This window comes from Acetobacter sp. DsW_54, from assembly GCF_002153575.1.
GTDB lineage: Bacteria > Pseudomonadota > Alphaproteobacteria > Acetobacterales > Acetobacteraceae > Acetobacter > Acetobacter fabarum.
On the sequence record NZ_JOPD01000018.1, the window covers coordinates 1 to 47,438 of the forward strand.

General features: G+C 60.0%; 47 protein-coding genes and 10 pseudogenes. 21 read left to right on the forward strand and 36 right to left on the reverse strand.

Annotated elements, in window-relative coordinates:
* Positions 1–276: 276 nt before the first annotated feature.
* Positions 277–327: pseudogene (locus tag HK20_RS13190) on the forward strand (hypothetical protein); the annotation flags it as partial.
* 45 nt (positions 328–372) lie between these two features.
* Positions 373–1,029, forward strand: a complete 657-nt coding sequence (locus HK20_RS08680) for a DNA resolvase (protein WP_233129145.1) — start codon at positions 373–375, stop codon at positions 1,027–1,029.
* 143 nt (positions 1,030–1,172) lie between these two features.
* On the opposite strand, the gene HK20_RS08685 is transcribed toward HK20_RS08680, so the two are convergent.
* The 3 genes from HK20_RS08685 to HK20_RS08695 all read right to left on the reverse strand — a co-directional run bounded on the left by HK20_RS08685 (position 1,173) and on the right by HK20_RS08695 (position 2,652).
* Complete coding sequence (locus tag HK20_RS08685) at positions 1,173–1,559, reverse strand: type II toxin-antitoxin system VapC family toxin (RefSeq protein WP_086646689.1); 387 nt, start codon at positions 1,557–1,559, stop codon at positions 1,173–1,175.
* Positions 1,556–1,789, reverse strand: coding sequence for a type II toxin-antitoxin system Phd/YefM family antitoxin (locus HK20_RS08690; RefSeq protein WP_086646690.1), 234 nt, complete (start codon positions 1,787–1,789; stop codon positions 1,556–1,558). The genes HK20_RS08685 and HK20_RS08690 overlap by 4 nt, the downstream gene beginning before the upstream one ends.
* A gap of 206 nt (positions 1,790–1,995) precedes the next feature.
* Positions 1,996–2,652 carry a TetR/AcrR family transcriptional regulator gene (locus HK20_RS08695; protein WP_086646691.1) on the reverse strand — a complete coding sequence of 219 codons (657 nt, stop codon included), beginning with the start codon at positions 2,650–2,652 and terminating at the stop codon, positions 1,996–1,998.
* A gap of 108 nt (positions 2,653–2,760) precedes the next feature.
* On the opposite strand from HK20_RS08695, the gene HK20_RS08700 reads away from it, so the two are divergent.
* The 4 genes and pseudogenes from HK20_RS08700 to HK20_RS08710 form a co-directional block, all read left to right on the forward strand.
* Positions 2,761–3,327, forward strand: coding sequence for a hydrolase (locus tag HK20_RS08700; protein WP_086646728.1), 567 nt, complete (start codon positions 2,761–2,763; stop codon positions 3,325–3,327).
* 48 nt (positions 3,328–3,375) lie between these two features.
* Positions 3,376–4,794: a DHA2 family efflux MFS transporter permease subunit gene (locus tag HK20_RS08705; protein WP_086646692.1), complete on the forward strand. Its 1,419-nt coding sequence runs from the start codon at positions 3,376–3,378 to the stop codon at positions 4,792–4,794.
* Between the two features lie 54 nt (positions 4,795–4,848).
* Positions 4,849–4,995 (forward strand): annotated as a pseudogene (locus HK20_RS12820) (IS110 family transposase); the annotation flags it as partial.
* Between the two features lie 53 nt (positions 4,996–5,048).
* A pseudogene (locus HK20_RS08710) lies at positions 5,049–5,292 on the forward strand (IS630 family transposase); the annotation flags it as partial.
* A gap of 34 nt (positions 5,293–5,326) precedes the next feature.
* Here the strand turns inward: HK20_RS08710 and HK20_RS13350 are convergent.
* Positions 5,327–5,641, reverse strand: a complete 315-nt coding sequence (locus tag HK20_RS13350; protein WP_143296477.1) for a YXWGXW repeat-containing protein — start codon at positions 5,639–5,641, stop codon at positions 5,327–5,329.
* Here HK20_RS13350 and HK20_RS08720 point away from each other — a divergent pair.
* Together HK20_RS08720 and HK20_RS08725 are read left to right on the forward strand one after the other, a co-directional pair.
* A complete protein-coding gene (locus HK20_RS08720) occupies positions 5,589–5,870 on the forward strand; it encodes a hypothetical protein (protein WP_086646694.1) in 282 nt (93 codons plus the stop codon). The genes HK20_RS13350 and HK20_RS08720 overlap by 53 nt on opposite strands.
* A gap of 35 nt (positions 5,871–5,905) precedes the next feature.
* A complete protein-coding gene (locus tag HK20_RS08725; RefSeq protein ID WP_075624222.1) occupies positions 5,906–6,388 on the forward strand; it encodes an Hsp20 family protein in 483 nt (160 codons plus the stop codon).
* Positions 6,389–6,854: 466 nt separating this feature from the next.
* Here HK20_RS08725 and HK20_RS08735 read toward each other — a convergent pair whose 3' ends face one another.
* Positions 6,855–7,412 (reverse strand): phosphate-starvation-inducible PsiE family protein, encoded by a 558-nt coding sequence (locus tag HK20_RS08735; protein WP_086646729.1) that lies wholly within the window; start codon positions 7,410–7,412, stop codon positions 6,855–6,857.
* Between the two features lie 81 nt (positions 7,413–7,493).
* Here HK20_RS08735 and HK20_RS08740 point away from each other — a divergent pair, with 81 nt between their 5' ends.
* Positions 7,494–7,682 (forward strand): hypothetical protein, encoded by a 189-nt coding sequence (locus HK20_RS08740; protein WP_075624223.1) that lies wholly within the window; start codon positions 7,494–7,496, stop codon positions 7,680–7,682.
* Position 7,683: 1 nt separating this feature from the next.
* On the opposite strand, the gene HK20_RS08745 is transcribed toward HK20_RS08740, so the two are convergent.
* The 8 genes and pseudogenes from HK20_RS08745 to HK20_RS08780 form a co-directional block, all read right to left on the reverse strand.
* The gene (locus HK20_RS08745) at positions 7,684–8,040 is read right to left on the reverse strand and encodes a hypothetical protein (protein ID WP_086646696.1); all 357 of its coding nucleotides are present in this window, start codon (positions 8,038–8,040) and stop codon (positions 7,684–7,686) included.
* Positions 8,037–8,387 carry a hypothetical protein gene (locus tag HK20_RS13195; RefSeq protein WP_225198914.1) on the reverse strand — a complete coding sequence of 117 codons (351 nt, stop codon included), beginning with the start codon at positions 8,385–8,387 and terminating at the stop codon, positions 8,037–8,039. Before HK20_RS13195 ends, HK20_RS08745 begins: the two co-directional genes overlap by 4 nt.
* Before the next feature lie 1,324 nt (positions 8,388–9,711).
* Positions 9,712–9,849, reverse strand: a pseudogene (locus HK20_RS13100) (IS5/IS1182 family transposase); the annotation flags it as partial.
* 66 nt (positions 9,850–9,915) lie between these two features.
* Positions 9,916–10,299, reverse strand: a pseudogene (locus tag HK20_RS08760) (transposase); the annotation flags it as partial.
* A gap of 104 nt (positions 10,300–10,403) precedes the next feature.
* Positions 10,404–11,798, reverse strand: coding sequence for an efflux transporter outer membrane subunit (locus tag HK20_RS08765; RefSeq protein ID WP_225198913.1), 1,395 nt, complete (start codon positions 11,796–11,798; stop codon positions 10,404–10,406).
* Positions 11,795–12,691, reverse strand: a complete 897-nt coding sequence (locus tag HK20_RS08770; protein WP_086646699.1) for an HlyD family secretion protein — start codon at positions 12,689–12,691, stop codon at positions 11,795–11,797. The genes HK20_RS08765 and HK20_RS08770 overlap by 4 nt, the downstream gene beginning before the upstream one ends.
* Positions 12,688–12,903, reverse strand: a complete 216-nt coding sequence (locus HK20_RS08775) for a DUF1656 domain-containing protein (RefSeq protein WP_086646700.1) — start codon at positions 12,901–12,903, stop codon at positions 12,688–12,690. Before HK20_RS08775 ends, HK20_RS08770 begins: the two co-directional genes overlap by 4 nt.
* Positions 12,900–14,960 (reverse strand): FUSC family protein, encoded by a 2,061-nt coding sequence (locus tag HK20_RS08780; protein ID WP_225198912.1) that lies wholly within the window; start codon positions 14,958–14,960, stop codon positions 12,900–12,902. The genes HK20_RS08775 and HK20_RS08780 overlap by 4 nt, the downstream gene beginning before the upstream one ends.
* A gap of 76 nt (positions 14,961–15,036) precedes the next feature.
* Here HK20_RS08780 and HK20_RS08785 point away from each other — a divergent pair, with 76 nt between their 5' ends.
* Together HK20_RS08785 and HK20_RS13355 are read left to right on the forward strand one after the other, a co-directional pair.
* Positions 15,037–15,840: a helix-turn-helix domain-containing protein gene (locus tag HK20_RS08785; protein WP_086646701.1), complete on the forward strand. Its 804-nt coding sequence runs from the start codon at positions 15,037–15,039 to the stop codon at positions 15,838–15,840.
* 385 nt (positions 15,841–16,225) lie between these two features.
* A protein-coding gene (locus HK20_RS13355; RefSeq protein WP_143296479.1) for an IS5 family transposase occupies positions 16,226–17,055 on the forward strand; the annotation gives its coding sequence in 2 pieces (ribosomal slippage) (positions 16,226–16,613 and positions 16,613–17,055; 831 coding nt in all).
* 410 nt (positions 17,056–17,465) lie between these two features.
* Here HK20_RS13355 and HK20_RS08805 read toward each other — a convergent pair.
* Both HK20_RS08805 and HK20_RS12835 read right to left on the reverse strand, forming a co-directional pair.
* Positions 17,466–17,870 carry a VOC family protein gene (locus HK20_RS08805; protein WP_086646732.1) on the reverse strand — a complete coding sequence of 135 codons (405 nt, stop codon included), beginning with the start codon at positions 17,868–17,870 and terminating at the stop codon, positions 17,466–17,468.
* 378 nt (positions 17,871–18,248) lie between these two features.
* Positions 18,249–19,634, reverse strand: a pseudogene (locus HK20_RS12835) (hypothetical protein); the annotation flags it as partial.
* 6 nt (positions 19,635–19,640) lie between these two features.
* On the opposite strand from HK20_RS12835, the gene HK20_RS08815 reads away from it, so the two are divergent.
* Positions 19,641–20,120, forward strand: a complete 480-nt coding sequence (locus tag HK20_RS08815) for an SDR family NAD(P)-dependent oxidoreductase (protein ID WP_369823050.1) — start codon at positions 19,641–19,643, stop codon at positions 20,118–20,120.
* A gap of 436 nt (positions 20,121–20,556) precedes the next feature.
* On the opposite strand, the gene HK20_RS08820 is transcribed toward HK20_RS08815, so the two are convergent.
* Positions 20,557–21,456, reverse strand: coding sequence for a LysR family transcriptional regulator (locus HK20_RS08820; RefSeq protein ID WP_086646704.1), 900 nt, complete (start codon positions 21,454–21,456; stop codon positions 20,557–20,559).
* Between the two features lie 89 nt (positions 21,457–21,545).
* Between HK20_RS08820 and HK20_RS08825 the strand changes: the two genes are divergently transcribed.
* Both HK20_RS08825 and HK20_RS08830 read left to right on the forward strand, forming a co-directional pair.
* On the forward strand, positions 21,546–22,307 hold the full coding sequence (locus HK20_RS08825) for an SDR family NAD(P)-dependent oxidoreductase (protein WP_086646705.1): 762 nt from the start codon (positions 21,546–21,548) through the stop codon (positions 22,305–22,307).
* 36 nt (positions 22,308–22,343) lie between these two features.
* Positions 22,344–22,550: pseudogene (locus tag HK20_RS08830) on the forward strand (DUF1348 family protein); the annotation flags it as partial.
* 18 nt (positions 22,551–22,568) lie between these two features.
* On the opposite strand, the pseudogene HK20_RS08835 reads toward HK20_RS08830, so the two are convergent.
* From HK20_RS08835 to HK20_RS08845, 3 genes and pseudogenes are all read right to left on the reverse strand, one after another.
* Positions 22,569–22,793: pseudogene (locus HK20_RS08835) on the reverse strand (aldo/keto reductase); the annotation flags it as partial.
* Positions 22,794–22,842: 49 nt separating this feature from the next.
* Positions 22,843–23,079, reverse strand: a pseudogene (locus HK20_RS13360) (AraC family transcriptional regulator N-terminal domain-containing protein); the annotation flags it as partial.
* A gap of 286 nt (positions 23,080–23,365) precedes the next feature.
* Complete coding sequence (locus HK20_RS08845) at positions 23,366–23,767, reverse strand: SDR family oxidoreductase (protein ID WP_086646706.1); 402 nt, start codon at positions 23,765–23,767, stop codon at positions 23,366–23,368.
* A 102-nt stretch (positions 23,768–23,869) separates the two neighbouring features.
* On the opposite strand from HK20_RS08845, the gene HK20_RS08850 reads away from it, so the two are divergent.
* Complete coding sequence (locus HK20_RS08850) at positions 23,870–24,757, forward strand: LysR family transcriptional regulator (protein WP_086646707.1); 888 nt, start codon at positions 23,870–23,872, stop codon at positions 24,755–24,757.
* Positions 24,758–25,165: 408 nt separating this feature from the next.
* Here HK20_RS08850 and HK20_RS08855 read toward each other — a convergent pair whose 3' ends face one another.
* Positions 25,166–26,026 carry a DMT family transporter gene (locus HK20_RS08855; RefSeq protein WP_086646708.1) on the reverse strand — a complete coding sequence of 287 codons (861 nt, stop codon included), beginning with the start codon at positions 26,024–26,026 and terminating at the stop codon, positions 25,166–25,168.
* Positions 26,026–26,907, reverse strand: a complete 882-nt coding sequence (locus tag HK20_RS08860; RefSeq protein ID WP_086646709.1) for a MurR/RpiR family transcriptional regulator — start codon at positions 26,905–26,907, stop codon at positions 26,026–26,028. The genes HK20_RS08855 and HK20_RS08860 overlap by 1 nt, the downstream gene beginning before the upstream one ends.
* A 99-nt stretch (positions 26,908–27,006) precedes the next feature.
* Between HK20_RS08860 and HK20_RS08865 the strand changes: the two genes are divergently transcribed.
* Complete coding sequence (locus tag HK20_RS08865) at positions 27,007–27,903, forward strand: oxidoreductase (protein WP_086646710.1); 897 nt, start codon at positions 27,007–27,009, stop codon at positions 27,901–27,903.
* 318 nt (positions 27,904–28,221) lie between these two features.
* Complete coding sequence (locus HK20_RS08875; RefSeq protein WP_086646712.1) at positions 28,222–29,136, forward strand: LysR family transcriptional regulator; 915 nt, start codon at positions 28,222–28,224, stop codon at positions 29,134–29,136.
* A 2-nt stretch (positions 29,137–29,138) separates the two neighbouring features.
* On the opposite strand, the gene HK20_RS08880 is transcribed toward HK20_RS08875, so the two are convergent.
* The 12 genes and pseudogenes from HK20_RS08880 to HK20_RS08935 form a co-directional block, all read right to left on the reverse strand.
* Positions 29,139–29,372, reverse strand: a complete 234-nt coding sequence (locus HK20_RS08880) for a DUF2274 domain-containing protein (RefSeq protein ID WP_086646713.1) — start codon at positions 29,370–29,372, stop codon at positions 29,139–29,141.
* A complete protein-coding gene (locus HK20_RS08885; RefSeq protein WP_086646714.1) occupies positions 29,369–30,544 on the reverse strand; it encodes a TrbI/VirB10 family protein in 1,176 nt (391 codons plus the stop codon). Before HK20_RS08885 ends, HK20_RS08880 begins: the two co-directional genes overlap by 4 nt.
* Entirely contained in the window at positions 30,541–31,542 is a 1,002-nt protein-coding gene (trbG, locus tag HK20_RS08890; protein ID WP_086646715.1) for a P-type conjugative transfer protein TrbG, read from the reverse strand. The genes HK20_RS08885 and trbG overlap by 4 nt, the downstream gene beginning before the upstream one ends.
* Entirely contained in the window at positions 31,539–32,222 is a 684-nt protein-coding gene (gene trbF / locus HK20_RS08895) for a conjugal transfer protein TrbF (RefSeq protein WP_086646716.1), read from the reverse strand. Before trbF ends, trbG begins: the two co-directional genes overlap by 4 nt.
* A gap of 5 nt (positions 32,223–32,227) precedes the next feature.
* Positions 32,228–33,637, reverse strand: coding sequence for a P-type conjugative transfer protein TrbL (gene trbL / locus HK20_RS08900; RefSeq protein ID WP_086646717.1), 1,410 nt, complete (start codon positions 33,635–33,637; stop codon positions 32,228–32,230).
* A gap of 5 nt (positions 33,638–33,642) precedes the next feature.
* On the reverse strand, positions 33,643–34,446 hold the full coding sequence (gene trbJ / locus HK20_RS08905; RefSeq protein WP_086646718.1) for a P-type conjugative transfer protein TrbJ: 804 nt from the start codon (positions 34,444–34,446) through the stop codon (positions 33,643–33,645).
* Positions 34,443–36,899: a conjugal transfer protein TrbE gene (gene trbE, locus HK20_RS08910; protein ID WP_086646719.1), complete on the reverse strand. Its 2,457-nt coding sequence runs from the start codon at positions 36,897–36,899 to the stop codon at positions 34,443–34,445. The genes trbJ and trbE overlap by 4 nt, the downstream gene beginning before the upstream one ends.
* An 11-nt stretch (positions 36,900–36,910) precedes the next feature.
* Positions 36,911–37,186 carry a VirB3 family type IV secretion system protein gene (locus HK20_RS08915; RefSeq protein ID WP_086646720.1) on the reverse strand — a complete coding sequence of 92 codons (276 nt, stop codon included), beginning with the start codon at positions 37,184–37,186 and terminating at the stop codon, positions 36,911–36,913.
* Positions 37,186–37,479 (reverse strand): TrbC/VirB2 family protein, encoded by a 294-nt coding sequence (locus tag HK20_RS08920; RefSeq protein ID WP_086646734.1) that lies wholly within the window; start codon positions 37,477–37,479, stop codon positions 37,186–37,188. The genes HK20_RS08915 and HK20_RS08920 overlap by 1 nt, the downstream gene beginning before the upstream one ends.
* Positions 37,480–37,538: 59 nt before the next feature.
* Complete coding sequence (gene trbB, locus HK20_RS08925; RefSeq protein ID WP_086646721.1) at positions 37,539–38,543, reverse strand: P-type conjugative transfer ATPase TrbB; 1,005 nt, start codon at positions 38,541–38,543, stop codon at positions 37,539–37,541.
* Positions 38,544–38,690: 147 nt separating this feature from the next.
* Entirely contained in the window at positions 38,691–39,122 is a 432-nt protein-coding gene (locus HK20_RS08930) for a ribbon-helix-helix protein, CopG family (protein WP_086646735.1), read from the reverse strand.
* Positions 39,123–39,129: 7 nt separating this feature from the next.
* A pseudogene (locus HK20_RS08935) lies at positions 39,130–41,129 on the reverse strand (conjugal transfer protein TraG).
* Between the two features lie 173 nt (positions 41,130–41,302).
* On the opposite strand from HK20_RS08935, the gene HK20_RS13105 reads away from it, so the two are divergent.
* From HK20_RS13105 to HK20_RS08955, 4 genes are all read left to right on the forward strand, one after another.
* Complete coding sequence (locus HK20_RS13105) at positions 41,303–41,452, forward strand: hypothetical protein (RefSeq protein ID WP_198943910.1); 150 nt, start codon at positions 41,303–41,305, stop codon at positions 41,450–41,452.
* 431 nt (positions 41,453–41,883) lie between these two features.
* On the forward strand, positions 41,884–43,041 hold the full coding sequence (locus HK20_RS08945) for a DNA cytosine methyltransferase (protein ID WP_086646723.1): 1,158 nt from the start codon (positions 41,884–41,886) through the stop codon (positions 43,039–43,041).
* Positions 43,042–43,100: 59 nt separating this feature from the next.
* Positions 43,101–44,024 (forward strand): Eco29kI family restriction endonuclease, encoded by a 924-nt coding sequence (locus HK20_RS08950; RefSeq protein WP_158093047.1) that lies wholly within the window; start codon positions 43,101–43,103, stop codon positions 44,022–44,024.
* Positions 44,011–44,484 carry a very short patch repair endonuclease gene (locus tag HK20_RS08955; protein ID WP_086646724.1) on the forward strand — a complete coding sequence of 158 codons (474 nt, stop codon included), beginning with the start codon at positions 44,011–44,013 and terminating at the stop codon, positions 44,482–44,484. The genes HK20_RS08950 and HK20_RS08955 overlap by 14 nt, the downstream gene beginning before the upstream one ends.
* Positions 44,485–44,517: 33 nt before the next feature.
* Here HK20_RS08955 and HK20_RS08960 read toward each other — a convergent pair whose 3' ends face one another.
* From HK20_RS08960 to HK20_RS08970, 3 genes are all read right to left on the reverse strand, one after another.
* Positions 44,518–46,257 carry a VirD2 family relaxase/mobilization nuclease gene (locus tag HK20_RS08960; RefSeq protein ID WP_086646725.1) on the reverse strand — a complete coding sequence of 580 codons (1,740 nt, stop codon included), beginning with the start codon at positions 46,255–46,257 and terminating at the stop codon, positions 44,518–44,520.
* A gap of 193 nt (positions 46,258–46,450) precedes the next feature.
* Entirely contained in the window at positions 46,451–47,122 is a 672-nt protein-coding gene (locus HK20_RS08965) for a lytic transglycosylase domain-containing protein (RefSeq protein WP_086646726.1), read from the reverse strand.
* Positions 47,119–47,438: DUF736 domain-containing protein (locus HK20_RS08970; protein ID WP_086646727.1), on the reverse strand; the 320-nt coding region annotated here is incomplete at its 5' end. The genes HK20_RS08965 and HK20_RS08970, both read right to left, overlap by 4 nt.

Consider the following 47,438-nt stretch of genomic DNA (forward strand, 5'->3'; position numbering starts at 1 on the left):
CGTGATGTCTTCTTCTCTACCATAGGGCTCATCCTCCGAGAGTTTTACTCTCCGGTAAAACCGGGGCAGTTCACAGACGTGCCCGATCTACGGATCGTCGATGACGCCCTCTGACAGGCGACAAAGGCGCGACAGAGCGTCATCGCCGAGAAATACGTCAACGTCACCGAGGCTGTTCGCGCCCACCACAAGCGCAACCGTCTCAACGGCACCCGTCGCCCGAAATCCCTGCTCTCTGGTCTGCTGTTCTGCGGTCAGTGCGGCGGCCCATACACGCTGCGGGGTTCCGACCGTTTCGCCTGCTCCAGCCATGTGACGAATGGCTCCTGCACCAATAGTCGGACGATCCCCCGCCCCGACTTGGAACGTCGCGTGCTCTCCGGTCTGAAGGACCGGATGATGGCGCCGGAGATCGCGGCCGAGGCGATGCGTGCCTATGCCGAGGAGACCAATCGTCTCAATCGCGAGCGTCGGTCCAATACCGATGTCTGGCAGGTGGAACAGGTGAAGGTCGAGAAGCAGATCCAGGGCATCATCGAAGCCATCAAGGAAGGGATGTTCCATCCCAGCATGAAGGCGGAGATGGATACGCTCGAAGCCCGTAAAGCCGAACTGGCGTCGCTACTCTCCGACGTTCCCGACGACGTGCCGGACCTGCTGCCAAGTGCTTCGGCAGTCTATGCCCGCAAGGTCGGCCGCCTGACCGACTCCCTCAACCGCCCCGAGGAACGGCTGGAAGCCGCTGAGGCACTTCGGGCGCTGATCGAGAAGGTCGTGCTGACGCCCGGCCCGAACCGGGGCGAGATCGACGCGATGCTGTATGGAGAATTGGGCATGATCCTGAGCTGGATCGAGCGGCAAGCCATTGGAAAGGTTGAAAAAAGAAACACTCCCGGAGCGATGCTCACAGGAGTGTCGGTATCGGTGGTTGCGGGGGCAGGATTGCTTCTCAAATTGCGACAATCGCAAGGTGAGAATAAAGCGGGTTTAGATAATTGTTTTGAAAAGATTTTTTCTGCGCTCGCTTGATCTTTCCCCAATCATAGCGCCTCCTATCTCCTAGGAGTAGGACAACTCCCATTCAACGCCATGACCGTTGTCGCGAACTGATCCCAACGGTTCAGATCGGTTCGTATCCACCACCCTCTCGTTCGTACGTCCGCTTTAGGCGATCACCAAAGACGATTGACGGCGAAGTTATCAAACAAAGCCTCGTTGGAGATCAGCGTCATACCCTCGGCCTGCGCCTGGGCAATCAGGAAACGGTCAAACGGGTCTTTATGAGTAATGTTCATCTCGCCCGCGATGCGAGCATGAGTAACGCTGATTGGCAGCTCAATAAACTCCTGCCCAGCAACAATAGCCTCAAAATCCTGCGCCAGCAGGGCCGCCCCCGGCAGTTTACCGATGCGGAACTTGGTTGCGATCTCCATAGCCGACGCTGCGCTCACGGCTATGACATTATCTTCATCCGCTATGGCTTCCTGGGCGCGACGACTTAAATGTTCGTCGCCCGCCAGCCACCAGATCAACGCATGTGTATCAAGCAGTAGCCTCAAGCGAGATTCCACCCGTCCAGTTCGTCGTCGGGCAGTGTCTCATTGAAGGTCTTATCCAGGGTGATCTTGCCTTTAAGCGCCCCAAACACGCGACGACCCTGCGGTTCCACCGGCACAAGGCGCACGACGGGTACAGAACCACGCGCAATCACCACATCACCACCCGCAAGCGCTTCGGCAATCAGGCGAGACAGGTTGGTTTTGGCATCGTGAACCGAAAACTGGGCCATGAGATATCTCCTTAGCTAACTATATAGCTAAGACACCTTCCGTCGGCAAGAGTCGTCTTCCATTCTGACCACGTTATTACGCGCCTTCGTCCGTTGGAGACCCGTAATCCAGGCGAATACAATTAAGATAAAGCTACCATCCGAATGCTCCGAATCTCCCTCTATCCAATTCACCAATTCCCTCCCATAAGTCCTGCGCCGGACAATTATGGCTCCGTATCCGTTGTACTGGCTAAAACATTTCGGAAGGGAGTCAAACGCTCCGCTAGATAGAGACGGTGCATCCGCCGCAATTCGTCAGGCGCGCCTGGCGTCGTGGGCGCGTCCTTCGCCAGCATGCCGCGCAACACTTTCATAGTGTTTAGAACGACCGCAGCAATATCTCTCGATAGTGCGTCCTCCAACCCTGGCGCACAGACACGCAACGCTGCAGCAATTCCGACTATGGCATGTCCCCGTGCACGTTCGCGGATCTCCATGCTGTCAGTCCGTGCCTCCATCAGAGCAGACAGGGATTTCACACGAGGATGAAGCGTGACAAGCAGTTCGATGAGAACGTCCGCCAGAGCGTCCGGCGAGAGCATGGCTGCACGTTTGGCGAGTGCCGCGTATTCGTCTTCCAGAACAGCGATATGCCGCTTCACCAAAGCGTCCGCCACAGCCTCCTTGTTCGGAAAGAAGCGATAGAGCGAGCCGATCTTCGCCGCCGCGCGCGCGGCGATCTCCGCCATGGTTGTCGCCTCGTACCCTCGTTCCGCCATGAGGTCGGACGCGGCCTCCAGTAACTCCTCGACGCGCTGACGCCCAGCCGCGCGCATCGGCTGAAGAGACGTCCGTTTACCTCTTGACGAACTTGAGTCCATAATCAAATAATGCTCCTGCTTGAGTGTATACTCAACTTACTAACGTTTCCGCGTGTTCCGGACAACAGTTCGGGATGGCCGTCGAACGTCAACAGGGAAGGTCTTGCCATGATTTCACTCCCAGCCACCAGGACGGCCCTCGTCCTGATCGATCTCCAGAAGGGCATCACGGGGCTTCCCCTGGCTCCGACACCGGGGGCTGCGATTGTTGAGCGATCGAAAGAGCTTGCAACGCGTTTTCGGGCTGCCGGCGCACCGGTCATTCTGGTAAACGTTGCGTTCGCGCCAGATTTCGCCGATGCCGTGCATTCGGTCGTCGATCGCTCCTTTTCGCCGCCTGGCGGCCTCGCGCCGGACTGGGCCGAACTGGTTGACGGACTTGCCGAACCGACCGATCTGCGCGTCACGAAACGGCAATGGGGTGCCTTCTACGGCACGGATCTCGACCTTCAGTTGCGGCGGCGTGGCATCACCACCATCGTGCTCGGCGGAATCGCCACCAATCTGGGTGTGGAATCCACCGCCCGGGCGGCGCATGAGCATGGATATAATGTCGTGCTTGCAGACGATCTCATGTCCACCTTCACGGACGAGATGCAGCGCTTTGCCTGCGAGGAGATTTTTCCTCGCCTCGGCCGTGTGACGACGAGCGAAGCGATCACGCTGGATGCGTAAACGCATGGCGGATGTCTGCGCGTCTCGCGGTTCCCGGCGAGATCATTCATGAACGCCGGAACGTCGTCGCCAGCCTCAGGCCCGGATCAACTGCCTTCAGGTACATGGAAAATCGTGAGCGTCGCGGCGATCGGATCTTTCATGGCGCAACTGGACGCCACGATCGTCAATGTGTCGCTCCCCGATCTCGTCGCGACCCTGCACGCGCCTTTTTCACACATTCAGTGGGTGGTCAGCGGCTATTTGCTGGCGCTCGCCCTGACGTTGCCGCTGAATGGATGGCTCGTGAGTCGCCTCGGGGGGCGAGCGGTCTATTTATGGTGCTTCGGTGCCTTCACGCTGACATCAGGCCTGTGCGCGCTGGCGTGGTCTGCGCTGTCCCTAATCGTATTCCGTCTGCTGCAAGGCATGGCGGGCGGCCTGCTTGCCCCTATGGCGCAGATGACGGTTGCCCGTGTGGCGGGCCGTCAGATGCCGAGGGTCGCGAGCGCGATGACGGCGCCTGTTCTGCTCGCGCCGCTTCTTGGACCCGTCGTCGCCGGTGCCATTCTCTCCATCGCGTCTTGGCGATGGATCTTTCTTCTCAATGTGCCGGTCGGGCTTGCGGCTTTTGCCCTTGCCGTTCTGTTTCTCCCTGACGATCGGCATGACGAGCGCCCCCGTCCACTTGACCTGACAGGGCTAGGATTTCTCGCGCCCGCTCTCGTCTCGTTTCTCTACGGCATGGATCATGTCGCCCGGCCTTATGGACAGGCGACGTTGGGTGCGTCCATCGGGCTGTTCGTCCTGTATGTTCGATCCGCGCGATGCAAGGGCGCTGACGCGCTGATCGACCTGCGCCTGCTGCGTGCACCCACCTTTTCGGTGTCGGCGATCATCATGTTTCTGACGAACGGGGTGTCGTTCGCGGGTCAGATGCTTCTGCCGGTATGGCTGATCCACGCCTGCGGTGTCTCGCCCGAGCGGACAGGCCTGTTCATGGCACCCCTGGGTCTGGGGATGATGTGCGTCTATCCGTTCATTGGCCGTCTGAGCGAGCGGTTTGACGCACGCGACTTGACTGGTTGCGGGGCTCTTTTGTCCTTTGTCGGAACAGTGATCTTGATGATGCTCGCCTATAGCGGCCTAAACGTTGCCCTGCTGACCATAGCATTGTTATTGCGTGGCGGCGGCGGGGGGGCCGTCGGCATTCCGGCAATGAGCGCGGGATACGCTTCGATCGCCCGCGAGGATATCCCGATGGCGACGACCGCGCTGAACATCATGCAAAGGATTGGCGGGCCGACATTGATTACAGCATGCGCCACATTCCTTGGGTGGCAGCTTGCGACGGTCGGCCCGTCCCATGCCGGGTCGGAAGCTTATGCCGAAACATTTGCATTGCTCGCGTTATTCCATGGCACTCTGTTGCTCGCCACGCGTTTTATCAAGCCTTCGGAAAAGAAACGCCGGTTCGGACCGAACTGAAACTATCGGGCATTGATACTCACCTGAGTGAATAAAAGTCACTCAGGCAAGCTTGAGCGCGTCGGTAATCTGAAAGCAAGGACGCGACGGATTGCCATCATGGCCATGGCGAGAAAGCTCCTGATTGCGTTGTGGCGCTATGTGGAGGCTGGACCGATGCCGGAGGGTCTCGCATTCGGCACGGGAACGACCGCGGGATAGATAGACAGAATTGCCGCGGGCCGATCAGTCGCTGGCTGCGATACGGGGAACGCGACCGTCTTCTTCTTTGGTTGCGCTGTGCTACCGCGTTTCAGCCATCCCGCGCGCCCGAACTGAACCCGGTTGATAATGGCTGGCAGTTCCTACGCGCCAACTGGCTGTTCGATACCGTCTTCGACGGTATCCGGGCATATCATCTATGCTGCCAGACCAGCCTGGAACAATCTCACTGCCGTGCCGGGGACCATCCGATCCATCCGTCTCACAACGTGGGCTTACATAGGTGCGTCTCTATAATCTTTGGCATTAACGGCGTCCTACACAAAAGAATTCACCAGCGCCGCCACCAGCCTCTTCGCCAGATGTAGCCGCGCGGAGTCCAGAACCAGCGGCCCGGCTCCCAGACATAGCCTCGGCGTGGCAAGGGCACCATTTCGTAGGGTGGCACCGATGGTGGGGGGCGAATGATCGTGATGGGAGGCGGTGTAATCACGACAGGCGGAGGTGGCGGCGCGACCACGACTGGTGGTGGAACGACAACTGGTGGTCCAGCATAAATCCACGGCCTGGCCTCCGCCGGAGCCGCACTCAGCATGGTCGCGGCGAAAGCCACGGCCAGAAACTTCCATCTGACGCTATCAGGCATTGTTCTGGTCCACTCTGAACACGCGATGATGCTTTATAGCATGATGCTCGTGAAATGGGCATCGGTCCGTCTCACTCGCGAAGACGCGCAGGCAATGAAGACGCGAACGATAGAGGACGCCCAAACCTGCCCTTCTGCATTTTTGATGCCTCTTGACACCATGCATGGAGTTCCCAGATTGAATTTGCCGACCGCCGAAGGGGTCGGCAGACAGAACTATCAGTTTTGATCTTGTGTCCATGTTGCTCAAAGGAGGATATGGCTATGAGAGCCACCGTTGATTTTGCTCCCCTGTTCCGTTCGAGCGTGGGCTTTGACAGAATGCTCAATGCCCTTGATCTCGCCGGTCGAATTCCGACGGCCGATAACTGGCCACCTTACGATATCATCAAGACCGGTGAGGATGATTACCGCATCGACATGGCGGTTGCCGGACTTGCCGAGAACGACCTAGCGATCACCCAGGAGCGCAATACTCTTGTCGTGACAGGACGAAAGGCACCGGAGCCGCAAAGCGCCGCCGAATATCTCCATCGGGGTATTGCGGGCAGAGAATTCGAACGCCGCTTCGATCTGGCCGAGCATATGAAAGTCACCGATGCGCACTTCGAGAACGGACTTCTGTCCATTACCCTGAAACGTGAGATACCCGAAGCGATGAAGCCGCGTCGTATCGCGATTACGTCCTCTACGACACGCGCGGAGGAAGCCGTGCCCCAGATCGAGGCGCGGAAAGAGGCAGCCTGATGGCGTGACGAAACCTCTCCCCCGGCCATTCATCCGGCCGGGGGAGAGTCTCGAAAGGTCATGAGCATGAAGAGGATGAAAATATTTCTGCCGTGCGCTGCTCTGGGCTTGTCTCTACTGGGCCAGTCGGACGCACATGCTGCTGATCTTGCACGGGCGGCTGCAACATCGTTCGATGCGAGGGCGACTGAGGGAACGTCCACAATCCCCAAAACCGGAGCTCGCGCTCATTACGAAGACGGCACAGGTGATATGCTGGTCGACAGCTTGAACGCAAGCCAGTTGGATCAGAATTACAAGGGGCCGGTCTATTATCCCGGACAACCCATTCCGCCGTTCCGGCCCATCGACACAGATCATCTGGCGCCGTCAGGGCCAGAGACGACGAAGAACACGCCCTCATCGCACGGGACGTAATGGGGCTTTGAGTAAAGGCGGCGTTAGAGACCGCCTTTACCTCGATTCTTCAGGATGAAGACCGTTCAGGCTCACAGCGGGCCGCAGGATTATCTTCGAGAGGCGCCTGTTCCCTGGCGTCGCGCGCGACACGCGCATCCTGCTCGCGAACCAGCCAGTAGACGATGCCCAGAGCCAGAACAGCCGCCGAGAGAGCGAACAGTTCCACGGCAGTCACATCATGCAGATCCAGCAGGATGAATTTGCGGGCAATCGCCAGGAGAGCGATCAGGACGATGGTCCGCACCCGGATGACGTTCTCATGCTGGGCAAGAACGACCAGCAGGGAGTGTTTGAACTCAAGAGCGATGATAACAGTAAAGATCGCGCCGAAAATCGCCTGGAAGATCGTCTGGTTAATCGGATCGATTCCGACATCGACGACCAGATGCCATACCGCGCCGATCAGATGAATCGTCGCGATGGCGGTGACCAGCATGATGAGCGCAATCAGGGTCAGAATGATCGCCTGTTCAAAACGCTCGTAGAATGTCAGGCCCCTGAACAGCTTGATGAGGCGGGACCAGTCCCTGCTCTGCCAGGAACGTTTCATGGAGCGGTCTTCCATAGCCGTTTTCCCATCTATTAATTGCGTTATAGTTCCCACGTCCTGGGTCTGGTTTTTCTTTTAGCGATGGAGAATGTCCCCATGCAGGACACGTTACGGATCATGGGCGCTCACCGCCCGTTCGAACCGCCTCCGCTTCCTTCTCGGGAGAAGGAACAGCGCCCGCGTCCGGCGCCTGACGAAGAGGAGCCGCCAATTGACCCGGACAAGGAAGGACTGGTCGAACCGCTCGATCCCTCGGATGTGGATGCGGACCCCCATGCGGATTGAATCAGTCTCCGGAAGGGCTTGTGGCCCTCCCGGCGCACATCCAGGTCAGAGCCGGTGTCAGCTGGGTTTCGAGGGCTCCCAACGACCAGCCCAGGGCCTTGGCCATGTGCGTGCGGTCAGCGACAGGCAGGAGTTTTCGGACCACGGCGACGGTCGTTGGTTCCGGGTCTGACGCGGTTCTCCAGCGAGAAACCCGATCGTAAACCCGGTGGTCAGCCGCCCGACGCATGAGGCCGTCATATCCCCGGTCTTTTTCCTCGTCGCCAAGATAGTCGGTCAGCAGGGCCGCCAGTTTTGTGCCGATCTGAACGGTCGGAAGCGACATAATTCTGTTCGGCCTGTCCGTGTGAAGAGTCATGATGCAGTCCTCAGGCCGGCGCGCGTGTCGCCCGATGTCAGAGCCGTCGCATCCAGAGGGCCGACACTCAAGCCCGAAACAGTGGCAGTGACGTCGACATGCACGGACCCGAACAGATGCAGGAGGGCTGCCTGAGGCGTATAGGCGCCCTTGACGGCTGCCGAGGTCCGGCCGTCCATAAGGGGCGGGTCGACAAGGACCGGGCACCCGGTCTGCCGGCCCAACATCTCGATGGCGCGGGCCAGTGGCATGGATGGAATGTTCACCGGCTGCTTTTCTGTCTCGCACGACAGCATAGCCTGCGGCGCATGAGCCGATGCCGGCGAGGCCATTCCGACCAGCAGCATGAGGACGAGACCGACAGCGACGTGTGGTCTCTCCCTCTGCCGAAGGCGCCGAGGTTGCTTGGCACTCTGTTCCGCTCGCTCCGTCTCTCCCGCGGAGTGTGACCAAACTGACCGCGTTGTCCCCAGTGAACGGGGCACGGGAGGATGGTTATTCCAATAGTCCTGAAGCGCCTTCAGGTTGAGAAAATGGATAAAACTCGACATCTCCCTGTTCTCGCTGCTTTCGACTTCACCTTCAGAGACGCGGGGCCTCCGATAGAAGGCCCCGCTCCACCCTCTCGTTCCTGCGGTCGTTCCAGAGAAGACGGCGTTTCCGCTCGGAGAAGGCGTTTCTGATCCGCCCGGCGCGTTCGGTGCCTTACGCCGCGACCGGAACTGGCGGTGAGGCTCTTGCCCGCAGGTGGAGACGGAACGCGAGATCAGAAGCCAGGGGATCACACCCGGCAGGGGCTACCGCGCCCGCCTGGACCAGACGTTCCAGTGTGGCGCGAAGTCTGATCCCCGGTATGCCGGTATGGGCCACCAGAGACGTCAGCGTCACGCCACGTCCGTCGTGACCGAGGCGGCGGAGCATGGAGAGGACACGCGGAGCCAGCGGATCGTCTCCGAAAAGGGGGTGCGTTACCATGATACGCCTCCCTCCAGTCGGTTGCGCCATCTCCGGGCGGCTGTGCGCAGGGAGCGGCGATAGCGGGAATAAAGTCCTTTCAGTGTCGACATCCACATCCTCCGATTAAAGCAACATGGACTTCAGTTGTCTGGCTCACAGAGCCTATGCCGGACCCGATGGCGTCCAGCGAAAGCAAGATTGGAAGAGATGCATGCCTCGTCAAGGGGGCACGAAATGCAGATTCTTTTTCACGAATAATTTTATTCTTTGTATTTGTGTTTATTTTCTGTAGCGGTATTGCGGACAGAAATTACATGGGTTTGTTGATTTCGACCCTGCGCCGAACATGCCCTCAACTGGACATTATTGATGGGGTGGGATTGATCTGCTCCCGATGGTTGAACCGCCGGAAGGTAGGTTTCCAGCGAGATTTCGCTGTAACGGGCTGGATTTGTCACCGGTAATATGCAGCGAAGTCGGCGTTCTGTGGCTTGTCGCCCCATATGGACGGACGCGTTGTACAACACGTCCGCCCCCACAGCAGCCTTGGATATCGGCCCCTGGCCCCGGAAACAGCTACACTGCCATGGCTGGAATTTGGTGTTGAGAGCGCACCACTCAGCTGATCTTGCCGAGCCATACCCGCCATGTCCGAGACGTTCGCCTTTCTAACAATCAGACGGAAGAAACTAACCGCGGCTTTCGATGGGGGCCACCTCTCCGCCCCGTCGGCAGGCCTTCCCAGACCATCACAGGATCAAACCACACCGTCAGCGATCCGCGCTTTTTCAGGGACGCGTTGTAGGAACACCAGTTCGTCGTACGGTAGCGGGTGGGCTTCGACTTGCTCATGACACCCAGCTACCAGACTGGTTTCACGCCGTGAATCCGCTTCGACACCATTTGTGCAACAAAGCCATACGAGACGCCAAAGCGCTCCTCAATTACCTGCTTCAGATCAACGCGGCGCCAGCGGACCACGCCGTCCCGGTTTCGGTCAGGGCCTGTCATGATCAATGCCGAGAGTTCCGCCTGTTGATCCCCCGTCAGGCGGCAGACAGAGCCGTTTCGCCATTGATCCCACAGGCCATCTGGCCCCAAAGCATTGAACCGGTGTACCCAGTCCCGCAGGGTCTGCCGGTCCATGCCACCAATCCGTGCCGCGTCCCCTCGGCTGACACCGTCCCGCACCGCAGCCAGTGACAAAAGGCGCCGTGCAACATTCGCCTCCCGTGCACGAGAGGCAAGCCGCCGAAGCGCCTCAGCAGTATAATCCGTCCGCAATGCAATCGCACCAGCCATCTCCGATCCTCCCTCACAAGACAGAATCAGAATAGGCCGGACACGTCACTTCACAGATGAGTCACACATAATAGCCGTTGGTATAATGTCCAGACAGACCACTATCACTCCCAACCACCGCCGAGCGCCTGGAACAGATCAATCTGCCGATCAACAAGTTCGATCCGGGCGGATGACAGGCGTGCCTGCGCGTCGGCGTAATTTGCTTGCGCGTTAAGGACGTCGAGGAATGGCGTGCGGCCGAAGCGTTGCAGTGTTTCGGCATCGGCGCTCGCCTTGCCAGCGGAGTTCGCCGCCCGCTCCAGGTCTCCCAGACGCTCACGTGTTTGCATGTAGACAGACAGGGCGGTCTCAGTCTGTTTTAATGCGAGTAGAATCGTTTCATCAAACGTGCCAAGCGCAGCACGGCCTTCTGCGCCGGCTTGCGCAATATGCGCGCGCGCCAAGACCCGATTAGGGAACGACCACGAGACCAATGGACCGACGCTCAAACCAAACGACGACAACGTCAGGGCGTGAGTGATCGACGTGGTGCTCCCCACCGAGCCGCCAAGGCTGACCTGGGGATAGAGATCGGCTTCGGCGACGCCGATGCCGGCTGTCGCTGCGGCGAAAAGGCGTTCTGCCTTTCTGATGTCGGGGCGACGCCTCAATAGCGCGGCTCCGTCGCCAACCGGCAGCGGCAGGGCAAGCGACGGGATAGTAGTGCATGCCTCCAGATCGCGCGGATAGTCCGATGGAATGCGCCCCATGACGGCGGCCAATGCGAATAACGCTGTTTTCTGATCAGCGAGGATGTCTGGAATGGCTGCTTTGCTGGCGAATGTTGCCGTCCGCGCGCGTTCACTATCAAAGCGCGTGCCGCGTCCCTCGCTGGCCATACGCAACGCGACATCAAGTGTCGCGCGTTGCACTGCCACAACGTGTCTCGCGGCGGCCAGCGCTACGCCATCAGCACAAACGCGAGCATAATTACGCGTGACAGTGGCAGCTACGATCACACGCACTTGGTCGCGTGCTGCCTGCGCCGCCTCTGACTGGTCGCGAGCCTCTTCGATTGCGCGACGGATGCCTCCCGCCAGATCGAGAGGATAACTGACGTTCATACCCAACGCGTAGCTGAAAGGCGCTGGCAGAAACCGGGTCGGACCTCCGATCCGCGAGCCAATAGTTTGCCCACTGAGATCCGTGGTTACGGTGCGTGCTGCCTCTGCTTCGCGTACAAGCGCGTCAGCTCTCCCGAGATTGGCCTCTGCGGTGCGAAGATCAGTATTTGCAGTCAGTGCCTCGGCGACGAAGGCGTCGAGCCGGGCATCCTTATAAAGACGCCACCAATGCGGTGGCAGCGGCGCCGAGACCACGCCATCGTTCTTGTTGCCAAGCAGCGCTTGCGTCGCTCCAGGGCGATTGGCCATGGCCACCTCGGGAATACGATAATCCGGTCCAGTAACGCAGCCCGTCATCAGAAGCGCCATACACAGGGCGAAAACAGATCTCACAGGCGCCTCCCAGCCACGCTCAAGGATGTAGAGGGCAGGATTTCCACCGTCGCTGTTCGTCCTGCGATCAGCTTCGTGCCCGCTGGTACGCGGTCTATGTGCAGACGGACAGGAATGCGTTGAGCGAGCCGCACCCATGAGAATGTTGGCGCGACTTTGGGCAGAAGATTTCCGGTGTTGTCGCGCTGGTCGTCGGCGATTGCGGCGGCAATACTCTCGACATGACCGACGATATCGGCATCGTCTCCCATCAGATGGATGCGCGCGCGATCGCCGATGGAGACACTGCGCAGTTTGGTTTCTTCGAAATACCCTTCCACGCGCAACGTCTCGGCGTCCACGAGTGCCATGGCTTGGACGCCAACGGCCAGATAATCACCAGGATGAAGGTCGAGATTGGTGACGGTGCCCCCGACTGTTGCACGGATTTCAGTGCGCTGCATGTCGATCTGGGCCACGTCCCGGTCAGCGAGTGCGCGCGTCAGCGCTGCCTCCGCCGTCCGGACCTTTGCGATGTTCTGCTCGTGAGCCTCCGTCGCGACGAGATCGCGTAAGGCCAAGTCGCGTCGTTCCTCCTTGCGCGCCAGATCGAGTTGCGCCCTTGCCTCCGTTATGGCGGCTTCTGCACGTCCGAGCGCCGCGGCCCGACGCGGTCGATCAAGGACGATCAGGAGTTGTCCAGGGCGCACCACCTGATTGTCATGGACCAGAACCTGAGTGATGAGACCGCCAATATCGGTCGAAACCCGTACGACGTCAGTCCGTACGTGGCCATCACGGGTCCAGGGCGTGCGCTGATTGCTTTCCCACAGATGGAGCGCGACGGCAGCGGCGATGACGACGAGCCCAAGTGTCAAGGCATGGCGGCCCAGAAAGGTGAGGAGGAATTTCATGGGAAGGATCCGATGGTGGAGAGACCCTGCGCGAGCAGGCTGAACAGAATGGTGAAGACGGCAAGTTCGACGAGCGGCCGGATAGAAAACACTCTCCACGCGCCGAGGACGGTGAGCAGACGTAGCAACGCAACGGTGGTTACCAAGGCGATGAAGGCGCCTCCCAACAAGCCGGGAACAAAGACGCCACTGATGCAGAGGTCCGGAATCATGCTCTGGCCTCGCTGTTTTGGACGGAAGAAAGCGCGAAACGCAGGTCGATGAGTGGATCAAGCAGGTGACGGTGCGCGCCCGTTCCGACGACAATGCGCGCGATCAGCTCTTCAACCTGCGTATTCAGTTCGTCGACCGATGGTGAACCTCTGTCGAAATGGTGCGCGAGATCGAGCAGCAGCACCTGGATGGCACTGAGGGGCTCACTTTCCAACTGGTCGAATTGCTCGCGAAGACGGCTCACTGCGTGACCGATGCGAAGGTCACGCACAATCATGTCGATCGTCTCCGTTGTCGGCCGCGCCGAAAGACTTAGACGGGGTCGCAGCAGGGCGATGCGATCGATTGTCAGATTGGTCCAGACGGCTTTGGCGGAAACCCTGCTTCGGACGCGATAGGCCGCGTCTCGGCGGCCGAGCCTTAGCAACCGGTTGATCGCAGTATCTGGGGAGACGGTCTGGAACAACGTCATAGTTGCCGCTCCGAAGCTGACCCCTATTAACAGCGCGATGCTACTATTGATGGCCTCAGCGAAGTCTCCGCCATAAACAGGACCCAACCCGACGAGGATCGGGACAGTCAGCGTGATGCCAAGCGCCATGAAGGCGGTCGACGGCCGAGCCTGCAACGATCCTCCGAATAGAAGCGCCGGTGCGAGGACCGCGATCAACACCCAGAACTCGAAGACACGCGGCAGGACGGTAAAGCTGTAGATCAGGCTGATCGCGATACCATAGACCGAGCCAAGCATGTATTTTCGGACATACGGCACCGGTGCGTCCACATTGCCGAACAGGGCACAGGTGACACCCAATACCGATACGGCCAGCCCTCCATCGGGCCATGCAGACCAAATCCAAAAAAAGCAGCCGAGGAGGATCCCCAAAGCGGCACCCAGACCTGCCCGCGCCGCCATCATCGGATCGCGGTGGAAGATATAGCCCGTCGTTTTCTCAGAGCCCTGAAATGACTCTGTTGCGCTGGCTTCGGCGCCGAGCCGTTCGATATCGTGAAGGAAACCGACGAGCTCGGCGAGATGACGGGCTATGTTGGCGACAAGGCCATCGATCAAGGTGGCGTCATCGGCATGGTCGAGCGAACGGGCATTCTGGAACAATCTGTGCGCTTCTGTTCCGCGATCATTCGGCGTGTCCAGAGTGATCCATCTGCGAACTCTGTACAAAAACTGCGCTAGCTCCTCAGGCATTCCAGGCGCATGAATGAGGGAAATCCGTTCCTCAACATCGGCAAGGAGCAACAACAGGTGAGCCAGACGATCATGTAAAGGGCGCAACGTTAAGCGGCTTAGACGTGTGGTAATCGGATCATAAGGAAGGTGTGTCGCCAGTCCTCTGAGCGCGAGCAGGTCCAGAGCCATTCGGTAGCGATCATCGCGGCATGAGCTTTCCGAGACATTGTTCAATACGTCGCAGGCCAGTTTTCGGGCATCATGCAGCGTTGCTGTCAGCTTGGCCTGAAACTGGCCGGTCATCGGTCGGGGGACCACATAGCGATGGATCACCACAGCACACAGAATGCCCAGTGCGATCTCCTGTACGCGCACGATGGCGGTGTCGAAGACTGCGGCAGGCGCCGCAACAGCAGGAAAGCCGATCAGGCTGGTTGTGTAGCCGGACAGCACGAAGGCATAAGAGCGCGGCGTGCGGTCGAGTAGCGACAGAAACAGACCGAGACCGATCCATCCTGCGAGCACCGCACTGCACACCACTGGCTCGTTGGCGAAGGTCGGAACGATTGTGACGGTCGCGAGCGCCCCGGCCAGAGTGCCCATCAGACGGTAGAGACCACGACTGAGCGAGGCGCCCCCCGTGGGTTGCGACACGAGATAAACGGTGACGATCGCCCAGGCAGGGCGCGGCAATCCAATGCGAAGCGCTATGAAATAAGCCAGCATCGCGGCAGCGAAACTCTTGGCGGAAAAGAGCAGTGCTTCACCGTCCGCCCTGAGGGTTGGGTTACGAAGCTGGGCGATGAGTTGCGGCAGAATCAACGCGGGTCTGATCCACCCGTCCTGCCAGAAGGGCCTGAATGTCATGCCTTGTTGATAATAAGTTGCAACAACTGGGTAAATTAGGTATCCAGACAATCAATCACTGAAAGCTGCCAATCCGATGTCGTACCGCTCCTCAGCTATCGCTTCCGTGGACCCGGACACTTCAGATGCAACCGCAATCGCCCACAGGCTCGATTTTGCTGATCATGCATCCGAAGTGCCGACGCACATCCATCGAAAAGGACAGCTGATTCTGGCATCTTATGGCGCCGTCACCTGCACCGCCGCTCAAAACGTATGGATCGTTCCCCCGAACTGCGGGATCTGGATTCCGGGCGGGGTGCCGCATAGTGCCCGGGCGACTGCGAACGCCCGGGTCGATTATCTCTTCGTTGAAAGTGGTGCGAGTAGCCTCCCCGATCATTGCTGTGCGCTGGAGATCACGCCGATGATCCGAACGATGATTGATCGTCTGGCTGCTGAGCCGAAAGATTATCTTCCAGATAGTCATGCCGCCCGACTGGCGCGCGTAATGCTCGACGAATTGGCCGACATGCCACGACAGGGTCTTAACCTGCCCGTATCAGAGCATACCAAAATTCGTGCCATTGCTGATGCGCTGACAGCCAGGCCATCAGATCGCAGTACAGTGGCCGACTGGGCGCAACGTGTTGCGATGAGCGAACGATCTCTGGCCAGACTGATGGTTCAGGAAACCGGGTTAACATTTGGTCGGTGGCGACAACAGCTTCATCTTGTCGTCGCGCTCCGTGAACTGGCGAGTGGCACGAGCGTGCAGCGGGTTGCGGCCATACTCGGTTATGAGTCCGTCAATGCGTTTATTACGATGTTTCGAAAGGCTGTTGGCAGTACGCCCTCGCGGTATTTGCCTAGTGCAAACGGTCGCGAGCACTTTTCCTGATCGAAGGAGAACTGAATTTTGACCAGGTTGCCAGTCATACCTTGGATTTGCCCAAGAAAAGACCGCATTTACCACCCAAAACCATAAAGGCTTGTCTTTTGAGTCAAAAAAACAGGCCTAAAGAAGCCTCTTTGATAGTTCCTCGATCCCGTCACCCATCCATCTATTAAGGATGCTTTGGCGGACTGATATCGGATATTCTGTTGTTCTCAGTTCAGGAGTAGAATCATGTTCACCCACGTGATGATTGGCAGCAATGACCTCGAACGGGCGAGAGCTTTCTATGACGCAACATTTGCCGCCTTAGTGTCCGTCCAAGATCATCTTGAATCATTGGAATCGTTTGTGATTCCCTGTCAGCGCGCCCGATTCGCAGGAGTTGCTGATGTGGACCGCCGAGAACCGCGCCCGATATGACCGGAGCCAGCTTCGCTATCCAAGCGATCTGACGGACGAGGAATGGTCGCTGATCCAACCCCTGATCCCGGCTGCCCGGCGTGGCGGCAACAAGCGGACAGTGGATATACGGGAGGTCATGAATGGCCTGATGTATGTTCTTGGAACGGGTTGCCAGTGGCGCGCGATCCCGAAAGACCTCCCGCCGCGCAGCACGGTGAATTACTATTTTTGCCGCTGGCAGCATGACGGAACACTCGACCGTCTGCATCATGCGCTCTACGTCCTGTGTCGGGAGCAGGCGGACCGTGAGGCCAGTCCGACAGCGGCGATCATCGACAGCCAGAGCGTCAAGAGTGCTGAAAAAGGGGGCGGCGCATCGATCCGTCCGGTTTTGACGCCGGCAAGAGGATCAAGGGCAAGAAGCGGCATGTCCTCGTCGATACGCAGGGCCTGTTGATGGAGGCAACGGTCCACGCGGCCGATATCCAGGATCGTGATGGCGGTGTCATGCTGATGGCGACATTGTTCGGACTGTATCCGTTCCTTCTGAAACTTTACGCCGACGCGGGCTATCAGGGAGCAAAGTTTCACCAGGGACTGGCTCAAGTCTGCCGTTCTATGAATGTCGAGATCGTACGGCGCTGTGACGTCGGAAAATTCGTGGTATTGCCCAAGCGCTGGATCGTGGAACGCACCATCGCCTGGTTGAACCGCTGCCGACGCTTGAGCAAGGATTGGGAGTGCCTCAATCGCAATGCACTCGCTTTCCTCCGATGGGCGTCAGTTCGATTGATGCTCAGAAAGATCTGTAATTAAAAACAATGATCTTGGACGGACACTTAGAGGGCGTCCCTGGCGAAATGGATTCCAGAGGTCGTCTCATCTACAGACACAATGGGGGACGGTTGATGATCACAACGCCGATAAACGGAGAGCCCGCGACGGCTGCCAATGGCGGGACCATTGGCATTGCCGCCGCCAGTCCCAGCCATGTTGTTGCGTGGCATGACGCCGGTATCGCCCATGGCGGAACCAGCATAGAAAGCCCGCCCATTGAGCGCCCAAACGGAGCATTCGTTGCTTACCTTCGCGATCGAGATGGAAATAAGCTTACGGCTCGTACCCAGACCACCACCTAGTTCACTGACTTTGAGGTGCTAAGAGACGTATGATCCGTATAGTTGATGAAGGTCGGCCAATTACTCAGCCTCTCGTGCCAAGCATTATCATGGAGCTCCCTGATACGCTTCTTCGGGGCGAACCGGCGTTAATGTCGTCACTTCGATGAAATAACCACCTTTCGCTTTAAAATAGAAGGACCACGCGCCATGTGCGTTGCGTGGAGCCTGCACCTCCCAGCCATCGGCGCTTAGGCGCTCATAGAGAGCATCGACGTCCTCGCGAGACTTCTGGATGAAACCAATGTGCAGGATGTCGAATTGCCTGGGGTAATTAAAGCCTTCGAGCTTGTTATCGAAATGATTGACGATCAGAACCAGCCCATCATTGTCCTGCATGATGGCCATTTTGATCCCACGGACAACGAGAGTGCGCAGGCCGAAATACTGTTCGAACATTACGCGATCAGCCTCGGTATCGTGGCTGTAGAGATTGATATGGTTCAGCTTCATGACTGTGTCTTTCCGTTGGTGAGACGGACACGAGCCGGTCGCAAGATGGACAACGACGACCGACCACGGGCGAGGCCTATCCTCGTCGTGTCCGGCCATGGCCAAGAGCGGGTTTATTCGCTCAAGCGTGACTGTCTCTGAAGAGACCACAGGTTGTCACCATACCTGCATCGCTGTCTTTTTAGGCTAAAACGACTTTGCTGACACCAGCAGCAGTGGTCAAGCACCATCTTCAGTTATGTCCGCTTACGAGACGCCCATTGGAAAACAGAAATGACCGACATGAGGGCGGAAGCAAAAGCACTGCCGAGTAGCATGACAGCATGGAAAAAAGCGGCTCCCGGAAACCGGAAGCCGCCATTTTCATTCAGGGAAATGCTATTCCGCAGCGACCGCGGCAGGCCCGTCTGCTGAGTAATCAGGGACTTCATCAGTTTTCATCTGCGCAGACAGTCCTTTCGTCCTCAGAGCCTCGGGCAACCAGCCGGTGCCCTCAATCAGCCTTTCGGCCGCCTGCGCCATGTCGTTCTTTTTCAGATGTGCGATACGCCCGGCTGCCTCAGTTCCCCGCGCCTCGCGTACGGCTTCGAGAATACGGGCCTTCGTGACACGGCCCAGATAGTTCTCCACCGTTGGCTGCCAGCCCGCTTCGACCAGATCAAGCGCGAGCGCGGTGGCGAGACGGTCGGCTCGCGCCAGCCGTTCCCTGACGCTGCGTGCCAAAGACGGGCCATGGGACGATTCATGCAGCGCGTTGATCCCGAAAGACAGGCAATGCGCCAGCAGGGCCAGCGTGCGCCAGGCCGTCAGTTCGGTCAGCAGACGGTCGGAAAGCGGCTTGAGTCCGTCTTCTTCGGGCTCCGTATCGAACGTATCTTCCGTCCCAATTTCTTCGACATCGTCACCCGTGCAGTGATGAGCGGGCGCGTCATCATATCCTTCGGACTCGTCGTGACCGTCGTCGGGCTCCGCCGGCAGATCCTCGGGCAGTACGAAGCCCCGCTCGACCAGCAACGTGCCGTCGGTATCCAGACTGACGAAGGCCCCTGCCCGCACCATATCCGCTGGATCGAAGGACACAGGGCGTTCTTCCAGCGCCTCAATGGCCTGCTCGATTTCGCCCAGACGGATATCAACGTCTTCGGGGAATTCATCGGCCTGCGCGTATTCCGCCTCGATCGTTTCCTGCTCGCTGTGCAGCGCGGTCAGGCGGGCGGCTTCTTCTTCCGAAAGCGCAACAGGCGTCCCGTCAATCTCCGCGAAGTCCCGTGTATGCCCCCAGGGGAAGGACAGCGCGGTTTCGACCCATTTCCAGCCTTCGGCGCGGACTTGTTCGGCAGCTTCCTGCAATTTTTCCATCACCAACTGGTCGAGCAGGGTCGGATCCTGCAGCCAGCCGCCATCGTCTGCCTCGAACAGGTCACGCATGACGGGACCTCCAGCGGCAACATAAGCATCCAGTCCGACGAAGCGGACACGGCGATCCGAGGCTCGCACGGTTTTTTCCGTCAGCATGCGGCGGATCAGATAGGGCTCGCGATTGTGGCTCTGGGAAACGATCTCCCAGACCTGCTCCTGACGGGTGTGATCATCGCTAATCGAGAAGGCCATGAGCTGGTCGAGCTTCATGCCATCCTGCTCGTAGATCTCGAGCAGTTTGTCCGACACAGTCATGAGGCGCAGGCGCTGTTTGACCACGGCCGGCACAACGAAGAACGCGGCCGCGATTTCTTCCTCGGACATGGGCTGCTGGAAAATGGTCCGAACGAACTGACGCGGATCGTTCAGCTCAACGTTGTCGCTCCAATGCGGCTCGCTGCAGTGGCCGCTAGGACCTTTTCCAAGCGTGGTAGCGGATCGATCATCAGCATAGCGTCAGTTTTGGCGCTGGTTCCGGAGATCATGGACGGCGTATATAGCGGCACCAAGGCCTTTGTCCTCAATCTCAGCCAGTCGCTCGCAGTCCAGCTCAAAGACAGTGGTGTCTTTGTCCAGGCGATCTTGCCCGGCGCTACGCGCACCGAAATCTGGGAGAGGGCCGGCAATGATCTTGGTGCCTTGCCCGCTGAAATGGTCATGGACGTCAACGATGTCGTCGACGCTGCGATGATTGGCTTCGATCGGCGCGAGACGATCACGATCCCCTCGCTCCCCGACGATACGCAATTTGCTGCGATGACAGAGGCACGTCTGGCCATGGCGCCGGACCTGTCGCGGAGTGTTCTGGCACCTCGCTATCAGACAGCGTAGGGTCAGGTGCGATCAGTCGATGGGTTCTCGTTAGAACCCATCGATCCTCCGTTCAATTCGTCGCCATGGTTGCCTACAGGCTCAACGGACCTCGAAAAGCTCGCTCGAAGCGGCGGTGTCGGCCAATGGCGAGCCCGTCGCTTTTAAGAAATCCGCCAGATAAGCCCGCCGACCGGGCATCGTGATCGGATCAGGGATTTGGTGTGTGGGGTCAAGCAAAGTCGGTGTAGCGTCCGCTGATGGCTACTTATCAAACCCGTTCCCCAAAAGCGGACTGTCGCCTTCCCCCCCCCCAATTCTCCTGTCTGTTCGAGAAAATCAGAACAGAGCGGCGGTAGTCGCCTACATAGCGGGCATAAAAAGCACGATCGCTCACGGCCAAGTTGTGGCCGGTAGCGGAATATCGCCTTCGGCGCAGTGAAGAGGTAATAGCTGCTTACCATCTTCGTTCTTTGATGAAACTGATAAAGGCTCGAAGCGTCGCAGGAACATGGTCGCGCCCGTGATAGTAGAGCGAAGGCCCCTTGAAGCTCTGCCACCATGGTAAGAGGATCGGCTCAAGAGCACCGCTGTCGATTTCGCGCCGCACCCAATCCTCATAGAGGTGGACAATTCCGCCTCCCTCGACTGCTATTGCAATGGCCAGGTCAATCGCATTCGCGTCAACCGTTACCGGCCCGGTCACGTCAACTTTGACGACCTCACCCGCCCGCTCGAACTCCCAAGGCAACGCTGCACCGCCCCGCACGCTTGCTGGCAGACACTGATGGTCAAGCAAGTCATGCGGATGCTCGGGCCGACCATGACTGGCAAGATAGTCAGGAGAGGCTGCCGTTGCAAACCTTTGCCACTCAGGTCCAATCGGTACAGCGACCATGTTCTTGGTCAGGCGATCATCGTAGCGGATGCCCGCGTCGGAACCTACGGCGAGAATATCCACGAGGTCATGCTCCGCAACGACTTCAACCCGCACTTCTGGGTAAGCCTTCGAGAATGCGGGCAAGATACGAGGGAGGATGAGACGTGCGACCCCCAAAGGGACGTTGAGACGTATCGTTCCGCTGGGAGAAATGCGAAAATCATTGGCACTTTCGAGCGCCGCTTCCATCTCAACCATCACCAGTTGCAGGCGCTCCAGGAGTTGGGCACCGGCTTCCGTTGTGACCACACTCCGTGTCGTCCGGTTGAGCAAGCGGACCTCGAGTTGATCCTCGAGCCGCTTTACGGCCCCACTGAGACTTGACGCGCTCATGCCCGTTATCTTGGCTGCTTCCCGAAAACCTCCGGCAGTAGCCACGGCAACGAAAGCACGCGTCCCGGCAAAATCAATGCGCATTGTTCAATAATCCGTACATCATGTCGGATAATAACCATCTTATATGGCACAATGAATGCCCTTATGTCTCCTGTCGAAGGGGATCAATCATGAACAATCAAACCCGTATCGCGATCATCACTGGCGCAAGCCGTGGCATAGGGCGCGATACCGCTCTACGACTGGCTCAACGCGGAATATCCTCGATCATCACCTACAACACGGGTCGCGGCGAAGCGGACGAAGTGGTCCAGGCGATCCGGCAGGCCGGCGCACAAGCGGTGGCCCTTCAGCTTGACGTGGGCCAGGCGGCCAGCTTTGAGCACTTCACGGTGAATGTGCGTAAGGCTTTGGAAATTTTGGGCGCGGTGCGCTTCGATTATTTGGTTAACAACGCTGGCATTTCCTCTACCGCGACGCTGGCTGATGGAACGGAGGTCGAGTTAGACACGCAATTCGCGGTACATTTCAAAGGCCCGTATTTGCTAACCCAGGCGTTGCTGCCACTGATGAACGACGGCGGACGGATCGTGAATATCTCATCGGGCCTCGCGCGCTTCGCGTTCCCGGGTCGGACGATTTACGGCCCGATGAAAGCGGCTGTCGAAGCACTAACACGCTACATGGCGCTTGAACTGGGACCGCGCGGCATCTCTGCAAATGTCGTTGCCCCCGGGGCTATTGCAACGGATTTCAGCGGCGGCATCGTGCGCGACAATCCTGAAGTCAACAAGGCGCTGGCATCACATACCGCGCTTGGGCGCGTAGGTGGACCTGAAGATGTCGGACCGGTAATCGCGAGTTTACTGTCCGACGAGCTTGGATGGGTCAACGCTCAACGCATCGAGGTCGCAGGTGGCATCCACATCTGATCAGTTCGGGAAGAGATGCCGTAAGTGAGCATACGCCGCTTCGCGTATGAATGGCGGGATGCGTCCGGGCAGTGGTTCAGGTCGCACGGGAACGAGAACTGGGAGTTCGATGAAAACGGGCTGATGCGTTACCGCGCTACGTCTATCAATGACCAGTCCATTTCAGCTGCTAGCCGCCTGTTCCACTGGCCTGAAAAGCGGCGTCCGGACAGCCATCCCGCCCTTTCGGCACTGGGACTGTAACTGCCCGGAAGTGCTTCCTTACGGCGTTGAGCGGAACGCCTTGCGCCCTTCGGCATCCAAAGCCGCGAAGTCCTCATCTGACAGCGAGATGTCTGCGGCAGCGACGTTCTGTTCCAGATGGGCGACTTTGGACGTGCCCGGAATTGGCAGCATCACCGGGCTGCGTTTCAAAACCCAGGCAAGAGCGATCTGGCTCGGCTCCGCGCCGTATTTCTTCGCCATGGTGTCCAAAATAGACCCTGACGGCCAGATAGGGATTGCCGACAGCATCCGGACACACCTCGCCAACAGCGGGCAGATCCAGCGACATCACGAAATAGCTAGCCGGATCGTATCGCATTGTCCGTTCGCCGATCGTCATCGCCTTGCTGCCGGTCAGGATGATGTTGATCATCGGATCATAGACCGCTGCCAATTCGTGCTCTGGTATCGCTCCCTGCACCATCGCCACGCGCGGGATACCGGTCTCGGTACGCCTATTCCGGGCGATTGAAGCAAGGTGACGCAGTTCTACAAGCTGGTTTTCCATGTGCCTCTTGTGCGCCTCTCGTGTGGTCGCGGCAAACGCAAAGCAGGAATAGGCAAAATCGAGAGAGGATCAGGCGCTGCCGCGAACTGGCTCAACAGCTATCTCCAAATCACTCGAAAAGTAGCGGAGAACACCCTATGAAAATCACGATCATCACCGGCGGTAGCCGCGTCATCCACACCTGTAACCGCAATCCGGAGCAGGCGGTCAAGGTAGTGCAAACGATCAAAGTCGCCGGCGGTTACGTCGTCTGAACAGGAGATCAGAAATGCTCGACCACGTCTTCCTATCTGTTGCCGACCTCGACCGCTCCATCGCCTTCTACACGCGGGCACTCGCGCCGCTCGGCATCACTGATCGTGTCGATTACGATGGCATCGGCGTCGAACACCGACAGATAGACTACACGATCAACACCTGCCTCATGGGCGAGGTTCAGGGAGATAAGGGCTTGGGTGAACTCATCTCCAGTCACCGCATTGAGAAGAAACATCGCGTCAACGCCGGCCAAGGCGGCGCGCAGCGCGTCAATGTCGAGCAGGTCGCCCTGCGCGACCTCCACGCCTGTCGCAAAATTCGCCTTGGCGGGATCGCGGGTCAGCACGCGCACGGTCGCGCCGCGCTGGAGAAGCTGGTCGACGACATGGCGGCCAACGCGGCCGGTCGCTCCGATCACAAGAATGGTCATTGGTGCATCTCCCTGATGTCGTTGTTGACGACCCGAAAGTAGTGATCCATTGATCAGGCAATAGTCGCTTAATTTGGACAGACCATCTCAAAGGTGGAACGCATGGATTTCCTCGCGCTCGCGGATTTCACGCTCGTCGCCCGGCATGGGGGCTCCGGACGCGCGTCGCGCGCCGCCAATCGCCCCAAGGCCACGCTGTCGCGACGTGTGTCGGATCTGGAAGCCGCGTTGGACCTTCGTTTGTTCGAACGGGGCGCGCGTGATCTCAAACTGACGGAGGAAGGTCGGGCCCTGTTCGAGCGCGCGGGCAGGCTGTTGACCGAGTTAGAGGAGACGGCCAATGCGATCGCCTCGGGCGGTGAAAAGCCACGAGGTCGGTTGCGGGTCAGCGTCCCGCTGCTCTTTGCGCAGACGGCGATGGGCAAGATCGCGGCCGGCTTTGTGAAGGACTACCCGGATGTGCGCCTGGAAGTCACAAGCGACGATCGAGAAATCGACATGGTCGAGGAAGGCTATGACATGGTGATCCGGGTTAACCCCCGAGCTGACGAGACTCTGGTCGGTCGACCCTTTCTTCGCGACCGTCTGGTAATCGTGGCGGCACCGGACGTCGCGATGCGGCCGCGCGATACGGCGGTCCCGGCCGTGATCCGGGGCGGGGCCGATCCTTCGAAGGAGTGGACAGTCATGTCGACGGACGGGCCTTCGGTCATGACGATAAACCCCATCCTGTCGCTGTCTTCGATGATCATGGTGCCCGACGCCGTCAGGCTGGGCGTCGGCGTCGGGTGCCTGCCGCTTTCGCTGGCAGGTCCGGACCTAGCCGCTGGCCGACTTCGAAACTGGGGAGATGCGGCGGGGCCAGAGACGCATCTGTGGGCACTTTACCCGACACGCCGGCTTCTGAGCGCACGGGTATCGGCGTTCCTGACCTATCTACAGAAGTCATTTCCCGAAGGCTCGCCGGAGGAGTTGGCGGCTTTTCTGTGACAGCAAACACCTAACAGCATGACACGCCGCAAGAGAGCACTGTATCAGATTCGCAAAAATTTGTCCTGCACATAGGCTTTATTTAGGAGGATCGAGAAGTCGTTGATGACGTCTATACCCGCCTGTTTTCTGACGGATGGGACGTTCTAGCCCCGTGCAATTTTCGTAGTGCCTGAGCGTTCTATTTAAAACAAAAGTAGCCAACCTCATTGCAGTCGCAACTGCTGACACCGATCAAACCAGAAGAGGTCCACCTAGGAAAGAGTCACCCTGCAGAAATCATGTTCTACCAGTCACTAGCCAAGTCTGCGCATGACGCGTTTACATGACGGTCGGGCCGGGCGACACTTCTTGAGCCGCCTCATTCGAGACAATAAAGAAAGCAATAATCCGGCATCGGTAAAGGCATCACAGACCGACGGCCACGATCCCGATCAGTACGACGACAGCCCCCGCGATCCGACGCGCGAGATGGTTCTCGTGAAAGAGCCAGCAGGCGAGAAGAGAGCCTATAACGATGGACGACTCACGCAGGGGCGCAACGAGCGCCACAGGCGCCGTTTGCATGGCGCTGAGTATGAGGATGTAGGCCAGAGGGGAAAGCACGGCGACAATAAGAATCGGCATGGCATTTGTGCGGACAGCAGTCGGGATTCGATGTCGCCGACGAAGTGCGCTTGGCGTTAGCAATATGCCCTGTAGCAGCAGCGTGCCGGTGTAATAACTTATTGGTGCGAGATGCAGCGAATTTACTGAATAACTGTCCCAGAGAGTGTAGCCAGCAATGGTCGCGCCGGTCGCAGCACCCCATAATGCACCCTGAAGCGGGTGGTGACTTGCGCGCCTGAACGGATTCCCTGTGACAACGAGGATTCCTGCGATGATCAGGGAAGCGCCAAGCATCGCGACTGCAGTAAGGTGTTCTCCCATCAGGAGAACCGCGAAGAGCATCGTCAGCAATGGCCCCGTACCGCGTGCTACCGGATAGACTACGCCTAGCTCTGCGCGGTCATATCCGACCTGCAAGATCAGGGAGTATGCGATATGGAGCACCGCCGAGACGGTCGCGCCCAAGGCGAGCCGCCAGTGGAGCACCTGTTGCCCCGTGATCACAAGCGCGACGCAGATTGGCACACACAACAGCGCCGAGGTGCCGGTATAGGTCCAGACGAACAGTAGGGTATCGCCCCGCTTATATTTCGAAGCCAGGTTCCACATCGCATGGGCGACCGCCGCGACAAGGATTATTGCAACGGTACTCGGCAGCATCAGGCAAGATCGGGCAGGTCGATGCCCGCTCGCTCCGCTCTTCTACTACGCTCCGGATCGCGTAAGGCAAGCGCTGCGGCCAGTGCGTCGATGACGACGAGCTGGGCCAGTCGGCTGCCGGCGGCGGCCATCTGTGCCGGCAGTGGTGCGCCACCAACGACCAGTGCAATGTCCGCAAGGGTGGCCAACGGTGTGCCGTACTGATTGGTGACCGCAATAAGCGATGCTCCTGCGGCAGCAGCTGCATCGGCGACACCGAGCGTCGTTGGCGTGCGACCCGTCGAACTGACAGCTATGACGACGTCGCCCGGGCCGAGCAGGCGCGTGGCAATCATCGCCGACAAATAATCCGGGATGCCGATGGTCGTCACGCCAAGTGCGCGCAGGCGGAACACCGCGTCGGCGGCAACCGTCGCTGACGGACCCGCGCCAAAGGCGATCACCTGGCGGGCACTCTGGATAGAGGCAACGGCCTTGTCGAGCGCAGTCGTGTCGACGGCGCCGCCGAGCGCCATCAGAGCGTCGGTGCCCGCACGAATGGATGTTTCGAGCACGGTGGCGGTCGTCGCATCCGCCGTGAGTGTTTCAGAAGGTGCGAAGAATTCGGCCGTGCCGCGGGCACGGGCGATCTCAATCTTGAGTTCCGTGAAGCCGCCGAACCCGATTGCACGCGCGGCGCGGATGACGCTTGGTGCTGAAACGCCAGCGCGGGCGGCTACCTGCGCAGTCGTGCTGGTGCCGACGAACAAGGGATCGGTTAGCAGGAGTGCGACCACCTTCTCCTCGCTGGCAGCGAGGTCGCCGGTGCGTGCCTGAATGCCGCCGAGCCATTGGCCCAGCCGCCCCGCAGAATCCGAAATTTTATTACATAAATCAATCATGATGTGTAATACATTACAAAACACGCATCGAGCGCACAAGCTCCATGTGCGCCAATGCATTGCATATGAGCCGAAGGTGTCGCCAGGGAGGTCGTTTTCATGAATACGGACAGGAATACCGCTGTGGCTGTCATAGGTCCCGGGGCAATCGGCACCGTGATCGCGGCGGCGCTATATGAAGCTGGCCACACTCCGGTGTTATGTGGCCGCACTCCGCGAGAGCATCTGATACTTCAGGACAACGATTGCCTCATCACCGTCCCCGGACCGGTAAGGACTGACCCCAGACAAATCGCTTGGGGTGCTGACCTTGTCTTCCTCGCGGTCAAGGACACGCAAACCGAGGCGGCGGCAGAATGGCTGTCAGTATTGTGTCGCCCAGGGACCGTCGTGTGTGTGCTGCAAAACGGGGTGGAACAGGTGGAGCGCGTTGGGCCACACTGTCCGCATACGCAGGTCATACCTGCTGTCGTGTGGTTTCCTGTTCAGGCGCAGGCCGATGGCTCGGTGCGCTTGCGTGGGGATGTGCGTCTTACCCTGCCAGACATGTCGGCGTCACACATCGTTGTCGAGGCGTTGCGTGGCACCCGCTGTTCCGTAGACTTGGCCGGGGATTTCCTCTCTCAGTCCTGGCGCAAGCTGCTGCAGAACGCGGCGGCCGGCCTCATGGCGCTTACGCATCGGCGCTCAGGCATGTTCAGCCGGTCGGACATCGCCAGACTTACGCTCGCTTATCTACGGGAATGTCTGGCCGTGGCTCACGCCGAGGGCGCTGAACTTGGTGACGAGGTGCCTCAAGCGATCCTCGACAAGTTTCAGGCATCTCCTTCTGACATGGGCACGTCCATTCTTACGGACCGTGAAGCGGGTCGACCCCTTGAATGGGATATCCGCAACGGTGTCGTCTTGCGTCGAGGTCGTGCCCACGGGATCCCGACGCCGATCAGCGATGTGATTGTGCCACTTCTCGCGGTCGCAAGCGATGGCCCAGGCTAATTCATGGATGAAACGATCGAAAGATTATTGATTAAAATTTTTGCGATCTGATTTCGATGGCAAAGAAAGGCGTTGAATGGCTTCCCAGCATTTGATCCGAGATTGGATCTTTCAGTCTCCATGCTAATCTGCGTATACGAACTGCTCACCAGCACCGATCTCCAGCCATACTATCCCACGCTCGCAGCGTGGGATAGTATGAATGTTCTGCCCTGGATCACCGTCCGCAATTGGTGGACGGCGTCCCATCCTTTCAGGATGGCGGCGGATGAAGAGGCTGCATCGCACCTTCTTCACACCAGCCGACTTTAACTCCAGATGAAACGGCCGCCATTCGACCTCTGGCAATTGCTGTGCGTGCGAGCAATCGCACAGCATGGCAGTATCCATGGCGCGGCGCGTTTCCTGAACACTCGCCAGTCAGCCGTCAGCCGGTCCTTACACAACCTGGAGGAGCGGCTGAATGTCAGGCTGTTCACCCGCTCCCCGGCGGGTGCCGCTCCGACTGTCTTCGGTGAGGAGTTCGTCCGCTGGACCCAGACGATTCTGGACAATGTGGCGGGTATGAACGCCCGCGCACGGCGAACGGGCAAGGGCGAGCACGGGCAGATCTCCGTCGGCATCCAGACCTGCGTCCTGCCTGGACGATTTTCCGCCTTCACGGCCGAGTTCCGCACCACACATCCCGATGTCGTCTTCCATTATTCCGAGGGCACAGGCAAAAGGCTTTTGCGTCGCCTCCAGCGCGGACAGATTGATTTCGCGATCGTCACGCGCCGCAATCTGACTCCAGCCCTGCGGGTCACACCACTGTGGAGCGACCGCATCGTAGCAGCACTCCCGGTCAGTCATCCACTGGCAAACCAGCGCGTAATCTCATGGCCTGATCTACGGCATGATATATTCCTAATCGGACGGGATAACGCGGGTCAGGACTTCGAGGAACTTGTCCGACGAAAACTTGGCGAACCAGATATGCACCCGAAAATCCGGCGCCATGATATCGGCAGCAACCGGATCATAGCACTCGTCCAGAACAACGAAGGCATCGCCCTGCTCCCGGCATCGTGGCTGCCGCTTGCCCATGATCAGCATGGGCACGGCGTCGCAATTACGGACATACGTGACGCGAACGGTTCGTCTCATCTGGAATTCGGGATCGTCTGGCGACCCGACAATGGGAATCCCTGCGCCCGGAGCTTCGCCCGGTATATCGAAGACCGTAGAGCATGAAACTATCTTCCCGACACTACCGCTTTTTCCTTTCTCCGTGCTCTGACGAACCCCTTGTCTGATATCATGAACTGCCTAAGCATGAGTGCGACCAGCCGTGCCGGGTCCGTTGCCCCATCACTACCGGAAAGAAGTGCTGCATAAGCCAGCAAATCACGATGAACGTCAGGTGGTAACGCCACGGTCATTTTCACCAGTTTCTCGTCGGGAAGCTCGCGGATCTTCAACTCTGTCATCGTGGACGTCCTCCATTCTGGTAAGGCCTGAGTAACAGGTCGTGTCCAACAAGAATCGTAAACGGCAGCCCCGGCCGATCGGTCAGGGTCGGCTGGACGTTGAGGCTGCGATCGATCAGCCGGTTGCCAACCATCGAGAAGCCGTTGCTGGCCCCGAAGCGGATAGCCTGGGCCAGATTGTTCTCGCTCTGGCTGGTTCCGGCCTCGGAACCAACGCTGAGAAGCGTGGTCACGATGGCGGCCTTGAAGAGTTGCCCCCAGTGATTGTTCACTTCATCGGACAGGCCGGACTGACCGATGGCGTCGCCACCCGGCAGCTTCTCCAGCACCAGGCTGTCACCATTCGGGAAGATCAGCCGGGTCCAGATGATCTGGCTGCGCTGCTGCCCGAAAGAAATGCCGCTGTTATAGGCTCCAAACAGCAGACTCCCCTGCGGGATCAGCAGGAATCGGCCGGTCGGGCTGTCATAGACGTTCTGGGTCACATGCCCGATAATCTGGCCCGGCAGGTCGGAGCTGATTTTGGTGTTCAGCGCCCCCGCGATAACAGTGCCCGCCTGGAGGATATAAGGCGACGCCGGGGGCATGATGCGATCCGGGCTGACGGTCATGCGGTCGGGCTGCCCCGCCAGAAAGGCGCGGTTGCCAGATTGTGGGTCGGTCGCAGGTAACGGGTTTGCCTGAGAGACGGAAGCAGTTGGCGCGGGTGAGGACTGGTCGGCACCACGGTCACGGTCCCCCGTCTGCACGAACAGACGGCTGGCGATCGCAGCCTCGATCTCCTGTTGCGCACGGCGGTCATCGCCGCCTGACACGGCCTTTCCCTGCTCCTGTACGTGCAGGATGGTATGCCCAAGATCACCGGGCAGCGCTGGTCTCAGCTTCGGCACGTCCTTGCCGACATAGTCGGACGGCAACCCTGCCAGACCATCGGCGGACGAATGCGCGTCCACGTCCTGCGCCTCCGTCGAAGGGGGAGCCTGGTGGCTGCTTTCCAGCGCATAGCCCAGGGCAAACGCCACCGCGATCATGGCGGCACCTCCCAACGACCAGACCACGGTGCGCGACAACCGGACCACACGCGGGCGTTCCGCCCGCAGCCGCAGATCGGGTGGCGGGGATACTGCTGGTGTAGCAGGATTACCCTCGCCTGCCGGGGTTTCCCCACTCATGACTTCCTGCCATCCGTCCGCACTATGCGCACCCGCTGCTCGGAGTATTTGTCTCCCAGCCGTAATTCAGCAGCAGCAAACAGGCGGTCCACGATCATCCAGTTCTGCCGAACCCGGTAATTGACCAGTTCCGGTCCGCCATCGGCCCCTAGCACGAACAGGGGTGGCAGTGCTCCCTGCCCTATTCCCGATGGGAAGGCGATATAGACCTTGTGCCCGTCATCGAACGTCCGGCTGGGTAGCCAGGCCGGTGTGCCGCCCTTCACCGGCTGGATGGCGTAGCGAAAATTCAGGGCGTCGAGAGTGAGGCCCGCATCCACCGGCGCTTCGTCCTCTGCCGCACTGCCCTGCCGGCGCAGGGCGATCAGATCGTCTTCGGGATAGTTCCAGGAGACCGATGCCATATAAGTGGCTGGCGTTGACCTCAATTCGGCAAGATAGGTCCGCCGGTCCGTGTTGACGATCAGGTTGGTCGTGAGATCCGGCTTGGTCGGCTTGATCAGAATATGGATGCGCTTCGTCGTCCCTGCCCCGCTTTCGGTATCGCCAATGATCCAGCGCACAGTGTCACCTGCGGCGACCGGGCCGGTGCCGACCAGCTTTTCGCCCTGCTGGAGCATGATGTCGGTAATCTCGCCGGGCGAGGTATAGACCTGATAAAGCGCCCCCGGACTGTAGGGATAGACCTGCACGGCATTGATGAACCCGGCCCGCGTGGGCTGGATGCGCGCTGCCAGATTGGCCTCCGTGACGCGCACGGTCGGATCAGGAACCTCAGGAGGAGGACGAACAGCCCGTCGCACCGGAAGAGCTTTAAGCTGCCCCGGCAGGGGAAGCAGTTTCGGGACTTCCACCACCTGCACCGGTTTCGGCGGATCGGGCAGACGCGTCGCCTGCACGGCGTCATCGTAACGGATGACCGGCGGGTGATACTGCTGCGCGCATCCGGCCAGAGGCAGGACCAGCAGCGGCAGGACACGAAGCGCATGACGGATCATTGGCCCAGCTCCTTCGACCAGTTGATGCCAGAGACGTAGATACCCAGAGGATTTTTCCGCAGATGATCGGCGTCGCGAGGCGTCCGCAGCACGACCGACACGATGGCGGTCCAGTGTTCGGTGCCGGTGAAAGCGCCATCGCGGTAATGACGCTCGGTCCAGGCGACACGGAAACTGCCGGGCGAGGCGCGGATCACCGAGGCGATGTCCACCTCGACCTGCTCATGCCCAATGCGTGAGAAGGGATCGTTGAGACGGGCATAGTCGTTCAGCGCCACAGCGCCGGACGTGGTGGTGAAATCGTAGGCCCGCAGCCAGTTATGCCGGACCACCACGGCATCGGACGACAGGGAGCGGACATCGCCAATAAACTGCGCCAGATACCACGCGATCTGCGGGTCCGCAGGCGTATAACCCGCTGTTGCCGGAGTCACGACCTGCGCCTGCCCCAGCCGATCGACCTGCACCACCCACGGCGTGATGGTGCCACGGGCCGATTGCCAAACCACCCCCGCGCCCAGTCCGGCGGACAGGACTAATGAGCTGAAGGCCATCAGCCGCCAGTTGCGCGCCTGCACACGGGCGGAGCCGATGCGCTCGTCCCAGATCTGCGCCGCTTTCTGATAGGGTGTCACGGGCTCGGGCGTGGTCCCATAGCGTGTGGTGGAGCGACGGAACATCGCGTTTATTCCTTTTCCGAGAGATCGATGGACGCCGACCCGCCTCCGCCATCGGCGGAGCGGATGACATGAGCCGCCTCGGCGGCATGGGTGGCAGCATTGCGGCGCTTCATGCTCCGTGCCCAGCGCGGTGGCTCGCCGCCGGTTGTCGGACCGGAACCGCCATCGGGACCAGACGGACCAGAACCGGCAGGGCCGCTACCCGTGGGGTCACCACCACCACCAGATGAACTGCCGTCACCGCCATCGCCCGTTGGACTGTCGCCCCCCATCCCGCGCGCGGCCCATCGACCGCCGGCGGCGTAGCTTTCCTTGAGAGATGTGCCTGCACGCGAGGCCGCCCCTTTTGCCGCATTCGCGATATTCCCGCCGACAGCCCGGCCCATGCCTCCGATGCCGGCGGCCATGCTGCCCGCGCCGCCAGCGGCTCCGGCCGAATAGGCTGACGTGGCGGCCCCGGCGATCGCAGCCCCGCCACGTGCAGCAGCGGCGGTCGCGCCAACGGCTGCGGCACCGCCAGAAGCGACGGCTCCCACACCGGCGACCGCCGCAGCGCCCATCGCGCCCACCGCCATACCAGTGCCAACGGCGGCCCCTGCTCCAAGCTGGGGTGCGCCGGAGATAAGCCCATTGGCAATGCTGCCGCCAAAAATGGAGAGCCCAACAATCGCGAGCGAGGCCAGCACCACTGAGGTAGCCTGTCCGACCGTGGGAACAGCATCGCCGTAGGACGTCGTAAACTGCTTGAAGAGCACCGAAGCGATGGCGGAAATGACCGCCAGCACCATGATCTTCACGCCCGAGGACACGACATTTCCTAGCACCTTCTCGGCCAGAAAGGCGGTGCGATTGAACAGGGCGAAGGGGATCAGCACGAATCCTGCCAGCGTGGTCAGCTTGAATTCGATCAGGGCGACAAAAAGCTGCACGGCCAGAATAAAGAACGCCGCCAGCACGATCAGCCAGGACAGACAGAGCACGAAGATCTGGATGAAATTCGTAAAGAAGGCGACCGGGCCGAGAAGATTATGTACAGAGTCCAGAAGTGGCTGGGCCGCATCGAAGCCGGTTGACGCCAGACGACCGGGACGCAGGAAATCCGAAAGCGCCAGCGTTCCGCCCCCTGCCCTCAGACCAAGCTGAGCAAAACTGTCGAACATCACCTTCGACAGATGGTCAAAATCATTGATCAAAAAAGCAAAAAATCCGATATAAAGCGTCTTCTTCACCAAACGCTGGATGATGTCCTCATCCGCAGCCCAGGCCCAGAACAGCCCGGCCAGTGCGATATCCAGCACAGACAGCGTTCCGGCCAGCGAGATCACGTTGCCCTTCACCAGACCGAACCCGGTATCGATGGTGGTCGTGAAAGTGTTCAGGAAACTATCGATAACGCCAACGTCGCCCATTGCCATGACCTTCAGTTCCCGCTGCTGCCAAACATGGACACCGTGCCGGGCACATAGGCGTCATGCTGGGAGAAATGCTGATACTGCGCCTCGCTTTCCGCTTCCGTCGCGGCATCCCGCGCCTGTTGCAGGGCGGTGGCGCGGCCGTTGGCGGCGAGTTCCGCCTGGATGTCGGACAACTGGCGGGATTGCAGAGCCAGAAGCTGGTTTCCAGCCTGTGCCGCCTGCAACGCCCCGGTGGAGGTCTGGCTGGAAGACACAAGCTGGCTCATGGCCGAACTGTCACTGGGGATGTTGCCCACCACCCGCGCCTGCAGCTTCAAGGCATCCTCAAACCCACCCACGGAATTCTGCCACCGCGTCTGCGCCTGACTGAACAGGGCGCTGTCGGACATGCCCGACGAGACGGACGTGTAAGCCTGCTGGTATTGCTGCTCGACCGACTGCACACTGTAGGCGATGTTCTGCGCCTGCGCGAGCAAGGCCGTCGTCTGGGAAATCGTTGATTGCAGCGTCGACAAGGTGGACAGCGGCAGGCTCGCCAGATTGCGTCCCTGGTTGACCAGCATCTGGGCCTGATTGGCGAGAAAGGTGATCTGGTTGTCGATCTGCTGGAGCGTGCGGGCCGCGATCAGCACGTTCTGGACATGGTTCGCCCCGTCATAGACTGCCCATTGCGCGTGCGCCGGACGCAAGGGAGAGAACGTCCCACCGACCGCCAGCATTGCAGAAGTGAGAAGGACACTCCGGCGGAAATGTTTTTCGCTCGCGCGACCGAAAAATTCAGCCGAAGGCCGGAAAGATTTTGCTGTCATGGCCCGCCCTCCGATCCGCGATCGTCACGTAGAAGATCGGCCGCCCATGACACGCCGCGCGCCTCGAACCAGGCGGGGAGAAAACCGTCCCGCCCGTGCTTCGCGAGCACGGCATCAATCAACCGGTGATCGTCCTTGCCGGAGGCCGCACACAACGCCAGCGCCACCGGACCGAGGCCGAGTTCAAACAGCCGGTTGCCACGCTGGGTCTGGCAGTAATACTCCCGCTTCGAGGCAGCCCGCGCGATGATGGCAATCTGGCGGTCGTTCAGACCGAAGTCGCGATAGATGGTCATAATCTGCGGCTCGATGGCACGTTCGTTGGGCAGAAAGATCCGCGTCGGGCAGCTTTCCACCACGGCCGGGGCGATGGGTGAATTGGCGATATCCGACAGGGACTGCGTAGCGAAGATGACGCTGGCGTTCTTCTTGCGCAGGGTTTTCAGCCACTCACGCAACTGGCCAGCGAAATTCCTGTCATCCAGAACGAGCCAGCCCTCGTCGATCACAAGCAGGGTCGGACGACCGTCCAGGCGTCCCTCGATGCGGTGGAACAGATAGGACAGAACGGATGATGCCGCGCCGGAACCAATCAGCCCCTCGGTCTCGAACACCACCACATCGGCATCACCCAGCCGTTCGGTATCCGCATCCAGCAGGCGACCATAGGGACCACCCAGACAGTAGGGGGCCAGCGCCTGCTTCAGAGCATTGGACTGGAGCAGTGCCACCAGACCGGACAGGGTCCGCTCCTGAACCGGCGATGACGCCAGGGAATTCAGGGCCGACCAGAGGTATGCTTTGACGTCTGGCGTCAGCGCGATCCCTTCAGTGACCATGATCTGTCCCAGCCATTCGCTGGCCCATTTGCGCTCGTCGGCATCATCGATCCACGCCAGTGGCTGGAGTGAAACACCGGGAAAACCGTCCACACCCGAGGCGTCGTCATCCGTCAGGCCACCCCCGAGATCGTGCCAGTCTCCGCCCATGCTCAACGCAGCGGCGCGCATGGAGCCGCCGAAATCGAAGGCAAATATCTGCGCGCCCTGATAGCGGCGGAACTGCAACGCCATCAGCGCCAGCAGCACCGACTTACCCGCCCCCGTCGGTCCCGGGATCAAGGTATGACCGACATCACTGGCATGGAGCGAGAACCGGAATGGTGTCGCCCCTGCCGTTTTTCCGTAGAACAGCGGCGCCGCCTTGAAATGCACGTCCTGGTCCGGTCCCGCCCACACCGCGGAGAGCGGGATCATATGTGCGAGATTTAGGGTCGAGACCGGCGGCTGGCGCACATTAGCGTAAACATGGCCGGGCAAGCTCCCAAGCCATGCCTCCACGGCGTTCAGGCTTTCCGTCATGCAGGTAAAGTCGCGCCCCTGGATAATCTTTTCCACAAGACGGAGTTTTTCGGTCGCAATGTTGGCGCTGCTGTCCCAGACCGTCACGGTCGCGGTAATATAGGCCTGCCCGACATCATCAGCACCGAGCGACTGCAACGCGATATCAGCATCTGCCGCCTTGTTGGCGGCATCACTGTCCACCAGAACCGATGCCTCGTTGGTCATGACTTCGCGGACAATGGCCGCAATGCTCTTGCGCTTTGCAAACCACTGACGCCGGATCTTCGTCAGCACTTTCGTCGCATCGGTCTTGTCCAGCAGGATGGCACGCGTCGACCAGCGATAAGGCATCGCCAGCCGGTTCAGATCATCGAGAATGCCGGGGAAGGTCCGGCTGGGAAACCCAGTGATCGTCAGGGTTTTCAGGTACGCATCCCCGAGTTTCGGTTCCAGACCGCCCGAGAGCGGCTGATCCACCAGCAGGGCGTCGAGATGCATGGGGATTTCCGGCACCCTGACGCGCTGGTTCCGTGTCGAAATGGTGGAATGGAGATACGTCAGCGTTTCGCCATCGTTCAGCCATGCCGCCTCGGGCATGAATCCGTCCAGCAGGGCAAGAAGCCGGTCGCTGCGATCGATGAAGGCATGGAGCATGCCATGTGGATCGGGTCCGTCATGCTCCCTGCCCTCATACAGAAACCGGGCAGCCCGGTCAGAAGACTCCGCAGGCGGCAACCAGACCAGGGTGAGGAAATACCGGCTCTCAAAATGCGCACCCTCATCCTCGAACTGCTCCCGGCGTTCCAGATCGACCATCTGACTGGCCGCATCGGGAAAATCGCTGTTGGGATAGAGGGTCGCCGGCACACGCTGCGCTTCCACGAACACAGCCCAACCTGAACCAAGACGACGCAGGGCGTTGTTCAGCCGCCCGGTCACGCCGACCAGTTCGGCCGGTGTCGCACTGTCCAGATCAGGGCCACGAATTTTTGCCGTGCGCTGGAAGGAACCGTCCTTGTTCAGGACGACACCATCCCCGACCAGTGCCGCCCAGGGCAGGAAGTCGGACAGGAGGGAATGTCTATTGCGGTATTCGCCAAGGGACATCATGGCCGGTCTCCCTATGCCCGCAGCCAGGCGGGATAGCGGAGATGCCGCCGTCCAACCTCAATGAAGAACGGATCGTGCCTGGCGCCCCAGACCGCGAGTGTATGTCCCACGATCCAGAATGCCGCGCCGATCAGCCACAGGCGCAGACCCAGCGCGATCGCAGCCGCCAGCGTGCCGTTGGCGATGGCGACCGCGCGGGGTGCCCCACCCAGAAGGATCGCGTCGGTCAGGGAACGATGGACCGGGACATGAAAGCCCGGCACCGCATCATCGTCATAGCCCGCCATCAGATCAGCGCCCCGCCCGAGAAGGAGAAGAAGGACAGAAAAAACGAGCTGGCGGCAAAAGCGATGCTGAGCCCAAAGACAATCTGGATCAGGCGACGGAACCCGCCGGATGTTTCCCCGAAGGCCAGGGTCAGACCGGTCACGGTGATGATGATCACAGAGACGATCTTGGCCACTGGTCCCTGCACGGATTCCAGGATTTCGTTGAGCGGGTTTTCCCACGGCATGCCGGAGCCGGACGCCCAGGCTGACGACACAAAAACTAGCGACAGAAGCGTGGACGCTCCGAACATGCGAATATCCGGCACATGCCGATCAGGACGTGCAACAGCGCGCAGACGTGAAGGCGGCCTCATGATGACTCTCCATTGGCAGATCTTGATGTTTTGGAAGAGGGCAAGCTGACTGGCCGGATGCGATAGGCTCCCGTCACGGGATCCAGGCCGTCGACTTCAGCCAGTTCGGACAGGCGACGGGCCGTACCACGTCCGGACAGCACGGCGATGACGTCGATGGTCTCGGCGATCAGCGCACGGGGCACTGTGACGACGATTTCCTGAATCAGTTGCTCCATGCGATGCAGGGCACCGATGGCGGTGCCGGCGTGAAGTGTGCCGATCCCGCCGGGATGGCCGGTGCCCCACGCCTTGAGGAGGTCGAGCGCCTCGGGGCCGCGCACCTCGCCAATGGGAATACGGTCAGGCCGCAGGCGCAGGGCCGAGCGCACCAGTTCGGATAGCGTGGCGACGCCATCACGGGTGCGGAGCGACACGAGATTGGGTGCGCGGCATTGTAGTTCGCGCGTATCCTCAATCAGCACGACGCGATCGTCAGTTTTCGCGACTTCGGCCAGCAGGGCGTTGACCAGCGTGGTCTTGCCCGTGGATGTGCCACCCGCGACCAGGATGTTTTTCCGGTCTGCAACTGCCTGGCGAAGATATGCCGCCTGGCCTGCTGCCATGATCCCGGCTTCGACATAATCATCGAGGGTGAACAGCGCGACAGCGGGCTTGCGGATCGCAAAACTCGGGGCCGTCACTACGGGTGGGAGCAAACCCTCGAACCGCTCACCGGTCGGCAATTCCGCCGACACGCGTGGGGCTGCCTCGTGGACCTCTGCCCCGACATGGTGCGCCACCAGCCGTACAATGCGTTCGGCATCAGCCGATGTGATCGTCTCCCCGGTATCACCCAGCCCCTCGGACAGACGGTCAATCCACAGCCGCCCATCGGGATTGAGCATCACCTCGACAATGGCAGGATCAGCGAGGTGCCGGGCAATAGCCGGTCCCATCGCCGTGCGCAGCATGGACATGCCACGCTGGCGCGCACCACTGTCAATCGATGTGACCGCCATGGAAATCCCCGTCTCTGCGGGCCATCCGGCCTCTCCGGACGACGACGGGGACAATTAGAGAGTGCTGTTTTCTCCCGATTTCAACAGTATTTTCCAGCCATAGTACAGGATCGTACCGGATGCGGTTTTTACTTACGAATTGCGGGATCAGGTTTCTGGCGCTGGAGGCACATCGTCGGGAATTTCCTGCCGAAAGACCGGCCCCCGGCTGAGTCGTCGACCGAGAGCCGCCACAAACGCCTCGTAGCGTTCCACCCCCTGCGCCCGCGCGGCAGCGGCTGCTGGTTCCGGCAAGGGCGGGCTGACCGTCATCCAGTAGCGGATGAACAAAGCCAGCGTCTCAAGGCTGATCCCAAGATCGCGCTCCATGCGGGCGACCTGCCGGTCAAGGCGGTCTAACCTGCGGCTCATCGACGCTTCCCGTCGCTCGTCGGCATCGGGTGACAGAAAGGACGCAATGGCGGCTTCCGCTACCACGGACAGGGAGAGATCGCGCCGCGTAGCGTGCGCGGTCAGGGCATCCAGCAGTTTCGGCTCCAGATAGACCGACAGCCGTACCTTCTTCGGGGATGTTCTCATTGCACCCTCACAACCCAAGGTCATTGCCACGGTCGAGCCCAGCCTGCCGGGCAATCCGTGTCAGGTTGGCGCGATCCCGTGCTTCCGGATCGGCGAAGGCTCCTCGCCAAAAAGGTCCGGTGCTGCACGCCGCTTGCGTTTGCCGGTCTCCGCCGGATCATGCTCGCGCGACCACTTCCGCCCCGTGCCGAGCGCTTCATCGCTATCGGCATCATCGGGCCTGTCAGGCTCCGCCGCCGACATCTGCTGCTCCGGTGGCGGAGTGACAGGAGACGGGCGGCCACTCCAGTCATCAGGTCGCACGGGCCGTGGCAATTGCGTGGGATCCGGCGGCGGCAGAACGCGCTCGACGAAGCGTCGGTCCCGGAAATACCGCGCCTTCCGCACGCGGATCGGCGGACAGCCTGCCACCATGACCACCTCATCCCGCGCCGGAAGCTGCATCACCTCACCCACCGTCATCAGGGGTCGCACGCTTTCCTGACGCGAAACCATGAGATGCCCCAGCCAAGGCGACAGCCGGTGCCCGGCATAGTTCTTCTGCGAGCGGATCTCAGTGGCTACCCCCAGCCCGTCGGACACGCGCTTCGCGGTCCGTTCGTCGTTGGTGGCGAAACTCACCCGGACATGACAGTTGTCGAGAATACTGTTGTTCTGGCCGTACGCCTTATCGATCTGGTTGAGGGACTGTGCGATCAGGAACGCCTTGATCCCGTAGCCCGCCATGAAGGCCAGCGCGCTCTCGAAGAAATCCAGCCGGCCAAGGGCAGGAAATTCATCCAGCATCAGCAGCAGGCGACGCCGTCCCGCGCGGCCGGATAAATCCTCCGTCAGCCGCCGCCCGATCTGGTTGAGGATCAGACGGATCAGCGGCTTAGTGCGGCTGATATCCGAGGGCGGGATGACGAAATACAGCGAGACAGGCCGGTCACCCTCCAGCAGGTCACTGATCCGCCATTCGCATCGACTGGTTACTGTCGCCACTACCGGATCGCGATAGAGGCCAAGAAACGACATGGCAGTGGAGAGCACGCCGGAGCGCTCGTTGTCCGATTTGTTGAGCAGTTCCCGCGCGGCGGACGCCACGACGGGGTGTGGCCCCGCCTCCCCGAGATGCGATGTCCGCATCATGGCCGACAGGGTCGCCTCGATCGACCGCTTGGGGTCGGAGAGGAATTTCGCCACCCCGGCGAGGGTTTTATCGTCCTCGGCATAGAGCACATGCAGGATCGCCCCGACCAGCAGGGCATGGGAGGTCTTTTCCCAGTGGTTGCGCCGTTCCAGCGATCCTTCGGGATCGACCAGAATATCGGCGATGTTCTGCACGTCGCGGACCTCTGACGCCCCACGCCGGACCTCCAGCAGGGGGTTGTAGGCCGAGGACGCCGGGTTGGTTGGATCGAACAGCAGCACCCGCCCGAAGCGATTCCGGAAACCGGCGGTGATCTGCCAGTTCTCGCCCTTGATGTCATGGATGATGGCCGAACCCGGCCAGGTCAGGAGCGTGGGAATCACCATGCCCACACCCTTGCCGGTGCGCGTCGGCGCGAAGGTCAGAACGTGCTCGGGGCCATCATGCCGGAGATAGGCCCGGCGGTATTTCCCCAGCACAACGCCATCTTCGCCCAGCAGCCCCGCCGCGCGGATTTCAGCATCTTCGGCCCAGCGGGCAGAGCCATAGGTCGCGGCGCGCTTCGCCTCACGGGCACGATGAACAGACAGAGCCACGGCGGCTGCGAAGGCCAGAACCCCGCCGGAACCCGCGATCCAGGCGCCGCGTGCGAAGACCGCCGGGGCGTAGGCGTCGAACTCGTACCACCACCAGAAAAACAGCGGCGGGGCATAGACCGGCCAGCGATGCAGGACCGTGAACCACGGCCGGCCGAGTTCCGGCTGGAACGCCAGTTCCCAGGCCGTCCATTGTGTGGCCGTCCACCAGGACAGCACGATCATGGACAGGACCACGAGCACCTGCCCCCACTGGATACGTGTTCCCGGCTGATCCATCGTGTCCTCCCCTTGTTATGGGAGACAGCGAAGAACCGGGATTTTCCGGGACGCAATCAGGATCCGATGGTCGTCGTACTGTGGCGGGCAGAAGCGAAAAAATACTTGCGCATTGCGGGCTACAGACAACCCCATCCATCATACGCGGAATATCCCTCGGAAGGAGTCGCGCCATGACTGGCCCACGGAACCTGCTCTGGTCTAACGACACTGTCGATCAGCAAGACACGGAAGAGCAGAGGAAGCTCGACGGTGTGATCGACGCGGTGAACAATCTGCACATTCGGCACGGCTTGCTGAGTGACGAGTTCTCGACGCTCTGATCCGATGCCGCAATTCGCGATCTACCGAAACCGGGATCCCGCTCGGTATCCATATCCAGAACAATCACTTTGAGTGCGGTATAGGCCGCGTCATAGCCAGACCCGCTTCCAACGTTGATCATGTTCTCTATATGTTCTAATGAAAATTTTAAAGAGATCATTCAAATCTCTGGTTGCGATTTGAGCGTTGAGAAGCCAAACATTGAGGAGATGCGGATAGCCGCGGATAGAATCGGAGCATGTGATGGGCAAGGACGGAAAAGACGCGCATCGGGTCACCGCCACCCTGACCAAGCAGCAACACGCGGAAATGGCACGCATCGCGCGCAAGTATGGAATGACGACCGCTTGGCTTGTGCGGCGAGCATGTGAGCGACTTATCGAGCAGGAAAACGGCGGCCCCCTTCTCCCATTGGCCCTTGGAGAGACCAATGCTTAGCGCGGAGTTATTCTGTGGATGTGGCGGCCTCGCTCTCGGCATGTCCCGCGCCGGTTTCGAGCACGCGCTCCTCGCGGAATGGAATAACGAGGCTGTTGCGACCCTGCTGCATAATAAGCGGCGACGCATCAAACATGTGGCGCAATGGCCGATTAGCGGCGAGACCGACGTCCGAGACATTGATTGGTCACCCCTCGCGGGTAAGCTTAGGGTGGTTTCTGGTGGCCCACCGTGCCAGCCTTTCGGCATCGGTGGCAAGAAGCGCGGCCACGAGGATGATCGCGACATGTGGCCGGAAGCCATTCGCGCGGTACGGGAAACCCGACCTGATGCTTTTTTGTTCGAGAACGTCCGCAATCTCGCTGGCCCCAAGTTCCAGAGCTATTTGGAATGGATCGCGTCACACCTCCGTCATCCGCGCATGACGCGCCGGGAAAACGAGACTTACGCCGGGCATCTTCAGCGCCTCCTACAGATCGATCGCCTTGGGGATTATCAGGTTTTGGTGCAGGTCGTGAACGCGGCTGATTACGGCGCGCCGCAGATACGTCATCGCGTCCTTATTTTTGGCATCGCCTCGCGTCTTGGCATCAATCCCGAACCCATGTCTCCGACTCATTCGCGAGATCGGCTGCTTTGGGAGCAATATGTAACGGGAACGTACTGGTCCCGACATAGCCTCCCAACGAAGACCGCTCCCGTGACTGGGGTTGACGCGGCGCGCGTGGCTCGTCTCAAAGCATCGAACGTCGAACCTATCGGGCTTCCATGGGTTACGGTACGTGACGCTCTGCTCGGTCTCGGAGAGCCCAACGGCGAGAGTAACCACGTCTATCAGCCAGGTGCGCGTGTTTACCCTGGACACACCGGCAGTCCTCTGGATCTCCCCGCCAAGGCCCTAAAAGCGGGCGATCATGGCGTTCCCGGCGGCGAAAACATGGCGGTGCTCGATGATGGTGGGGTCCGTTATTTCACCACTCGCGAGGCGGCACGCCTTGTGGGGCTTCCCGACTCGTATGTTTTTCCGCGATCATGGACCGAGAGCATGCGTCAACTTGGGAACGCCGTTCCAGCGCAGCTCGGAGAGGCTGCGGGACTTTGGTTAAAAAGACTACTAGCGCGAGCGGACGGGGCACGGCGGGCCGCCTGAAGCAGCCAAACTCGGCTCTCGGGACAAATGATAGCTCACCCGAGAAGGTATTAGCCGACTTGGAAAACGGCCTTGATGAGTTAATTCGTCTGGCGTCCACCGATCTGCCCGCTCATGCCACGCGCAAGCTTCGGAACGGACTGACCAAGTTCGCCGAGAAAGTAGACACCGCTCGCGAGAGCACCGATACGGTTAAACTACCAAAGGCGTCGTTTGACCCCGGCGATCCCAAAACAGTCGGCCGAATGGTCGCCCTTGCTCTCCTGGCTCAACCACGGCTGCCGCTCGCCTCCGTGCCAGACGCCTATGGTTCCGGTGTCTACGCGATCTACTACAATGGCGATCACCCATTCTATGAAGCCATCAGCCACACCGAAACTCCGATCTACGTGGGAAAGGCTGATCCAGAGACTCCCGAGGCGAGCACTCCACGGGAACAAGGATCGAAACTTACCTCTCGACTGAAAGAGCACGCGAAAACCATTCGAGCGGCTGACGCGCATGCCCATGAAAATCATCTTCCCGACGGATTATTTCCTATTCGCCTGAAAGATTTCGAATGCCGTCGTCTGGTATGCGCCACAAACGCCCAGCTTGTCGCCGAACGACATCTCATTTCCACTTTCTGGCCATTATGGAATAGCGAGACGAAAGTCTGCTGGGGCATGAGCAAACATGGGGATTCCCATAAAACCCGAAAAAATAAACGGTCACCATGGCACGTGATTCATCCCGGCAAAGCATGGGCCGCCGACACAACGGACGAGAAGCAGGAAGACGCGCTCTCCCCAAGCGAAATTCAGCGTCGTATTGGCGAATTGCTGGAGCGCACGCCACCGCGTCGAAGTCACGAGCAACTCCTTGAGGAAATGCTGGTCGCATTTCGGCAGGATGATACGGTTGCACTTGAGACGGAGACGGAAGAGCTTAAACCACCCGTGAATTTCCGAGGTCCAGGTCCAGAGGACGATGGCACGGATTAAAGTGAAAGAGCACGTCTCTCCGGAACGAAGCGCCCAAATGGCCTTGGTAAAGGGGAAGAATACGAAACCCGAGCTTCGCGTCCGCCGCGCTTTGCACGCGGCGGGCTTTCGATATCGTCTCCATGACAAATCCCTTCCGGGACATCCGGATATTGTTTTTCGTTCTCGGAAAACGGTCATCTTCGTCCACGGATGCTTCTGGCACCGCCATTCAGATCCGAATTGCAAACTCGCCCGGCTACCCAAATCACGGTTAGAATTTTGGGAGCCCAAACTTGAAGCAAACGCCGCTCGCGACCGACGCAATAAGTCTCTCCTGGAGGAGGTAGGCTGGAAAGTTATAACAATATGGGAGTGTCAGACGACACCCTCGACAATACAATCCACGATCACAAATACGAAGAAACAATTAGAATGTATCACTTCGAATACCGACGCCCCTAAGACGCAATTATTTTGAAGTGATAAGCCGCCAACATACATCTCATCCCAGTCAAAGACCTAACCCGCGTTTCCGCGCGAACGACCAGTCGATCCCTCCATCACCGCGCATGATGCCCGACACTTCCCGTCCGCGCTGCTTTTCCAGCGAGGGCGACCATGGCACCAGTTCGAAGCCCAGCCCGTCATCGATCATGGCGAACCGGCCCGACGCCAGATTGAAACGCTGCCGATATGTGCCTGTGACGGGATCACCCTGGCCGCTCTGCCGAAACGGTGTCCCAGACTTCCCGCTGAGGTTCCGTCCTACCATCTCCAGTTCCCGCTGGCGCAGCGTGGCGAGCAGGTTCCGCGCGTATCGAATACCCCCGCCATCGTGGCTGGCCAGACCCTGCTCCACCAGATGCTCCGTGCGCTTTTCCGTCGCCTCCTTGACCTCGGCGCCGAACCCGGAGGAGGCCAGCGCAAGAGGCTCCCGCGCGATGGCCTGTCGGTCGAGCCAGGTAGCGCCGTCCGCCGTCACCTGCCGCTCCAGCGTGACGTCCGAGCGCACGGCCAGCGCGGCACGGCCACGGCCCTGTTTATCGATGAAATGTCGCAGTTCGACGATGGAGCCGACTGCTCCGTCACCAGCGGCTTCAAGGTCCGGCATACGGACATGATGCGTGCGTCCATCAATTCCATCGATGACAACATAAGCCGTGCCGCGCAGTTCGTCATCGAGGCCACGATCGACCAGTCGTCCAATCACAGGATCGGTGGTGTCCTCACCCGCCAGCACCCAGGACGACGCGGTGCGATCGATCTTCTGTTCCGCCAGTCCCCGATGGATCCGTTTGATGATGTCGTTGCGTTCGCTGATCTCCCGCAATGTGGCCTCCGCACTCTCGTCCATCCTCCAGCAATCCGGCCCGACCTGATGCGCCAGCCCCATGGTTTCCAGGCGACGCAGGCGACCCAGCTTCACCGTGGCGAAGGCGTCCGGCGTTTCGCCCGGCGCGCGCCCGAGAGCGATGATGCCATCTTCACCGGCATCCCTCTGAAGCTGTCGGTCGAGTTGGGTCCAGCGGTCAGCATTTACCTGCCGCTCGACCGCCTGATGGATGTCATGATCGGTGCGAGGCCCGAGTTCCAGTGTCACCAGATCCTGGGCACGGGCACGCATGCCCTCACGGATGTAATCGCGCGCGATCACCAGATCGGACCCATCCTCCGCCACACCCCGGACGATGACGTGCAGATGGGGATGGGCGGTGTTCCAGTGATCGACAGCAACCCAGTCCAGTTTCGTCCCAAGATCGGATTCCATCTGGCCCATCAGATCGCGGGCGAAAGCCCGCAGATCCGACATCTCCGGCGCGTCCTCCGGGGAGACGATGAAACGGAAATGATGCCGGTCCCCATCGCAGCGTTCCGCGAAGTCCGAAGCGCGGATGTTATCGCTGTCCTTGCCAAACAGGCGCGCATCCTCTCCGTCCCGCGTCACCCCCTCCCGACGCAGATAGCGCAGATGTGCTGCCAATGGTGTGGCGCGCGGCGCGTGGCGCACGACGCGCGCCTTGATGACGACGCCCCGCGAGCGGCTGGTCAGCAGGCGATTGGCCGCATGGACGGCGGCCCTGCCCCGCCCGAAGGTGGAGCGACGCCCGGCACTGATTTTCCCCGAGCGGGAAACCCTGCCACCGGCCCGCTGCACGGACGCCAGCACCTGCGTCACAAAGGGCCGCGCCTGCCGGGCGCGGGTGGAGCGGAGACGCCCTGGCCGAACCCGGAAGTCCTCATCCCTGTTCATGAAAAATGTCCCGCACCGCGCGAAAGATCGCATCGGATCAAAGAGATGACATCGTGTCGCGAGGTGCGGAAAATCCACGCACCTCGCGACAAGACTTCAAAAACCCCGGAAAACAGACACCCCAACCGAGCCGCGATGTGCGGCTTTTTATCCAGCCCTCCCTTTTCTGTTGGCTTTCCGGGGGGTTCACGCCTCACTGGACCTGATCCGATCCCTTCAGTGGGACCATGACGGACCTCTCCCCGGCATGTCCTGCGAAGAGATTTTCGGGAGCAGCGACATGACGTGCCGTGGGTGCTCGAAACGCATCGGGCTGGCCGGAAACGAAGAGCGCAGCCGTCACCCAGGAACGAGCCGGAAAGGGCAAAAAGGCAGCGGGAAGATGGAGGTCAAACGATGGTTTTTTCATCAGCCGTGTGACGAATTCCACGTAGGAAATCGTCTCGCTTGGCAGTGGCCGACCGGTCGCGAGATGCTCGTCATAACGACCGGGACCGGCGTTGTAGGCAGCGAGAAAACCCGCATCGCCATAGCGGTCGTGCAGCCATCGCAGATAGGCTGCACCGGCCGCGATATTGTCATGTTGATCGAAGGGATCGACCCCCAGATTGAGCGTGCGCCGGACATCTTTCCAGGTGCCCGGCATGAGCTGCATCAGGCCCATCGCACCAGCATCGGACACCGCATGCGGATCGCCCGCACTTTCGGCTTGCAGGACCGCCCGTACCCACATCGCCGGGATCGCATTCCGTTCCGCCGCCTGACGCACGAGGTCATCGAAACCCTGCGCCCGAACAATGGCCGGCGAGAACGGCAGCGCGAGAACGGCTAGCACGCCAGCGGACAGGAAAAACCGGAGGCTCATTCCCGGCCTCCCGGACGTTTCGCGGGGCGGTTCCACACCAGTTGCCATTCGCGCCCGCCACGTCCGGCCTGGAACAGCGTGGCCCGGACCGGCTGCATGAAACTGGGGTCATCCAGGACGATGGAAATATATTCGCCGGCGCGCTCCCCGGTGCGGGTCCAACCGGCACCGATCTCTGACCCAGTGTCTCCGTCACCGAGATGGATGCGATAATCCGGCGCATGTTCCGCGCCGTTGTTTTCCGCTGGCACGAAGGTCAGTTCTGCGTCCAGCGACAGAGTGCGCACGCGACCGGCAAAACCATCGGCGGTGCGGG

What these genes read in the sequence shown, in the direction of transcription:
- HK20_RS08785 (WP_086646701.1), top strand. Translation starts at nt 15,037, where the DNA reads ATGTCGTACCGCTCCTCAGCTATCGCTTCCGTGGACCCGGACACTTCA.
- HK20_RS13195 (WP_225198914.1), bottom strand. Translation starts at nt 8,387, where the DNA reads ATGCTGCTGGTCGGAATGGCCTCGCCGGCATCGGCTCATGCGCCGCAG.
- HK20_RS08880 (WP_086646713.1), bottom strand. Translation starts at nt 29,372, where the DNA reads ATGACAGAGTTGAAGATCCGCGAGCTTCCCGACGAGAAACTGGTGAAA.
- HK20_RS08845 (WP_086646706.1), bottom strand. Translation starts at nt 23,767, where the DNA reads ATGACCATTCTTGTGATCGGAGCGACCGGCCGCGTTGGCCGCCATGTC.
- trbF (WP_086646716.1), bottom strand. Translation starts at nt 32,222, where the DNA reads ATGTTCCGTCGCTCCACCACACGCTATGGGACCACGCCCGAGCCCGTG.
- HK20_RS08700 (WP_086646728.1), top strand. Translation starts at nt 2,761, where the DNA reads ATGATTTCACTCCCAGCCACCAGGACGGCCCTCGTCCTGATCGATCTC.
- trbG (WP_086646715.1), bottom strand. Translation starts at nt 31,542, where the DNA reads ATGATCCGTCATGCGCTTCGTGTCCTGCCGCTGCTGGTCCTGCCTCTG.
- HK20_RS08695 (WP_086646691.1), bottom strand. Translation starts at nt 2,652, where the DNA reads ATGGACTCAAGTTCGTCAAGAGGTAAACGGACGTCTCTTCAGCCGATG.
- trbB (WP_086646721.1), bottom strand. Translation starts at nt 38,543, where the DNA reads ATGGCGGTCACATCGATTGACAGTGGTGCGCGCCAGCGTGGCATGTCC.
- HK20_RS08930 (WP_086646735.1), bottom strand. Translation starts at nt 39,122, where the DNA reads ATGAGAACATCCCCGAAGAAGGTACGGCTGTCGGTCTATCTGGAGCCG.
- HK20_RS08720 (WP_086646694.1), top strand. Translation starts at nt 5,589, where the DNA reads ATGGTCGCGGCGAAAGCCACGGCCAGAAACTTCCATCTGACGCTATCA.
- HK20_RS08850 (WP_086646707.1), top strand. Translation starts at nt 23,870, where the DNA reads ATGGATTTCCTCGCGCTCGCGGATTTCACGCTCGTCGCCCGGCATGGG.
- HK20_RS13105 (WP_198943910.1), top strand. Translation starts at nt 41,303, where the DNA reads ATGACTGGCCCACGGAACCTGCTCTGGTCTAACGACACTGTCGATCAG.
- HK20_RS08805 (WP_086646732.1), bottom strand. Translation starts at nt 17,870, where the DNA reads ATGAAGCTGAACCATATCAATCTCTACAGCCACGATACCGAGGCTGAT.
- HK20_RS08855 (WP_086646708.1), bottom strand. Translation starts at nt 26,026, where the DNA reads ATGCTGCCGAGTACCGTTGCAATAATCCTTGTCGCGGCGGTCGCCCAT.
- HK20_RS08780 (WP_225198912.1), bottom strand. Translation starts at nt 14,960, where the DNA reads ATGACATTCAGGCCCTTCTGGCAGGACGGGTGGATCAGACCCGCGTTG.
- HK20_RS08875 (WP_086646712.1), top strand. Translation starts at nt 28,222, where the DNA reads ATGAAACGGCCGCCATTCGACCTCTGGCAATTGCTGTGCGTGCGAGCA.
- HK20_RS08775 (WP_086646700.1), bottom strand. Translation starts at nt 12,903, where the DNA reads ATGATTCCGGACCTCTGCATCAGTGGCGTCTTTGTTCCCGGCTTGTTG.
- HK20_RS08915 (WP_086646720.1), bottom strand. Translation starts at nt 37,186, where the DNA reads ATGGCGGGCTATGACGATGATGCGGTGCCGGGCTTTCATGTCCCGGTC.
- HK20_RS08960 (WP_086646725.1), bottom strand. Translation starts at nt 46,257, where the DNA reads ATGAACAGGGATGAGGACTTCCGGGTTCGGCCAGGGCGTCTCCGCTCC.
- HK20_RS08945 (WP_086646723.1), top strand. Translation starts at nt 41,884, where the DNA reads ATGCTTAGCGCGGAGTTATTCTGTGGATGTGGCGGCCTCGCTCTCGGC.
- HK20_RS08865 (WP_086646710.1), top strand. Translation starts at nt 27,007, where the DNA reads ATGAATACGGACAGGAATACCGCTGTGGCTGTCATAGGTCCCGGGGCA.
- HK20_RS08745 (WP_086646696.1), bottom strand. Translation starts at nt 8,040, where the DNA reads ATGACTCTTCACACGGACAGGCCGAACAGAATTATGTCGCTTCCGACC.
- HK20_RS08920 (WP_086646734.1), bottom strand. Translation starts at nt 37,479, where the DNA reads ATGTTCGGAGCGTCCACGCTTCTGTCGCTAGTTTTTGTGTCGTCAGCC.
- HK20_RS08725 (WP_075624222.1), top strand. Translation starts at nt 5,906, where the DNA reads ATGAGAGCCACCGTTGATTTTGCTCCCCTGTTCCGTTCGAGCGTGGGC.
- HK20_RS13350 (WP_143296477.1), bottom strand. Translation starts at nt 5,641, where the DNA reads ATGCCTGATAGCGTCAGATGGAAGTTTCTGGCCGTGGCTTTCGCCGCG.
- HK20_RS08690 (WP_086646690.1), bottom strand. Translation starts at nt 1,789, where the DNA reads ATGGCCCAGTTTTCGGTTCACGATGCCAAAACCAACCTGTCTCGCCTG.
- HK20_RS08860 (WP_086646709.1), bottom strand. Translation starts at nt 26,907, where the DNA reads ATGATTGATTTATGTAATAAAATTTCGGATTCTGCGGGGCGGCTGGGC.
- HK20_RS08735 (WP_086646729.1), bottom strand. Translation starts at nt 7,412, where the DNA reads ATGGAAGACCGCTCCATGAAACGTTCCTGGCAGAGCAGGGACTGGTCC.
- HK20_RS08955 (WP_086646724.1), top strand. Translation starts at nt 44,011, where the DNA reads ATGGCACGGATTAAAGTGAAAGAGCACGTCTCTCCGGAACGAAGCGCC.
- HK20_RS08740 (WP_075624223.1), top strand. Translation starts at nt 7,494, where the DNA reads ATGCAGGACACGTTACGGATCATGGGCGCTCACCGCCCGTTCGAACCG.
- trbE (WP_086646719.1), bottom strand. Translation starts at nt 36,899, where the DNA reads ATGATGTCCCTTGGCGAATACCGCAATAGACATTCCCTCCTGTCCGAC.
- HK20_RS08820 (WP_086646704.1), bottom strand. Translation starts at nt 21,456, where the DNA reads ATGCGCATTGATTTTGCCGGGACGCGTGCTTTCGTTGCCGTGGCTACT.
- HK20_RS08885 (WP_086646714.1), bottom strand. Translation starts at nt 30,544, where the DNA reads ATGAGTGGGGAAACCCCGGCAGGCGAGGGTAATCCTGCTACACCAGCA.
- trbL (WP_086646717.1), bottom strand. Translation starts at nt 33,637, where the DNA reads ATGGCAATGGGCGACGTTGGCGTTATCGATAGTTTCCTGAACACTTTC.
- HK20_RS08965 (WP_086646726.1), bottom strand. Translation starts at nt 47,122, where the DNA reads ATGAGCCTCCGGTTTTTCCTGTCCGCTGGCGTGCTAGCCGTTCTCGCG.
- HK20_RS08770 (WP_086646699.1), bottom strand. Translation starts at nt 12,691, where the DNA reads ATGAAATTCCTCCTCACCTTTCTGGGCCGCCATGCCTTGACACTTGGG.
- HK20_RS08705 (WP_086646692.1), top strand. Translation starts at nt 3,376, where the DNA reads ATGAACGCCGGAACGTCGTCGCCAGCCTCAGGCCCGGATCAACTGCCT.
- HK20_RS08825 (WP_086646705.1), top strand. Translation starts at nt 21,546, where the DNA reads ATGAACAATCAAACCCGTATCGCGATCATCACTGGCGCAAGCCGTGGC.
- trbJ (WP_086646718.1), bottom strand. Translation starts at nt 34,446, where the DNA reads ATGACAGCAAAATCTTTCCGGCCTTCGGCTGAATTTTTCGGTCGCGCG.